The organism is Nocardioides sp. NPDC127503, assembly GCF_040302165.1.
In the GTDB taxonomy this organism is placed as follows: domain Bacteria; phylum Actinomycetota; class Actinomycetes; order Propionibacteriales; family Nocardioidaceae; genus Nocardioides.
This window is the reverse complement of the sequence record NZ_JBEORH010000014.1, coordinates 1-55,596: the sequence shown is the minus strand read 5'-3', so window position 1 is coordinate 55,596 and position 55,596 is coordinate 1. Positions and strand designations below refer to the sequence as shown.

55 protein-coding genes (1 of these 55 only partly in view) are annotated in these 55,596 nt (G+C 69.4%); 12 read left to right on the top strand and 43 right to left on the bottom strand.

All coding sequences use genetic code 11. The annotated features are described in order from the left end of the window. On the top strand, nucleotides 1-1,463 hold the 3' portion of the coding sequence (locus ABTW65_RS26100; protein ID WP_350665625.1) for a WXG100 family type VII secretion target. It extends 319 nt beyond the left edge of the window; the window shows 1,463 of its 1,782 coding nt (coding positions 320-1,782); its start codon lies off the left edge, out of view; it ends in the stop codon at nucleotides 1,461-1,463. A 9-nt stretch (nucleotides 1,464-1,472) separates the two neighbouring features. Beyond that, nucleotides 1,473-1,865 (top strand): hypothetical protein, encoded by a 393-nt coding sequence (locus tag ABTW65_RS26095; RefSeq protein ID WP_350665623.1) that lies wholly within the window; start codon nucleotides 1,473-1,475, stop codon nucleotides 1,863-1,865. Between the two features lie 15 nt (nucleotides 1,866-1,880). Here ABTW65_RS26095 and ABTW65_RS26090 read toward each other — a convergent pair whose 3' ends face one another. Then, nucleotides 1,881-2,123, bottom strand: a complete 243-nt coding sequence (locus ABTW65_RS26090; RefSeq protein ID WP_350665621.1) for a hypothetical protein — start codon at nucleotides 2,121-2,123, stop codon at nucleotides 1,881-1,883. Between the two features lie 54 nt (nucleotides 2,124-2,177). Here ABTW65_RS26090 and ABTW65_RS26085 point away from each other — a divergent pair, with 54 nt between their 5' ends. From ABTW65_RS26085 to ABTW65_RS26070, 4 genes are read left to right on the top strand one after another with little or no spacing between them, the layout of a single operon-like run. Continuing rightward, nucleotides 2,178-2,738, top strand: a complete 561-nt coding sequence (locus ABTW65_RS26085; protein ID WP_350665619.1) for a hypothetical protein — start codon at nucleotides 2,178-2,180, stop codon at nucleotides 2,736-2,738. Continuing rightward, nucleotides 2,739-2,978, top strand: coding sequence for a hypothetical protein (locus ABTW65_RS26080; protein ID WP_350665617.1), 240 nt, complete (start codon nucleotides 2,739-2,741; stop codon nucleotides 2,976-2,978). A 50-nt stretch (nucleotides 2,979-3,028) separates the two neighbouring features. Continuing rightward, a complete protein-coding gene (locus tag ABTW65_RS26075; protein ID WP_350665615.1) occupies nucleotides 3,029-4,078 on the top strand; it encodes an adenosine deaminase in 1,050 nt (349 codons plus the stop codon). 40 nt (nucleotides 4,079-4,118) lie between these two features. Next, nucleotides 4,119-4,970, top strand: coding sequence for an alpha/beta fold hydrolase (locus ABTW65_RS26070; protein ID WP_350665613.1), 852 nt, complete (start codon nucleotides 4,119-4,121; stop codon nucleotides 4,968-4,970). Here the strand turns inward: ABTW65_RS26070 and ABTW65_RS26065 are convergent. Genes ABTW65_RS26065 through ABTW65_RS26045 form a run of 5 tightly spaced genes read right to left on the bottom strand, consistent with a single transcriptional unit; the run spans nucleotide 4,967 to nucleotide 11,150 of the window. After that, complete coding sequence (locus tag ABTW65_RS26065; RefSeq protein WP_350665611.1) at nucleotides 4,967-6,694, bottom strand: acetyl/propionyl/methylcrotonyl-CoA carboxylase subunit alpha; 1,728 nt, start codon at nucleotides 6,692-6,694, stop codon at nucleotides 4,967-4,969. The two genes, ABTW65_RS26070 and ABTW65_RS26065, sit on opposite strands and share 4 nt — an antisense overlap. Before the next feature lies 1 nt (nucleotide 6,695). After that, complete coding sequence (locus ABTW65_RS26060) at nucleotides 6,696-8,318, bottom strand: 5-oxoprolinase subunit B/C family protein (RefSeq protein ID WP_350665609.1); 1,623 nt, start codon at nucleotides 8,316-8,318, stop codon at nucleotides 6,696-6,698. Beyond that, nucleotides 8,315-9,109 (bottom strand): putative hydro-lyase, encoded by a 795-nt coding sequence (locus ABTW65_RS26055; protein WP_350665607.1) that lies wholly within the window; start codon nucleotides 9,107-9,109, stop codon nucleotides 8,315-8,317. Before ABTW65_RS26055 ends, ABTW65_RS26060 begins: the two co-directional genes overlap by 4 nt. Further along, a complete protein-coding gene (locus ABTW65_RS26050; RefSeq protein WP_350665605.1) occupies nucleotides 9,106-9,879 on the bottom strand; it encodes a LamB/YcsF family protein in 774 nt (257 codons plus the stop codon). The genes ABTW65_RS26055 and ABTW65_RS26050 overlap by 4 nt, the downstream gene beginning before the upstream one ends. A 14-nt stretch (nucleotides 9,880-9,893) precedes the next feature. Continuing rightward, a complete protein-coding gene (locus ABTW65_RS26045; protein ID WP_350665603.1) occupies nucleotides 9,894-11,150 on the bottom strand; it encodes an NRAMP family divalent metal transporter in 1,257 nt (418 codons plus the stop codon). 147 nt (nucleotides 11,151-11,297) lie between these two features. On the opposite strand from ABTW65_RS26045, the gene ABTW65_RS26040 reads away from it, so the two are divergent. Continuing rightward, nucleotides 11,298-11,939: a GntR family transcriptional regulator gene (locus ABTW65_RS26040; RefSeq protein WP_350665601.1), complete on the top strand. Its 642-nt coding sequence runs from the start codon at nucleotides 11,298-11,300 to the stop codon at nucleotides 11,937-11,939. Here the strand turns inward: ABTW65_RS26040 and ABTW65_RS26035 are convergent. The 18 genes from ABTW65_RS26035 to ABTW65_RS25950 all read right to left on the bottom strand — a co-directional run bounded on the left by ABTW65_RS26035 (nucleotide 11,917) and on the right by ABTW65_RS25950 (nucleotide 30,376). Further along, a complete protein-coding gene (locus ABTW65_RS26035) occupies nucleotides 11,917-12,300 on the bottom strand; it encodes a DoxX family protein (protein WP_350665599.1) in 384 nt (127 codons plus the stop codon). The genes ABTW65_RS26040 and ABTW65_RS26035 overlap by 23 nt on opposite strands. A 76-nt stretch (nucleotides 12,301-12,376) precedes the next feature. After that, the gene (locus ABTW65_RS26030) at nucleotides 12,377-13,012 is read right to left on the bottom strand and encodes a UdgX family uracil-DNA binding protein (protein ID WP_350665597.1); all 636 of its coding nucleotides are present in this window, start codon (nucleotides 13,010-13,012) and stop codon (nucleotides 12,377-12,379) included. Then, the gene (locus tag ABTW65_RS26025; protein ID WP_350665595.1) at nucleotides 13,009-13,350 is read right to left on the bottom strand and encodes a DUF3140 domain-containing protein; all 342 of its coding nucleotides are present in this window, start codon (nucleotides 13,348-13,350) and stop codon (nucleotides 13,009-13,011) included. The genes ABTW65_RS26030 and ABTW65_RS26025 overlap by 4 nt, the downstream gene beginning before the upstream one ends. 67 nt (nucleotides 13,351-13,417) lie before the next feature. Next, nucleotides 13,418-14,449 carry a hypothetical protein gene (locus ABTW65_RS26020; protein ID WP_350665593.1) on the bottom strand — a complete coding sequence of 344 codons (1,032 nt, stop codon included), beginning with the start codon at nucleotides 14,447-14,449 and terminating at the stop codon, nucleotides 13,418-13,420. 36 nt (nucleotides 14,450-14,485) lie between these two features. Continuing rightward, nucleotides 14,486-16,060: a glutamine-hydrolyzing GMP synthase gene (guaA, locus tag ABTW65_RS26015; protein ID WP_350665591.1), complete on the bottom strand. Its 1,575-nt coding sequence runs from the start codon at nucleotides 16,058-16,060 to the stop codon at nucleotides 14,486-14,488. Between the two features lie 247 nt (nucleotides 16,061-16,307). Then, the gene (locus tag ABTW65_RS26010; RefSeq protein WP_350665589.1) at nucleotides 16,308-18,020 is read right to left on the bottom strand and encodes a GMC oxidoreductase; all 1,713 of its coding nucleotides are present in this window, start codon (nucleotides 18,018-18,020) and stop codon (nucleotides 16,308-16,310) included. Continuing rightward, nucleotides 18,017-19,639, bottom strand: a complete 1,623-nt coding sequence (locus ABTW65_RS26005; RefSeq protein WP_350665587.1) for a succinic semialdehyde dehydrogenase — start codon at nucleotides 19,637-19,639, stop codon at nucleotides 18,017-18,019. Before ABTW65_RS26005 ends, ABTW65_RS26010 begins: the two co-directional genes overlap by 4 nt. Before the next feature lie 48 nt (nucleotides 19,640-19,687). Beyond that, the gene (locus tag ABTW65_RS26000) at nucleotides 19,688-20,287 is read right to left on the bottom strand and encodes a hypothetical protein (RefSeq protein WP_350665586.1); all 600 of its coding nucleotides are present in this window, start codon (nucleotides 20,285-20,287) and stop codon (nucleotides 19,688-19,690) included. Nucleotides 20,288-20,329: 42 nt separating this feature from the next. Beyond that, a complete protein-coding gene (locus ABTW65_RS25995; protein ID WP_350665584.1) occupies nucleotides 20,330-22,069 on the bottom strand; it encodes a glycerol-3-phosphate dehydrogenase/oxidase in 1,740 nt (579 codons plus the stop codon). 85 nt (nucleotides 22,070-22,154) lie between these two features. Then, complete coding sequence (locus ABTW65_RS25990) at nucleotides 22,155-22,736, bottom strand: C40 family peptidase (protein ID WP_350665582.1); 582 nt, start codon at nucleotides 22,734-22,736, stop codon at nucleotides 22,155-22,157. After that, nucleotides 22,733-23,893, bottom strand: a complete 1,161-nt coding sequence (locus ABTW65_RS25985; protein ID WP_350665580.1) for a dipeptide epimerase — start codon at nucleotides 23,891-23,893, stop codon at nucleotides 22,733-22,735. Before ABTW65_RS25985 ends, ABTW65_RS25990 begins: the two co-directional genes overlap by 4 nt. Then, on the bottom strand, nucleotides 23,890-24,660 hold the full coding sequence (locus tag ABTW65_RS25980; protein ID WP_350665578.1) for a serine hydrolase: 771 nt from the start codon (nucleotides 24,658-24,660) through the stop codon (nucleotides 23,890-23,892). The genes ABTW65_RS25985 and ABTW65_RS25980 overlap by 4 nt, the downstream gene beginning before the upstream one ends. Nucleotides 24,661-24,670: 10 nt before the next feature. Beyond that, a complete protein-coding gene (locus ABTW65_RS25975; RefSeq protein WP_350665576.1) occupies nucleotides 24,671-25,450 on the bottom strand; it encodes an SDR family oxidoreductase in 780 nt (259 codons plus the stop codon). Between the two features lie 104 nt (nucleotides 25,451-25,554). Continuing rightward, complete coding sequence (locus ABTW65_RS25970) at nucleotides 25,555-26,883, bottom strand: ABC transporter substrate-binding protein (protein WP_350665574.1); 1,329 nt, start codon at nucleotides 26,881-26,883, stop codon at nucleotides 25,555-25,557. After that, nucleotides 26,880-27,962 carry a branched-chain amino acid ABC transporter permease gene (locus ABTW65_RS25965; RefSeq protein WP_350665572.1) on the bottom strand — a complete coding sequence of 361 codons (1,083 nt, stop codon included), beginning with the start codon at nucleotides 27,960-27,962 and terminating at the stop codon, nucleotides 26,880-26,882. The genes ABTW65_RS25970 and ABTW65_RS25965 overlap by 4 nt, the downstream gene beginning before the upstream one ends. Before the next feature lie 3 nt (nucleotides 27,963-27,965). Further along, nucleotides 27,966-28,844, bottom strand: a complete 879-nt coding sequence (locus ABTW65_RS25960) for a branched-chain amino acid ABC transporter permease (RefSeq protein ID WP_350665571.1) — start codon at nucleotides 28,842-28,844, stop codon at nucleotides 27,966-27,968. A 9-nt stretch (nucleotides 28,845-28,853) separates the two neighbouring features. Further along, nucleotides 28,854-29,558, bottom strand: a complete 705-nt coding sequence (locus ABTW65_RS25955; RefSeq protein WP_350665569.1) for an ABC transporter ATP-binding protein — start codon at nucleotides 29,556-29,558, stop codon at nucleotides 28,854-28,856. After that, entirely contained in the window at nucleotides 29,558-30,376 is an 819-nt protein-coding gene (locus tag ABTW65_RS25950) for an ABC transporter ATP-binding protein (RefSeq protein WP_350665567.1), read from the bottom strand. Before ABTW65_RS25950 ends, ABTW65_RS25955 begins: the two co-directional genes overlap by 1 nt. A 156-nt stretch (nucleotides 30,377-30,532) precedes the next feature. Between ABTW65_RS25950 and ABTW65_RS25945 the strand changes: the two genes are divergently transcribed. Beyond that, nucleotides 30,533-31,747 carry a PucR family transcriptional regulator gene (locus tag ABTW65_RS25945; protein ID WP_350665565.1) on the top strand — a complete coding sequence of 405 codons (1,215 nt, stop codon included), beginning with the start codon at nucleotides 30,533-30,535 and terminating at the stop codon, nucleotides 31,745-31,747. A gap of 72 nt (nucleotides 31,748-31,819) precedes the next feature. Here the strand turns inward: ABTW65_RS25945 and ABTW65_RS25940 are convergent, their stop codons facing one another. The 11 genes from ABTW65_RS25940 to ABTW65_RS25890 form a co-directional block, all read right to left on the bottom strand. After that, nucleotides 31,820-32,902, bottom strand: coding sequence for an acyl-CoA dehydrogenase family protein (locus ABTW65_RS25940; RefSeq protein ID WP_350665563.1), 1,083 nt, complete (start codon nucleotides 32,900-32,902; stop codon nucleotides 31,820-31,822). Continuing rightward, nucleotides 32,899-34,086, bottom strand: coding sequence for an acyl-CoA dehydrogenase family protein (locus tag ABTW65_RS25935; RefSeq protein ID WP_350665561.1), 1,188 nt, complete (start codon nucleotides 34,084-34,086; stop codon nucleotides 32,899-32,901). Before ABTW65_RS25935 ends, ABTW65_RS25940 begins: the two co-directional genes overlap by 4 nt. Further along, entirely contained in the window at nucleotides 34,083-35,315 is a 1,233-nt protein-coding gene (locus ABTW65_RS25930) for an acyl-CoA dehydrogenase family protein (RefSeq protein WP_350665559.1), read from the bottom strand. Before ABTW65_RS25930 ends, ABTW65_RS25935 begins: the two co-directional genes overlap by 4 nt. A gap of 3 nt (nucleotides 35,316-35,318) precedes the next feature. Continuing rightward, nucleotides 35,319-36,353 (bottom strand): phosphotransferase family protein, encoded by a 1,035-nt coding sequence (locus tag ABTW65_RS25925; protein WP_350665557.1) that lies wholly within the window; start codon nucleotides 36,351-36,353, stop codon nucleotides 35,319-35,321. Next, nucleotides 36,350-36,985: an HAD family hydrolase gene (locus ABTW65_RS25920; protein WP_350665556.1), complete on the bottom strand. Its 636-nt coding sequence runs from the start codon at nucleotides 36,983-36,985 to the stop codon at nucleotides 36,350-36,352. Before ABTW65_RS25920 ends, ABTW65_RS25925 begins: the two co-directional genes overlap by 4 nt. After that, the gene (locus ABTW65_RS25915) at nucleotides 36,982-37,965 is read right to left on the bottom strand and encodes an NADPH:quinone oxidoreductase family protein (RefSeq protein ID WP_350665554.1); all 984 of its coding nucleotides are present in this window, start codon (nucleotides 37,963-37,965) and stop codon (nucleotides 36,982-36,984) included. Before ABTW65_RS25915 ends, ABTW65_RS25920 begins: the two co-directional genes overlap by 4 nt. Continuing rightward, complete coding sequence (locus ABTW65_RS25910; protein WP_350665553.1) at nucleotides 37,962-38,738, bottom strand: SDR family oxidoreductase; 777 nt, start codon at nucleotides 38,736-38,738, stop codon at nucleotides 37,962-37,964. The genes ABTW65_RS25915 and ABTW65_RS25910 overlap by 4 nt, the downstream gene beginning before the upstream one ends. Further along, nucleotides 38,738-39,493: an SDR family oxidoreductase gene (locus ABTW65_RS25905; protein WP_350665551.1), complete on the bottom strand. Its 756-nt coding sequence runs from the start codon at nucleotides 39,491-39,493 to the stop codon at nucleotides 38,738-38,740. Before ABTW65_RS25905 ends, ABTW65_RS25910 begins: the two co-directional genes overlap by 1 nt. Before the next feature lie 458 nt (nucleotides 39,494-39,951). Beyond that, the gene (locus tag ABTW65_RS25900) at nucleotides 39,952-41,058 is read right to left on the bottom strand and encodes a GuaB3 family IMP dehydrogenase-related protein (RefSeq protein ID WP_350665549.1); all 1,107 of its coding nucleotides are present in this window, start codon (nucleotides 41,056-41,058) and stop codon (nucleotides 39,952-39,954) included. Nucleotides 41,059-41,130: 72 nt separating this feature from the next. Further along, nucleotides 41,131-41,952, bottom strand: a complete 822-nt coding sequence (locus ABTW65_RS25895; protein WP_350665547.1) for a class I SAM-dependent methyltransferase — start codon at nucleotides 41,950-41,952, stop codon at nucleotides 41,131-41,133. A 155-nt stretch (nucleotides 41,953-42,107) separates the two neighbouring features. Further along, nucleotides 42,108-42,581 carry a DUF3224 domain-containing protein gene (locus ABTW65_RS25890; protein ID WP_350665545.1) on the bottom strand — a complete coding sequence of 158 codons (474 nt, stop codon included), beginning with the start codon at nucleotides 42,579-42,581 and terminating at the stop codon, nucleotides 42,108-42,110. 63 nt (nucleotides 42,582-42,644) lie between these two features. Here ABTW65_RS25890 and ABTW65_RS25885 point away from each other — a divergent pair, with 63 nt between their 5' ends. Next, nucleotides 42,645-43,451, top strand: a complete 807-nt coding sequence (locus ABTW65_RS25885) for a helix-turn-helix domain-containing protein (RefSeq protein ID WP_350665544.1) — start codon at nucleotides 42,645-42,647, stop codon at nucleotides 43,449-43,451. On the opposite strand, the gene ABTW65_RS25880 is transcribed toward ABTW65_RS25885, so the two are convergent. Then, nucleotides 43,448-44,269, bottom strand: coding sequence for a helix-turn-helix transcriptional regulator (locus ABTW65_RS25880; RefSeq protein WP_350665542.1), 822 nt, complete (start codon nucleotides 44,267-44,269; stop codon nucleotides 43,448-43,450). The two genes, ABTW65_RS25885 and ABTW65_RS25880, sit on opposite strands and share 4 nt — an antisense overlap. A 118-nt stretch (nucleotides 44,270-44,387) precedes the next feature. Here ABTW65_RS25880 and ABTW65_RS25875 point away from each other — a divergent pair, with 118 nt between their 5' ends. Beyond that, nucleotides 44,388-45,785 carry an MFS transporter gene (locus ABTW65_RS25875; protein ID WP_350665540.1) on the top strand — a complete coding sequence of 466 codons (1,398 nt, stop codon included), beginning with the start codon at nucleotides 44,388-44,390 and terminating at the stop codon, nucleotides 45,783-45,785. An 8-nt stretch (nucleotides 45,786-45,793) separates the two neighbouring features. On the opposite strand, the gene ABTW65_RS25870 is transcribed toward ABTW65_RS25875, so the two are convergent. The 6 genes from ABTW65_RS25870 to ABTW65_RS25845 form a co-directional block, all read right to left on the bottom strand. Beyond that, nucleotides 45,794-46,591, bottom strand: a complete 798-nt coding sequence (locus ABTW65_RS25870) for a DUF1684 domain-containing protein (protein WP_350665538.1) — start codon at nucleotides 46,589-46,591, stop codon at nucleotides 45,794-45,796. 122 nt (nucleotides 46,592-46,713) lie between these two features. Next, on the bottom strand, nucleotides 46,714-48,213 hold the full coding sequence (guaB, locus tag ABTW65_RS25865) for an IMP dehydrogenase (RefSeq protein ID WP_350665536.1): 1,500 nt from the start codon (nucleotides 48,211-48,213) through the stop codon (nucleotides 46,714-46,716). A gap of 127 nt (nucleotides 48,214-48,340) precedes the next feature. Then, nucleotides 48,341-49,240 (bottom strand): GNAT family N-acetyltransferase, encoded by a 900-nt coding sequence (locus ABTW65_RS25860; protein WP_350665534.1) that lies wholly within the window; start codon nucleotides 49,238-49,240, stop codon nucleotides 48,341-48,343. Nucleotides 49,241-49,306: 66 nt separating this feature from the next. After that, entirely contained in the window at nucleotides 49,307-50,092 is a 786-nt protein-coding gene (locus ABTW65_RS25855) for a DUF1684 domain-containing protein (protein WP_350665533.1), read from the bottom strand. A gap of 66 nt (nucleotides 50,093-50,158) precedes the next feature. Further along, nucleotides 50,159-50,914, bottom strand: a complete 756-nt coding sequence (locus ABTW65_RS25850) for an ABC transporter permease family protein (protein WP_350665531.1) — start codon at nucleotides 50,912-50,914, stop codon at nucleotides 50,159-50,161. A 141-nt stretch (nucleotides 50,915-51,055) separates the two neighbouring features. Then, nucleotides 51,056-52,570: an LVIVD repeat-containing protein gene (locus ABTW65_RS25845; protein WP_350665529.1), complete on the bottom strand. Its 1,515-nt coding sequence runs from the start codon at nucleotides 52,568-52,570 to the stop codon at nucleotides 51,056-51,058. A 132-nt stretch (nucleotides 52,571-52,702) separates the two neighbouring features. On the opposite strand from ABTW65_RS25845, the gene ABTW65_RS25840 reads away from it, so the two are divergent. Further along, a complete protein-coding gene (locus ABTW65_RS25840) occupies nucleotides 52,703-53,380 on the top strand; it encodes a DUF305 domain-containing protein (RefSeq protein ID WP_350665528.1) in 678 nt (225 codons plus the stop codon). Between the two features lie 20 nt (nucleotides 53,381-53,400). Beyond that, a complete protein-coding gene (locus tag ABTW65_RS25835; RefSeq protein WP_350665526.1) occupies nucleotides 53,401-54,150 on the top strand; it encodes a GH25 family lysozyme in 750 nt (249 codons plus the stop codon). A gap of 83 nt (nucleotides 54,151-54,233) precedes the next feature. Here ABTW65_RS25835 and groL read toward each other — a convergent pair. Beyond that, the coding region (gene groL, locus ABTW65_RS25830; protein ID WP_350665524.1) for a chaperonin GroEL at nucleotides 54,234-55,596 on the bottom strand (1,363 nt) is incomplete at its 5' end.

Genomic DNA, 55,596 nt, shown 5'->3' with positions numbered 1-55,596 from the left:
AGTCCGACTACGCCGACTACTCCAGCCGCTTCGACCAGGCCCGCTCCGACGCGCTGGCTGGCGGGATGACGTACCCCTACACCAAAGACCCCTTCACAGACCCCGGTGCCGAGATCCGCTCAGGCGCGCTGGAGATGTTCGAGACCGCCAAGAGCGACCTGAAGATCGCCGCCACACGCTGCGCCCGAGAGGTACGAGTCGGCTGCAAGGACGCCCCAGAGAAGCGCAACTGGTTCGAGTCCGGACTCGCCTTCGTCGGCGGCATCTTCGAGGGCGCCGGTGAGGCCGTCTGGGATCTCGTCAAGATGGGCTACAACATGGGCCCGCTCCACGACATCATCGAGCTCGCCACGGGTGACCTCACCGCGGAGGAGCTGGCCGCCCAACAGTCGATGATGCTCGAGGACGCCGAGGCGCTGTGGCAAGCCCTCAAGACCGATCCCCTCGAGTTCGGCAAGCAGCTCGGCAAGGGCCTGCTCGACTGGGACACCTGGGCCGACGACCCCGCGCGCGCGATCGGCCACCTCGTCCCCGACATCGTCGCCGGCGTGCTGACCGGCGGAACCGGAACCGTTGCCACCCGTGGCATCAAGGGCGGCGCCGACGCCCTCGATGCGCTCAGCGACATCGCGGGTGCGGCCCGGGGTCTGCGTGGTCTCGATGATCTAGGCGACCTGAAGTCGATCGATAACGGTCTGGACGGCCTAGGCGATCTCAACAAGCTCGACGAGATTCCCACCGGCCGCGAGTACCAGATGATGGACGGCAGCGTGCACAAGACCGACTTCGCCCCCGAGCAGATCGGATCGAACCGGGCGACGATCGACGCAGTGCTGGACCAGCATGGGACCGACCGAGACTCGATGACCAGCCTCGTCAACAAGCCCACTTCACAGCTCACCGACATCGAGGCGCAGCTACTGCGCGACGTACGTGACGATCTGCCGCGGCCCGAAGCGGACACGATGATGCAGAAGGTCATCGGTCAGCCCTCCTTCGACAAGGACGGCAACCTGGTCCAGTCGGGCGCAGACGACTACATCCTGGGAAACAAGTCCGGGTTCGATGTGACTCAGGTACGTGGCTCGGTGGCGATCGCCGACGACGTCTCACACCTCGGGACCCCGGAGGAGATCAGGCGGGGATTGCGCCTCGACTACAGCGGCACGCCGTTCCGGGAGGGTGATCCGGGTACACATGTGCTCAGGTTCCGCGCCGATGAACCTGGAGGATTCGAAGTCCCAAGGAACTCGACTATGGGCGGAAGCACCAAGTTCGACACGTGGACGGACCCGTTCACCGGCAACGGCTTCACCAAGGCGACAGACGACTTGGTCCCAGAGTTGTACGCCAACAATGTGACCATGCGGGAAGGCGCTGAGATGTGGGAGATCCTGGACAACGGAAACCAACGCTTGGTCGCCGTTCTTCAGAACAGGGAATGGATCCCGCAGGGGAACTGAGAGGCTGACATGCGAACGTCTGGAACCTACTTCGACTACCGAGGGCACGAGCTCAAGCAGTCCTTCCTCGGCGATGACTGGGTAGCGGTCGACATCCCAAATCCGGACGAAGCCCGCTTTCCCGATGCGCTTGAGTTCGGAGAGACGAGGGGCCAACAGTGGGTGAAACTCCCATTGGCCGCCGTCGAAGGGCGGCGCAAGGAAACGGTTCGAGCGACCTGGCGTGGAGCCGAGGTCACCGTCGACAACCACGTGACGAACACCGAGGTTCTCTTGGGTTTTGTCGGCCCGCCACAGCAGGCAGAGGATCTCGGTATGGAGGGTGACCAGTACATGGGCTGGACGGTCATCGCGCCGGCCGACGAACTCGAGAACGTCTCCGTCGACGTCAGAAAATTCTAGGAGCCGTTCGTGCCTTCAAATCGCATCGTTCTGCAGAAGCTGCTGACTGGCGAAATGGCTGGTGCCGTGGTTCAGGATGGCCTGGACGAAGTCGCCGGGACCGTCGTCGATGCGGCTGATGCATCCAGTCTCCGAACACCGGCCGAGATCCTCGCCGCGTACGGCTTCGATGAGCAGGCTTCCACTGAGCCTGAGTTCATCGACGTGGTTCGGTTCGTCCAGCCAGTCCTGGGCAGGCTCTCCGTCCCGTCCGCTCAAGACACCTCTCGACCCTGGCCCACATACCCGACCGGATTCCTACGTGCCAGCACCTTGGTCCCGGTCTGGAGCCTGGCGAGAACGCGATACCCGGTCGGTGCTGAATACTGGCGGATCCGCTCAGACGGCGAGCAGAAACCTCTCTCGATCTACGCCGGGACCGGTCGCGGCTGGCGAGGGGCGAAAGGATGGCGCCCACCGGCGAAGTTCGTCGGCACCAAGGCTCGGTGGCAGGGAGTCGAGTACGTCGCCGATGTCGACGGCGACCAGGTGCTCCTGACCCTCGGTGAAGACGACGGAGCGGATGGTTTCGAGATGGTGCGTCCACGCATCTGGGTACGAGCGGTCCCGATCGATGAATGTGAAGTCTTCGAGATCGTCGCGACCGCGAACGTGGGCGAGACGCCTGCACGCGTGCTCGAGGCCGACGGGACCAACGCACGCGTCGAGCTCGTTTCGGATGACCCCGAGGGCGCCGATCGAATCGGCGCCACTCTGACCGAGCCCGGGATCTTCGAGGCTGTCGTCCCGATGGGACGGCTCGCTGGGTTGCAGGTGGTCACAAACGAGCTTGTGCCCGCGGAGCCCGCCCCTCACTCCTCGGACACGCTGTAGATGGGCATCTTGATCGAGGGCACCAAGGTCTACGAGGACGACGAGACGGTGACGTACACGTTCTTCAGCCCCGGCACCGACCGGACCGGCCAGGTGTCGATCACCAAGTCCGACATCCGTTCGCGACTCTCGACACTCGATACTGACCTCGGCCCTGCGGGCGCGAAGATCCTCATGAAGGCCTACAAAGACGCTGCCGCGACGGGGACCTGGCCGGACAAGGTGCTGTACGCCGCGTAACACCCGAAACCGAGTCGCGGGAGGGCGAACCCGCGTGTGAGGATCGGGGCGTGAGTGACCTGAAGACCTTCATCGCCGGGCTGCCCAAGGCCGAGCTCCATGTCCACCACGTCGGGTCGGCTTCGCCGAGGATCGTCGCGGAGCTGGCTGCGCGGCATCCGGGGACGGTGCCGGCGGATATCGAGCTGCTGCGGGAGTACTTCACGTTCAGCGACTTCGCGCACTTCATCGAGGTCTACCTCTCGGTCGTCGACCTGGTCCGTACGCCGGAGGACATCCGCTATCTGACCTACGAGATCGCGCGCGACCTGGCGCAGACCCAGCAGGTCCGTTATGCCGAGCTGACCTGCACGCCTTACACCTCCGTGCGCCCGGACCTGGTCGTGCGCGAGCCGGGGACCGGGCACACCGGGATGGCGATCGAGGCCTACACCGAGGCGCTCGAGGACGCCCGGGTGGGCGCCGAGCGCGACTTCGGGATCACGCTGCGCTGGATCTACGACATCCCGGGTGAGTCCGGGATCCCGGCGGCCGATGCGACCCTGGCGTACGCCGTCGACCACGGCCCGGAGGCGCTCGTCGGGTTCGGGCTCGGTGGGCCCGAGGTGGGGGTTCCCCGGCCGCAGTTCGAGAGGCATTTCGACGCGGCCCGTGCCGCGGGGCTCCGCTCGCTGCCGCACGCCGGCGAGACGACCGGACCGCAGACGATCTGGGACGCACTGACCGTGCTGAAGGCCGAGCGGATCGGCCACGGCACCTCGGCGGCCCAGGACCCAGCCTTGCTCGCCCACCTCGCCGAGCACCGGATCCCGCTCGAGGTCTGCCCCTCGTCCAACGTCGCCACCGGTGCCGTCGCGACGCTCGAGGAGCACCCGCTGAAGACGTTCGTCGATGCCGGCGTGCCGGTCACGATCAACTCCGACGACCCGCCGATGTTCGCGACCACGCTCAACCAGGAGTACGAGATCGCGGCCGGCCTCCTCAGCCTCGACACAGCCGGCATCGCCCACCTCGCCCGTGCCGCCGTCGACGTCTCCTACGCACCCGACGACCTCAAGGCCCGGCTGCGCGCCGCGATCGACACGTACGCCACGTCTTAAGCGCTTGACGCGGCTCGGGCCCGCCCGTTTGCTGGTCGGCATGAGTGAGCTGACACTGGCGGTCAACGGGATCGAGCTGTGCGTCGAGACGTTCGGGAGTCCCGAGGACCCGCCGATCCTGCTCGTCGGTGGGATGAGCGCCTCGATGGACTACTGGGAGGACGACTTCTGCCGGGCGCTGGCCGCGGGCCGGAGGTTCGTGATCCGCTACGACCACCGCGACACCGGCCGCTCGACGACCTGGCCGCCGGGAGAGCCGGGCTACACCGGGCGCGACATGATCGCGGACATCCCGGCTCTGCTCGACGCCTTCGGCCTCGACAAGGGCCACGTCTTCGGCATCTCGATGGGCGGGGCGCTGGCCCAGTGTGCGGCGGTGCTGTATCCGGACCGGGTCCAGACGCTGATCCTCAACGAGACCTCACCGGCCTTCGACGGCGTACCCGACCTGCCGCCGATCGGCGAGGAGCTGGCCGACTTCTTCGCGAAGGCCGCCGAGAGCACGGTCCCGGATCCCGACGACCACGAAGCTCTGGTGTCGATGCTGGTCGAGGACCAGCGTGCGTTCGTCCCCGAGGGCTACGACGAGGTCAGGATGCGGGCGGTCATCGAGCGGGTCGTACGTCGCACGCCGGACATGCGGCCGAGCTTCGCCAACCACCAGGCGATGAGCGACGGCGAGCCGGTCGTGGCGACCTTGGCCGACATCGCCGCCCCGACGCTGGTCATCCACGGCACCCGCGACCCGCTGTTCCCGATCGGCCACGCCGAGATCCTCGCCCGTGACATCCCCGACGCGACGCTCCTCGTCCTCGACGGCGTCGGGCACGAGCCGCCCCCGCCCTCCACCTGGGATAAGGTCATCCCAGCGATCATCGATCACACGAGCTAGACCTGCTCGATCTTCCCGAGCACGTCCCCGATCGCGACCGTCCCACCCACGTCGGTGCCGCGGGAGAGCACGCCCGAACGATGTGCGGCGACACGGGTCTCCATCTTCATTGCGTCGATGACCGCGACGTCCTGGCCCTCGGTGACCTGCTCGCCGTCGGGGACGAGCCAGTCGACGAGCACACCGGGGACGGTGGCCTCGAGGACGGCCGGGTCGGCGGCGGCCGCCGGTCCGGCATCGGCCGTCGCCGCACCGCCCGCCGCGAGACCACGCAGGAGCTCATCGGGGAGCCCGAGCATCACCCGGCGACCGTCGATCTCGATCGGCACCCGCCGAAGCGGCTGCACGGGCGCGGGCTCGGGTCGCCGCTGCGCCTCCAGGCGCGGCATCAGCGTGGTCTCGATCCACTGCGTGTGGACGGCGAACCCGGAGGTTGAGAAGGCCGGATCGTCGAGCAGGACACGAGCGAAAGGTACGACGGTCGCGACCCCCTCGACACTGAGCTCGCGAAGCGCGCGGCGGGCGCGTACGACGGCGGTGTCCCGGTCCGGCGCGTGCACGATCAGCTTGGCGATCAGCGAGTCGAAGGCGCTCTGCACCGTGTCGCCCGCCTCGATCCCGGCATCCCAGCGGACGCCAGGCCCGGCGGGGACCCGCAGGCCCGTCACGACGCCGGGACTCGGCAGGAAGCCGCGGCCCGGGTCCTCGGCGTTGATCCGCAGCTCGATCGCGTGGCCCGTCGGCGCCGGCGTCTCCGAGAAGGAGAGCCCTTCGCCCGCGGCGATGCGCAGCTGCTCCGCGACGAGGTCGACGCCGGTGACCGCCTCGGTGATCGGGTGCTCGACCTGCAGCCGGGTGTTCACCTCGAGGAACGAGATCACCCCGTCCTCGCCCATCAGGAACTCGACGGTCCCGGCCCCGCGGTAGGAGACCGCCGCGCAGATGTCGCGCGCGGCGTCGTGGATGCGGCGGCGCTGCTCGTCCGTGAGCCCCGGGGCGGGTGCCTCCTCGACGAGCTTCTGGTTGCGGCGCTGCAGCGAGCAGTCCCGGTCGCCGACGACCACGACGTGTCCGGTGCCGTCGCCGAGCACCTGCGCCTCGATGTGCCGTGGGCGCTCCAGGAACCGCTCGACGAAGCACTCACCGCGACCGAACGCGGCCAGCGCCTCGCGCGAGGCGGAGTCGAAGGCATCGGCGACGTCATCGAGCTCGCGGGCCACCTTCAGCCCGCGGCCACCGCCACCGAAGGCGGCCTTGATCGCGATGGGGAGCCCGTGCTCGCGCGCGAACGCGACCGCCTCGTCGGCCGACTCCAGCGGTCGGTCGGTGCCCGCCACCAGAGGTGCGCCGACGCTCTGCGCGATCCGGCGTGCGGTGATCTTGTCGCCGAGGCTGTCGATGCTCTCGGGACTCGGTCCGATCCAGATCAGGCCGGCGGCCTCGACGGCGCGCGCGAACTCGGCGCTCTCCGACAGGAACCCGTAGCCCGGATGCACCGCGTCGGCGCCGGAGGCCTGCGCCGCGGCCATGAGCCACTCGATGCTGAGGTAGGACTCGGCGGCGGTGGACCCACCGAGCATGTACGCCTCGTCGGCAAGACGCACGTGCAGCGCGTCGGCGTCCTGGTCGGCGTAGACGGCGACCGACACGAGGCCGGCCTCGGCAACCGCCCGCACGACGCGGACGGCGATCTCTCCCCTGTTGGCGATGAGCACCCTGCGCATGTCAGTCTCCTCGGGTCTCGGACGTCGACCCAATGGGCACAATCGGCACAGTGGGCGCGACGGGTCGGAAGCGGATGCGGACCCCGGGCGGCAGCTGCCCGGCCAGGTCCAGGTCGCGGTCGATGACCGCGCCGATGATCGGATAGCCGCCGGTGAGCGGGTGGTCCGGAAGGAACAGCACGGGCTGGCCGTCGGGCGGGACCTGGATCGCGCCGGTCACCGCCCCCTCACTCGGCAGCTCGCCGGTGACGGAGCGTTCGAGCGGGACGGCGCCCTCGAGACGTACGCCGACCCGGTCGGAGCGGGGCGTGACGGTCCACTCCTGCTCGACGAGGGTGCGTACGCCAGCCGGGGTGAACCAGTCCTCGCGCGGGCCGAGCGCGATCCTTAGCTCGACCGTGTCACCGGGTGCGGGCAGCGGGTCGGCTGGAGCCGGGCAGGGGTCGACCGCGTGCGGCGCGGCGGCGGGGCCGCGCAGCGGCACGACATCGCCTGCGCGCAGGGGCCGACCGCCGAGGTCGCCGGGGCCGAGGCCTGCGAGCGTGTCGCTCGAGAGGCTTCCGAGCGCCGGCGCGAGGTCCAGGCCGCCACGTACCGCGACCACGGCACGCAGGCCGGCGCTCACCGCGCCGAGACGCAGCTCCTCGCCGTCCTCGATCGCGGCGGCCACGCCGTGCTCGACGGGGAGCGGCGGGCCGTCGGTGCGTACGATCGTCGTCTCGGCGGGTGCGCCGGCGACCGCCACGACCGCGGGGCCGGTGAAGCGCAGGACCGCGCCGCCACCGGCGAGCTCGAAGCCTGCCGCTCCAGGAGCGTTGCCCACGGCGCGGTTCGCGGCCCGCAGGGCGCGGCGGTCGGCCGTTCCCGACGCGGAGACGCCGAGCGCGGCATGGCCGGGGCGGCCGAGATCCTCGAGCACCAGCTGCAGGCCGGAACGTACGACCTCGACGGCGAACGGATGCTCCGCGGCGTCGGCCGGCACAGCGGGCGCAGCGACCGAGACCGACTCACGCTCGAGCCGCTCGAACCGCACAGTCATCCCGGGCGCGAGCAGGGCGGGCGGCTCCCGGTGCAGGTCCCACATCGGCGCGTCCGTACGCCCGATCAGCTGCCAGCCACCCGGGCTCTCCCGGGGGTAGACGCCGGAGAACGTCCCGGCCAGCCCGACCGAGCCGGCCGGGATCCGGGTGCGCGGAGAGGAGCGCCGCGGTACGTCGAACAGCGGGTCGTCGCCGACGAGGTAGCCGAAGCCGGGCGCGTAGCCGGTGAAGGCCACCCGCCAGTTCGCGGCCGTGTGGCGCGCGACGACCTGCTCGGCGCTGACCCCGAGCAGCTCGGCGACCTCGTCGAGGTCCTGCCCGTCGTAGCGGACGCCGATCGTCACCGAACCAGCGGTCGGAAGGCCGCCGTGGACGGCTTCCACCCGACCCAGCTCCTTGGCGAGGCTCGCCTCGTCAACCAGCGTCGGGTCGAACCGGACGAGCACCGTCCGAGCCGCAGGCACCAGCTCGACGACGCCGGTCGGCGGTGCGGCCACGAGCGCCGCGTGCAGCCGCATCGCGCCCTCGAGGTCGTCCTCCTCGACCAGCAGCGCCTGGTCCGATGCGATGAGAACGCGCCTCACGCCAGATACTCCGCATCCCGTACGTCGGTGATGAACATGTGGCCGGGCGCGTGGGTGAGCGCGAACGGCGGACGCGAGTCCATGATCGCGGCCTGCGGCGTGACCCCGCAGGCCCAGAACACCGGCACCTCGCCGTCGCGCACCTCCGGCGGGTCCCCGAACTCGGGAGCAGCGAGGTCGGCGATGCCGAGCGAGGCCGGGTCGCCGACGTGCACCGGCGCACCGTGCACCGCCGGATAGCGCCCGGAGATGCGTACGGCATCGGCGACGCGATCAGCAGGGATCGGGCGCATCGAGACCACCATGTCGCCGCGCAAGCGCCCGGCGGGCGCGCACGGGCGGGACGTCCGGTACATCGGCACGTTGCGGCCGAGCTCCTGGTGACGGATCGGGATCTCGGCGTCGGCCAGGCCCGCCTCGAACGTGAAGCTGCAGCCGATCAGGAACGAGACCAGGTCGGGGTGCTCCTCCCACGCCGCGCTCGCGTCGGTGACCTCCTCGGTCAGCACGCCATCACGCCAGATCCGGTACGCCGGGATGTCGGTGCGCAGGTCGGAACCGGGCGCCAGCGTCGACTCGTACGCGCCCGGGTCGAGCACCTCGAGCACCGGGCACGGCTTCGGGTTGCGCTGCGCGAAGAGCAGCACCTCGAAGGCCCAGTCGGCCGGCACGGAGATCAGGTTGGCCTGCACCAGGCCATGGGCGACGCCGCTCGTCGGCGCGACCTCGCCTGCCCGGTACGAGGTGCGCGCGGCGCGAGCCGCGGCGAGCTGGGTGATGCTCGCGGTCATGCCGCGGCTCCGGCGAACGGCGCGATCACGATGCCCTCGGCCTCGAGCAGAGCCCGGGTCGCGGCGGCCATGCGGATCGCCCCGTCGCTGTCGCCGTGCACGCAGATCGAGTCGGCGCGTACGGCGACGTCGGTGCCGTCGATCGCCTCGACCACGCCCTCGCGCGCGAGCCGCAACATGCGGGCCGCGACGACGTCGGCGTCGTGCAGCACCGCCCCGGGCTCGGCGCGCGAGACCAGCTCGCCGCCGGGTGTGTAGGCGCGGTCCGCGAAGGCTTCCGCGGCCGTCGCGAGCCCAGCGCTCTCGGCTACCTCGAGCACGACGCCGCCCGCGAGCCCGAGCAGCACGAGGGACGGGTCGATCGCCTTGACCGCGGCGACCACGTCACGCGCCTGTCGCTCGTCGCGGGCGATCGTGTTGTAGAGCGCACCGTGCGGCTTCACGTACCGGACGGCGCCGCCGACCGACAAGGTCAGGCCGAGCAGGGCGCCGAGCTGGTACTCGACGTGTGCCTGCAAGGTCGCGGAGTCGATGTCCATGGCGCGGCGTCCAAAGCCCTCGTAGTCGCGGTAGCCCGGGTGCGCGCCGATCGTGACGCCGTTCGCGACGGCGTCGGCGAGCGTCGTACGGATCCCTTCGGGGGTACCGGCGTGGAAGCCGCAGGCGACGTTGGCGCTCGAGACGATCGCGAGCATCGCCGCGTCGTCGGCGACCACCCGGTCGGGTGCGTTCTCGCCGAGGTCGGAGTTCAGGTCGATGGTTGCTGCCACGTTGTTCACGGTGCTCACGCTCCAATGCCGATGAAGGCGAAGATCGGGCCGATCGAGACGATGCCCATGTACCAGCTGAGCAGGGTCGCGATCGTCCCCAGAGCCAGCAGCCACACCGGGTAGCGGTAGCCATTCAGGACGTCGCGCTGACGGAACCAGCCGATGTACATGAAGATCGTCATGCCGATCGGGAGGATCAGACCGTTGAAGCCGCCGACGAAGACCAGGATAGCCGCGGGTGCGGCACCGATCAGCAGGTAGAGGACGAGGGAGACCAGGATGAAGGCGACGGTCGCGAGCTGCAGCGGCCAGCCTGCTCCGAGCTTCTTCGAGAAGGTCGAGATGAAGGTGGCCGAGGTGTAGGCGGCGCCGATGACGGAGGTGATCGCCGCGGCCCAGAAGATCGCCCCGAAGATGCGGATACCCGCGTCACCGAGCACCGCGCCGAACGCCTGACCGGCCGGGTTGGCCGCCTGGCTCGAGAAGTCGAGGGTGACGCCCGAGGCGACGACACCGAGGATCGCGAGGAAGAGTACGTACCGCATGATCCCGGTGACGAGGATGCCGCTCATCGAGGCACGGTGCACGGCCGGGACGTGCTCGGGGCCGGTCAGGCCGGAGTCGAGGTAGCGGTGGGCGCCGGCGTAGGTGATGTAGCCGCCGACGGTGCCGCCCACGATCGTGGTGATCGTCGCGAAGTTGAGCGTGTCCGGCACGAAGGTCTGGCGCAGCGCGTCGCCGACCGGAGGCTGCGAGGCGATCGCGACGAAGAGAGTCAGCGCGATCATCGTCATTCCGAGCGCGAGGACGACGATGTCGACGACGCGGCCGGCTCGCTTGTACATGAAGATGCCGATCGCGAGCAGCGCCGAGAGCAGGCCGCCGACCTTCGGTTCGATGCCGAGCAGGGCGTTCAGACCGAGCCCGGCACCTGCGATGTTGCCGATGTTGAACGCCAGGCCACCAATCACGATCAGCGTCGCCAGCACGTGACCCGAGTACGGCACCGCCTCGTTCGCGAGGTCGCCGGCTCGTTTGCCGGCGACGGTGATCATGCGCCATACGTTCATCTGCAGCGCGAAGTCGATCAGGATCGAGGCCAGGATCGCGAAGGCGAACGCCGCGCCGAGCTGCGCGGTGAAGGTCGCGGTCTGGGTGATGAAGCCGGGGCCGATGGCCGAGGTGGCCATCAGGAAGATGGCGCCGAGGATGGGTCCTCGGCGGGAACGGGCGAAGCTCTTAGCGCGCTCGGCGCTGGTCGTCTCTGTCATGGGGGACTCCTGCCATCAACGGGCTGTGTGGCTGGGGCCACACTCTTTGTGTAGTACAAGATGGCATAGATTGTTCTACAACAACACCAGCCATTGTTAAAATGGCGTTTCGATTGTCCGCGGATGCGGTTCCCCTAGGATGCGGTCATGCCCGATGTCGAGGACACCCTGACGAACGCCCTGCGCCGGCGGATCATCGACGGCGAGTTCGCGCCTGGCACCCGGCTGTCGGAGATCTCCCTCGCCGAGAGGCTCGGGGTCTCGCGCAACACGCTCCGCGAGGCGTTCCGCGTACTGGCGGAGCAGGGGCTCATCGAGCACGTACCCCATCGCGGGGTCTCGGTCGCCTCCCCCACCGTGGCGGACGTCGTCGACATCTACCGAGCGCGGCGCTACGTCGAGCCCGCCGCCCTGGCCGCGGGCTCCCCACTGCATCCCGCGGTCACGGCCATGCGCGAGGCAGTGGACCTGGGCGAGACCAGCCTCGAGGCGCGCGACTGGCGCACGGTTGGCACCGCCAACATGGCGTTCCACGACGCCATCGTCGCCCTCGCCGACAGCCCGCGCCTGGAGCGCCTGTTCCGCGACATCGCCGCCGAGCTGCGGCTCGCGTTCCTCGAGATCGACAACCCCGAGGCGCTGCACGCGCCGTTCGTCACACGCAACCGCTCCCTGCTCGAGACCTTCCTCGAGCAGGGAGGACCTGCGGCCGCTGAGGAGCTGCGCGGCTACCTCATCCTCTCCGAGCAGACTGTGCTCGGAGCGTTCACGCGACTACGTCGCGGCTGACGAGGGCACGCAGGCGCTCGTCGCGCGGCCAGGCACCGGCCCAGACGAGGACCGCGGTGACAATGGCGAAGACGGTGTTGAAGGCCGGCTGCCCGAAGACCAGGTTCACCGTGACCGCACCGCCGAGGTAGGCGGTGATCAGGATCGTCCCCATCGCCCGGGTGGCTGGGACGTGGTAGGCGACCAGCGACAGGCCGAGGACGACGCCGCAGACGACGGGGAACCAGCCCGGAGCGCCGATCTTGTCGTTGAAGTCCATGACGGCCTCGGCCCGGAACAGGTGGATGACGATGTCGAAGCCGAGGAACAGCGTGACCAGGACGGTGATGACCCAGCCGGCTCGTTGTGCGTTGGTGCTCATCTCGATCTCCTCAGAGGTGGGTGGTGATGCTCTTACCCACGCGTCGAGCGTGCACCGTCGATCTCGACATCCCCCTTCACTTTTTCTCGAGAGCAGCGGCGGCGACCTTCAGATCGGCGACCAGACCGTCGTACGTCGCCTGCCTCTCGTCCTCCGCCCTGAGGACGGCGGAGGGGTGGGTCGTCGCGAGGACCCAGGGGTCGAGGGTCTCCGTGGCGATGGGCTCGGGCCATTCGAGGAGGTGGCCGCGTGACTCACCGACACGGAAGGACGAGCCGTACAGCGCCTTGCCGGCGGTGCCGCCGAGCAGGACGACGCCGCTGGGACGTACCAGATCCAGCTCCGCCGCCAGCCACGGAGCGCAGGCGCCGACCTGCTTGCTCGTAGGCGACTGGTGGATGCGGCGCTTGCCCGCGAGTCGGTGGCGGAAGTGCTTGACGACGTTCGTCGTGTACGTCTCCTCCGGCTCGATCCCCGCCTCGGCGAGCGCCTCGTGGAGGATGCCGCCCGCCGGACCGACGAACGGCTCGCCCTCGCGGTCCTCGCGGTCACCGGGCTGCTCGCCGAGCAGCATCAGCGGCGCCGGCGTACGCCCCTCGCCCATCACTCCCTGGGTCGCATTCCTATAGAGCTCGCAGCCACGGCAGTCCTGGACCGCGCTGCGCAGGTCGGACAGCGTCGGTGACTCCGGCACCCACTCCGCAGCACTCACGGCGTGAGCGGGTCGTGGCCGACGTTCATCAGCCGGTGCCGCCACTGCGCATCGCCGGCGGTCGGCTCCCACTCGCCGGTGTCCCCGCCACGTAGATCGGTGACCTTGTCGACGACCCGCTGCATGACGTCCACGTCGTCGGGGGTGAGGTCGGCGCGGCGCTTGCCCAGGATGTCGGCCACCCGATGACCGAGCTCGCTGCCCGCCCGGTCCGGTTCGGTCTCGGTCGTCTCCCCCGCGCCTTGCACGGCGAGCCACTGCCGCAGGTCGCGCGAGGTCATGTTCACCGCGCGGTGGAAGTTCTCCCAGAGCCTGTCGTCGACGATCGTCTCGGCCATCTCGTGCCTCCTACCTGATCGACTGCTCCGATCCGGTACCCAGCGCAGCGGCCGAACACACGGGGCGTCACCCCAGGAGCGCCTGGGCCTCCGGAGAGTCGTAGAAGCTCGAGAGCCGGCGGCGGATCAGCTGCTCGAGGACGCCGGCCTCGGCGAGCGCCTCGATCACCGGCGGACCGAAGCGGAGCGCCTCCTCGACCAGGTCGTCGCGGCCCAGACCCCACTCCTCGAGGAGCCGGTCGAGGGTGAAGCTCCCATAGGTGTCGAAGAAGAAGTCGACGCCCGTGTCGACCAGGGCCTGGAGGTACTCGGAGTCGCGGACGTCGAGCCAGACCTGGTAGAGCCCGACGAAGAGCGCGACCAGCTGCTCGTCGTCGATCAGGTCGGCGAGCTCGCGCACCGGGCGGGTAGCGAGCGCGTCCCAGACCTCCAGCAGCGCGTCGTGCACCTCCTCGTCGGTGACCGAGCTCGCGGCGGTGTCACTGAGGTAGCCGAGCAGCGCCCCGGCACCCCGCTCCGCGAGCTCGCGGGCGCTCTGGTCGACGGCCGCGCCGACCGGGGTGCCCTTCACCGTGTCAGCCATCCGGCCGGCGACGCGTTCGGCGATCGAGAACCCGAGCGAGCCGCCCGGAAGGTTGTCAGCGAGCCTGCGGCCGGTGTCGACGGCGCCCCGCGCGGTGCCGCGCATCAAGGTGCCGACGCCGGCCTGGATCCCGGAGTTCTCGGCCAGGCTGCGCAGGACCTGCTGGCGCAGCGTACGCATCTCGACGAGGGCCTCGACGAGCTCGGCGATCCGCGGCCGGCTGACCACCTTGCCCAGCGGTGTGTCGTTGGCGGGATGCGCCTTGAGCCTCGTCGCGAGCGCCCCGGCGACCTCCGGGATCGCGCCCGGGAGCCGGAAGGTGCTGACGTACTTCAGCGCGACCTCTTTGATCAGGTCGCGAGGCATCACCTGGTCGAGGGTCAGCTCGCTGGCAGCGCGCAGCGCGAAGTCGATCTCGCCGGTGACGAGATCGAGGAAGCGTACGCCACGCATCGCCGCCATCTCATGGGCGACGTGGGCGTCGAGGAGTCGTCGAGCGAGATCCGGCTCAGTCATGGACGACATTGTCCACGGACGGAGCCGGTCCCCGGCTCATTCCCACTCGATGGTGCCCGGGGGCTTCGAGGTGATGTCGACGGTGACCCGGTTGATCTCGCTCACCTCGTTGGTGATCCGGGTCGAGATGCGCTCCATGACCTCGTAGGGAAGCCGGGCCCAGTCGGCGGTCATCGCGTCCTCGGAGGTGACCGGGCGGAGCACGACGGGGTGGCCGTAGGTGCGGCCGTCGCCCTGGACGCCGACCGAGCGGACGTCGGCGAGAAGCACGACCGGCATCTGCCAGATATCGCGGTCGAGACCGGCGAGGGTCATCTCCTCGCGGGCGATCGCGTCGGCCTCGCGCAGGATGTCGAGCCGCTCCTTGGTGACCTCGCCGATGATGCGGATGCCCAGGCCCGGGCCGGGGAACGGCTGGCGCTGGACGATCTCGTCGGGCAGGCCGAGCTGGGAGCCGACGGCACGTACCTCGTCCTTGAAGAGCTCACGCAGCGGCTCGACCAGCTCGAACTCGAGGTCCTCGGGGAGGCCGCCGACGTTGTGGTGGGACTTGATGTTGGACGTGCCGGCACCGCCGCCGGACTCGACGACGTCGGGGTAGAGGGTGCCCTGGACGAGGAAGGCGACCTTCTCGTCGCTGTCGCCCAGGATCTCGACCTCGGCGCGCTCGAAGCAGCGGATGAACTCGCGCCCGATGATCTTGCGCTTCTCCTCCGGGTCGGTGACCCCGGCGAGCGCGTCGAGGAACTCCTTCTCGGCGTCGACGATCTTCAGCTCGGCGCCGGTCGACTCCCGGAACGCCTTCTCGATCGCGACCGACTCGTTCTTCCGCATCAGGCCGTGGTCGACGTAGACGCAGGTCAGCCGGTCACCGATCGCCTTGGCGACGATGGCTGCGGCGACCGCGGAGTCGACGCCACCCGAGAGCGCGCAGATCGCGCGGTGGTCACCGATCTGCTCGCGGACCCGCTCGATCTGGTCCTCGGCGATGTTGCCGATGGTCCAGGTCTGGCGCGCGCCGGCGATGTCCCACAGGAAGTGCTCGAGCACCTTCTGGCCGTGCTCGGAGTGGAGTACCTCGGGGTGCCACTGCACGCCCGCCAGCTGCTTCTCGACGTTCTCGAAGGCCGCCACCGGGGTGTCCGCGGTGCTGGCGAGCACGGTGAAGCCCTCGGGCGCCTCGGAGACCGAGTCGCCGTGCGACATCCACACGTTGTGGGCCGGCGGGATGTCCTTGAGCAGCGTGCCGGAGACGCCGACGGTGACCGGCGTACGTCCGTACTCCCGCGCGCCGTTGTCGTCGACGGTCCCGCCCAGGCCCTGGGCCATCAGCTGGAATCCGTAGCACATCCCGAACACCGGGGTGCCCGCGGTGAACAGGGTGTTGTCGATGGCGGGGGCGCCCTCGGCGTACACGCTCGAGGGGCCGCCGGAGAGGATGATCGCCTTCGGGTTCTTGGCGAGCATCTCCTCGACCGGCATCGAGTGCGGCACGATCTCGGAGTAGACCTTCGCCTCACGAACGCGGCGGGCGATCAGCTGCGCATACTGCGCACCGAAGTCCACCACGAGAACCAGATCGTGCTCTTCCGCCCCAGGAGCCTGCGTCATGCACGAATCCTAACGAGCGCGTACGTCGCCCGCGAAATGCACCAGGGCCCGACCGGGGAGGGAGGTGGTCGGGCCCTGATTGCCCGAGGCAGAACTGTCCCGGACGAAAGACCCGGCATGTATTAGGGAGGGAGCAATCCCGGGTCTGATCACTCCAACGAGCCCTTTTAACCACGGTTACGGGTCAACTAAAAACTTCCTGCCAGAAAATTCCTGCGCAGTCGGTGTCACTACGGCAACAAGTTGGTCACCGTACGTCAACGATGGGCAGCTGCAGGGCGGCCGGCGCACTCGCGGGCACCGCAGGCGAGGCCGGCGTGACGGGCTGGATCCGCGCGTAACCGGCACCGAGCTCCGGCCGCGGGTCGGCTTGGTCCTTGTTGGGCCAGAACGCCATCGCCCGCTCGGCCTGTGCGGTGATCGTCAGCGACGGGTTCACGCCCAGGTTGGCGGAGATCGCGGAGCCGTCGACGACGTGCAGGCCGTCGTGGCCGTAGAGCCGCTGGTAGGGGTCGATCACGCCGGTGTCCACCGAGTCGCCGATGGTGCAGCCACCGATGAAGTGGGCGGTCATCGGCTTGTTGAACGGCTCCCCGATCGTGCCGCCGGCGTACCCCTGCTTCTCGCCCGAGCTCATCACCCCGGCCATCTTCCGCACGGCGTCGAGGCCGGCGGGGATCCAGGTCGGGTTGGGCTTGCCGTGGCCCTGCTTGGACGACATCCGCCACCCGAAGATCGTGCGCTTCGGGAAGGTGGTGATCGAGTTGTCCAGCGCCTGCATGACCAGCGCGATGACGGTGCGCTCGGACCAGTGCTTGAAGTCGTAGAACGTACGCAGCGACCGGCGCTGCAGCCACATCTCCTTGAGCCACCGGCGGAACCGCCGGGGACCACCTTCGGTGAGCACCGTCTGCATCGCCGCGATCGCGTTGCTGCCGTGCCCGTAGCGGACCGGCTCGATGTGGGTGTGCTCGTCGGGGTGCCACGAGGAGGTGATCGCCACGCCCTCGGTGTAGTCGATGGCGTTGTCAGGGGCGATCGCGCCCAGGATCGACTCCGAGTTGGTGCGGGTCAGCTCACCCAGGCGCGGGGAGATCTGCGGGAGGTCGCCGGTGCGCTTGAGCTTGTGGAGGAGCTTCTGGGTGCCGAGCGAGGCCGCAGAGAAGATCACCTGGTCGGCGGTGAACCGCTTCGTGCGGCCGATGCCCAGCTTGGCCTTGGTGGAGCGGGTCTCGATGACGTACCCGCTCCCGGTCTTGGCCGGGTAGACGCGGGTGACCGTGGTCAGCGGGTGCACCTCGGCGCCGTTCTTCTCGGCCAGGTAGAGGTAGTTCTTGACCAGGGTGTTCTTCGCGTTGTGGCGGCAGCCGGTCATGCACTCGCCGCAGTTGGTGCACGTACGCCGGTCAGGACCCTCCCCGCCGAAGTAGGGGTCAGTAACCTCCTGCCCTTCCACATGGCCCGGGCCACCGAAGAAGACGCCGACCGGCGCCTTGTGGAAGGTGTCCCCGCGTCCAGCCTCGGCCGCGACCTTCTGCATGACCTCGTCAGCAGGAGTCAGGTGGGGGTAGAGCGTGACGCCGAGCATCCGCTTGGCCTGCTCGTAGTAGGGCGCGAGCTCGTCCTTCCAGTCGGTGATGTGGCTCCAGGAAGGGTCCTCGTAGAACGGGTCGAGCGGCTCGTAGAGGGTGTTGGCGTAGACCAGCGAGCCGCCACCGACCCCGGCGCCGGCCATGATGACCGCGTCCTTGACCATGTCGATGCGCTGGATCCCGTAGCAGCCGATCGCCGGCGCCCAGAGGTACTTGCGCAGGTCGAAGGAGGTGTTGGGCAGCTCGTCGTCGCTGAACCGGCGACCCGCCTCGACCACTCCGACGGAGTAGCCCTTCTCGGTCAGGCGCAGCGCGCTGACCGATCCACCGAAGCCCGACCCGATGATGAGTACGTCGTAATGGGTCATGCGCGGCCCAGCGACTTCAGCACGCGCAGCGAGGCCGTCATGAACTTGGCGTACGCCTGGTCGCTCATCCCGAACTGGGGAGCGAAGCGCAGGATGGCCTGGGACGCGACCGACTGGGTCTCGGTGTAGCGCAGGATGCCCTCGACACCCTGGCGACGGCCCTGGCCGGACTCGCGCATGCCGCCCATCGGGGCGTCGATGCTGGCGAAGGTGGCGCCGAAGGCCTCGTTGATGTTGATCGTGCCGCACTTGACCTGGCGGGCGATGCGGCGGGCGCGCGAGGTGTCGCGGCTGTAGATCGAGCCGTTGAGGCCGTACTCGCCGTCGTTGGCGCGCTCGATCGCCTCCTCCTCGCTGTGGAAGCGGTAGATCGAGACGACCGGGCCGAAGGTCTCGTTGCCGAAGCAAGTCATCTCCGGGGTGACGCCCTCGAGGATGGTCGGCTCGAAGAAGAACGGCGCCAGGTCGGGGCGAGCCTTGCCGCCGGTGAGCACGCGGGCGCCCTTGGAGACGGCGTCCTCGACGTGGGTGGTCGCGGTGTCGACCTGGGCCTGCGAGATCAGGGTGCCCATGTCGTTCTCCCAGCCCAGGGTGGCGCCGAGGGTCATCGCCTGGGTGCGAGCCACGAAACGCTCCACGAAACGGTCATAGACCTTGTCGTCGACGAAGAGCCGCTCGACGCTCACGCACAGCTGGCCGGAGTTGGAGAAGACCGCGCGGGTCGCGCCCTCGGCAGCCTTCTCGATGTCGGCGTCCTTCAGGATCAGCATCGGGTTCTTCCCACCGAGCTCGAGGCTGGCGCCGATCAGACGCTCCGCGGCCTGCTTGGCGACGAGCTTGCCGGTGTTGGTCGAGCCGGTGAAGCAGACGTAGTCGGCGCGCTGGATGATGCTGGTGCCGACCTTCGAGCCAGGACCCGCGACGACGGTCCACAGGTTCTCCGGGAGACCGGCCTCCGCGAGCAGCTCGGCCCCGAGGAGCGCGCTGAGCATGGTCTGCGAGTCGGGCTTGATGACGACCGCGTTGCCCGCGGCGATCGCGGCGATGCCGTCGCACAGCGCCATCGTGAACGGGTAGTTCCACGGGCTGATGATGCCGACGACGCCCTTGGGGACGTGGTTGAGCTCGACCCTGGTGAGCACCGGGATGACGCCGAGCTTGCGCTCGGTGTCGAGGATCTTGCTGCTCCTGCGGCCGTAGTAGCGGGCGGTCAGGGCGATGTGCAGCGGCTCGTCGAAGGCGTGCTTGCGGGCCTTGCCCGACTCCAGCACGATCAGGTCGAGGATCTCGTCCTGCCGGTCGAGGACCAGGTCGTGCAGCTTGATCAGGATGCGCTCGCGCTCGGCGACCGGGGTCGCGGCCCACTTCTCCTGCGCGACCCGGGCCTTGGCGAAGGCCGCGGCGACATCGTCATCGCTCGACTGCGGGATGTGCGCCAGCGGCGCCCCGTTGAGCGGACTGATGACCTCTCGGGACTCCCCCGTGGTCGCCACGACGCGGCCGGTCAGGCGGGCGACGTAGTCAGGCTCGAGGGCCAGGGACGCCGTGGCGTCGTGCTCGGGATCGAGCGGGCCCTCGACGATCGGGCCGCCGGAAGAAGTCGGGTTGGATGCGCTCATGTACCGAGGGTATGTGACGGGCGTCTCGGAAGCCAGACAGTCGTCCCACTAACTCACCATGCGAACATCCGCGGCCCACCACAGATAGTCGTGACGCTCGGCCGGAAGGTCGATGTCGACGCGGTCCAGGGGCAGCCGGTCGAGGGCGTGCACGGTGCACTCCTCCGCCGGCGCGGCTCGGTAGAGATAGGCGTCCAACGGCCATTTCGTACGCAGCCACTCGTCCAGCCGCTCGGCGACCGATGCGGTGAGCTCGGGCTTTCGGTCCTGGCGGAGCCAGTAGCTGACCCGGGCGGTGGACCCACCTGCGTACCTGAGCAGGGTCTGGGCGTCGGCGCCCATCGCCTCCAGGTAGGGGAACAGCGGCTGCACGTAGAGGCAGCCGAGGGAGGAGGTGCCCTCGGGGTCGAGGAAGAGGTAGGTGAAGGCCCGTTTCGCCTGGTGGTCGGACCAGTGCCGGATCACCAGCGGCAGGTTGTCGTCGCTGCCGAAGCCCTCCAGCGGCCACCTGCCGCAGCTGTGGTCGCGGATCACGTCCGGGCTGGCCAGGTAGGCCTCGGTGTCCAGGTCGAGCAGCTCGGGGCGAAGCGGGGCAAGCACGAAATCATCGGTGGCCAGCGGCTCGGGGGGATCAGCGACCAAGAACATGGAGTCAGATTGCTACGTCAACCGCTTGTCCGCCACGGCAATTCAGACGAGGTCTTCAACCTCCAGCCGCGCGCGGTCTGCTTCCTCGTCGGTGACCTGAAGCTGGGAGCGGCGCTCGGCCTCGATGCGGCGCAGGTAGTGGTCGACCTCCTCCTTGGCGCGCTGCTCGTCCCAGCCGAGCTCGTCGGCCATGATCTTGGCGACCCCCGGCGCAGCGCTCACGCCTCGGTCGAAGGTCTCCATCGAGATCCGGGTGCGGCGCTCGAGCACGTCGTCGAGGTGGCGGGCGCCCTCGTTGTTGACGGCGTAGACGACCTCGGCGGCCAGGTAGTCCTCGGCGCCTTCCAGAGGCAGCGCGAGCGGGCGGCGCTCCTGAATGAGGTCGAGCACGTCGTCGATCAGGCCACCGTGGCGACCCAGGAGGTGGTCGATCCGGGCCACGTGGAGGCCGGAGCGACGGGCGAGCAGGACCCGCTGGTTCGAGCGGGTCTCGAAGCCCTCGGCCCCGACCAGCCGGACTTTGTCGGTGATCGAGTCGCGCAGGGTCATGTTGGTGGTCGTGCCGAGCGAGTGGGCCGCGGCGTCGACGGCGTCCTTGGCCATCACCCGGTAGGTCGTCAGCTTGCCACCGGCGATCAGCACCAGACCCGGCAGCGGCGTGACCACGGTGTGCTCGCGGCTGAGACCGGCGGTCTGGTCGGACTCGCCGGTCAGGAGCGGGCGGAGCCCGGCGTACACGCCCTCGACGTCCTCCAGGTCGAGCGGCACGCGCAGGATCGCGTTGACGTGCTCCAGGACGTACTCGATGTCGGTCTTGGAGGCCGCCGGGTGGGCGAGGTCGTAGGTCCACGGGGTGTCGGTGGTGCCGATGATCCAGTGGCGGCCCCACGGGATCACGAAGAGGACCGACTTCTCGGTGCGGACGATGAAGCCCGACTCGGAGCGGATCCTGTCGCGCGGGACGACGAGGTGGATGCCCTTGGACGCCTTGACGTGCAGGGCGCCGCGGCCGCCGACCATGTCCTGGATCTCGTCGGTCCACACCCCGGCGGCGTTGACGACGGTCTTGGCCCGGATGACCAGGTCCTGGTCGTGCTCGAGGTCGCGGGCCCGGACCCCGACGACCCGCTCGCCTTCGCGCAGGAACCCGGTCACCTGGACCCGGGTCGCGATGTGGGCGCCGTGGGAGGCGGCGGTGCGGGCGATGGTCATGACCAGGCGGGCGTCGTCGACCTGGGCGTCGTAGTACTGGATCGCGCCGGTGATCGCGTCGGTGCGGAAGTCGGGGGCGATCCGGGCGACGCCCCTGCGGGTGAGGTGGCGGTGGCGCGGCAGGCCGGAGTTGCCCATCCCGGAGAGTGGCCCGAAGCTGGCCATCCCGTCGTAGAGCGCCAGGCCGGCGCCGATGTAGGCGCGCTCCCACACGGGGTTGGTCAGCGGGTAGAGGAACGGCACCGGCCGGACCAGGTGCGGGGCCAGGGTGTTGAGCAGCAGGCCACGTTCCTGGAGCGCCTCGCGGACCAGCTCGAAGTCGAGCATCTCGAGGTAGCGGAGTCCGCCGTGGACGAGCTTCGAGCTCCGCGAGCTCGTTCCCGAGGCCAGGTCGCGCTGCTCCACCAGCCCCGTGCTCAGGCCTCTGGTGACGGCGTCCAGCGCCACTCCGGCGCCGGTCACACCCCCACCGACGACGAGTACGTCGAGCTCAGTCTCCCCCGCAGCACCGACCATCGTGCCGATCGCGAGGTCGCGGCTGTGTGGACTCAGTGCCCCTGTACGAGTCATACGTTCGAAGTTAACTCACCACGCCGAATTGTCACTTCTGGCGCGCGAGAAATTCACCGGCGCCGGTTGATACGTCACGCAGCCGTCACAGACGGGCGGCGCTGACAAGAGTGGGGAGGCGGTCCGGAGCCATCGGCTCCTCGACGACGACCATCTTGTCGCCGTCGGCGTGGATCATCGGACGTACGCCGTCGGGCTCGGGTGGCGCGGTCGCGATGGCGACGTGGGTGATGCGGTCGCCGGGGTCCTCCGCGAAGAAGTAGAGGTCGCCCGGCCGGACCTCATCGAGGTCGATCGGCTCGAGCGCGGCGGCCTGGTCGCGGGCGTCTCGCGGGAGACGCACGCCGATGGCCTCCGCGGCTCGGAAGATCAGGCCGGAGCAGTCGATGCCGGCTTCGGTGGTGCCGCCCCAGACGTAGGGGACGCCGAGGTAGCTCCGAGCCTTGCTCAGCAGGGTGGCCACGGGCTCGGCGAGAACGGCCGTCGGGAGCCAGCCGGGATAGCCCCGCTCGTCCTTCGTCGACGCGTGGGAGGGGACGACGACGTACGCCCATTCCCCCTGCGTCTTCAGGACGACGATCTCCTCGCCCGGGACGACCTCGGTCTCGTGCTCCGCGTCGTCAGCGGGCTCGGACACGACGAAGGTGGGCTGCTTGACGGTGGTCACGAGAGGACTCCTTCGATGCCGAGGCCGGGGGCGTCGGGGAACAGGATGCGGGGGCCGTCGTAGCCGACGCCACCGATATACGGACTGGTCTTCGCCCACCAGCCCGCGTCGAGGTCCTGCTCGCCGGGGATGCCTGCCGCCGCGACCAGGGACGCGGCCGCGCCGATGCCGAGGTGGGACTCCATCATGCAGCCGACGAGACGGCCGAGACCGTGGCTCGTGGCGATCTCCAGCAGCTCGATCGCGGGCGTCAGACCGCCACACTTGGCCAGCTTGATGTTGACCGCGTCCGCCGCGCCGGCGCGGATGACGTCGACGAGGTCCTCGAGGTCGAAGACCGACTCGTCGGCCAGGATCTTGTAGGGCTGGTGACGCCGGACGTACGCCATCGCCTCCAGGTCTCGCCGGGCGACCGGCTGCTCGACGAACTCCAGCTCGACATCCTGGTCGGCCAGGGTCGTCAGCACCGCCACCGCCTCGTCCGCTCGCCAGCCGGTGTTGGCGTCGAGCCGGAGTACGCATCCCGAGGCCGCCTCACGGACCGCGAGCACCCGCTCGGCATCGCCCGCGGCATCGGTCCCGACCTTGATCTTGAGCGTCGTGAACCCGTCGCGCGCTCGGGCGGCCGCTGCTTCCGCGAGCTCGTCGGCGGTGCCAACGGAGAGGGTCATGTCAGTGGTGAGGTCCGTTGGAATACCCGGTTCACCGGGTATTCCTGCACTTCTCTGGCGTTGCATTGCCCGAGAAGTGCAGGAATTGCCTGAACGCTGTGACGCATGGGACTTCAGATGCTCGGTCATGGACACGCCGGCCCGCCGGGCGACGAGGTCGTGCAGCGCGATGTCAGCGGCCATCTTGGCCGACCGGTTGCCGACGACTGAGCCCTGGATCAGGCCCGCCGAGGTCAGATCGGCAACGGCACCGACCAGCGCGTCGAAGATGGGCCCCTCCAGCGCCGCGGTGGACCCGGCGAGCGAGTCACCGGTGACCCTCCAGACCTGCGGCGCCTCACCCCAGCCGACGCACCCGTCGGAGTCCTCGATCGTGACGACGACCGTCTCCGCGAACTCCGTACGCCGCAGAGCCGTCACGAACGGGGTGTGCAACGGCACCCGGACACGCTGGGTGCGCACCGCGACGATGCGGGGAGAAGTCACAGGGTCGACCACAGATAGCGCGCGACCTCGCTGATCCGGAACTCCGACTCGTCGTCGTCCAGGCCGGTCGTGAGCACGACCATCACCTGCGGTTCACCCTGCGCGGGCCGGATGATCGCCATGTCGTGGCGTACGCCGTCGATCCAGCCGGTCTTGTTGCCGACGACAGCGTCCTCGGGCACCCCGAGCGGGATCGCGTCGCGATACTCCTGGGCGACCAGGATCCCCTCCAGTTCGGCGGTCGACTCGGGCGACAGCAGCCGGCCGGAGGCGAGCTTGGTGAGCAGCTTGCCCATGTCGTTGGCAGTCACCAGGTTCTGCAGCCCGGCCTCGCGCGCGGGCGCGTCCTCGATCCCCCGCGAGACCGTCGTCATCGGCGTCACGCCGGCGTCGGCGAGCACCGCGGCGACCTCGTCGAGCCCGACCCGCTCGAGCACAAGATTGACGGCCAGGTTGCCGGAGACGGTCAGGGAGCGGCGTACGAGATCACCCAGCGGCAGCGGAGACCCGACCGCCGCCCAGGTGTCGGGGTCCTGGTCCTCGGCCGGGTCCATCTCGAAACGCGACCCGACGACGGCCGAGTCGAAGTCGGGATGAACCGTGATCGGCTCGTCCAGCGACAGCAGCCCGCGGTCGCGCAGCCGATAGGCGGCGATCGCGACGGGCACCTTCATCAGGCTCGCCGCATAGTGCTGCTGGTTGACGTTGTGGGCCTGGGTCGGGATGCCGTCGAGGCCACTGAGCCAGGTCGAGACCAAAGGTTCCACGTCGGTGAGACTAGTCGGTCCGGTCGAGCTCCTGCCGGACACGGTTCACGTCGTCGATCCAGGCGTCGACGTCAGAGGCACGCGTGGCGTACTCCTCGGCCACGTCGGGCTCGAGCGAGATCCAGAACTGCGAGCTCTGCCCGGCATCCCAGACGGCGTCGGCGACCTCCTCAGCGGTGAGCGCGCCCTCGGCCGACCGGAAACCCGGGAGTCCGGAGGAGCGCTCGAGCATCGCCGTCTTCACGCTGCGCGCGACGATCGCCTGAGCGACGACGCCCTGGTGCCGGTAGGTGGCGGCGAGCCACTCGGCGAAGGCGATCTCGGCGTGCTCGGTTGCCGCGTAGGAGGGAGAGCCGAGCAGCGTGAGGAGACCCGCGGAGGAGGAGGTGACCACGAACCGACCAGCACCGCGGGCGACCCACTCCGGCAGCAGCAGCCGCGCCGCGCGTACGTGGGCGAGGACGTTGACCTCGTACGAGGTCATCCAGGCGTGGTCGGAGGCCTCGAGGCCGCGGCCGCGCTCGACTCCCGCGTTGCCGTACCAGGCGTCGATCTTGCCGAGCTCCTCCCGGGCAGCGTCCACGAGTGCCGCGGTGCCGGCGGCTGAGGCGGCGTCGCCGGGGACCGCAAGGGCGCCGATCGAGTCTGCCACCGAGCGGAGCTCGGCGTCGTCGATGTCGGCTACGACGACGCGACATCCTTCCGCCGCGAACCGCGTGGCCAGAGCTCTCCCGATTCCTCGGGCTGCTCCGGTCACAACGACCCCGCTCCCGGGTGCGAGTACGTTCACGGACCGACCACCTCCAGTGGCGTTAGTGAGGGTTAATCACTGTAACCGAGGCCGGTCCGTGAACGTGCAGCAACCTACTGATCAGTACCGATCACTCGGCCATCTCATTCGGGCAGCCCCGACGAGGGCGGGGCGTCCGAGGCGGCGCTGTCGTCCTCCTCGATGGGGGCGTCGCCGATGTCGGTGACGAGGACCGGCGTGAGCGGCTCGGAGGCACCGTTCTTGATCTCGACCACGCTCATCCCGGAGATGCCCATGTGGGAGTCCTCGGAGAAGCGGAAGGGCGCCATCCCGGGGCCTTCGAAGGAGGAACCCTCCTTCTCGATCGTCTCCACGATCGACTCGCGGGTCAGGTCCTTGCCGTTGGCCTGCAGCGCCTGGACGAAGGTGTAGGCCTGCGACATGCCGTAGATCCGGTAGTTGCTCAGCTTCTCCGAGCCCTTCTTGGAGTACTCGTCCCAGACCTTCTGCCAGAGCTTGACCCACTCGTCCTCAGGAGCGTCGACGCCGGGGATGTACTCGGTGGTCATCATCCCGTCCATCAGCTTCACGCCCTGCTCGGCCGGGATCTTGCCCTTGGTCATCGAGGCGAGCAGTCCGCCGACGAGCGCCGGGTCCGAGCCGACGTTCGAGTAGAACCACTTCGACTTGAAGCCGACGCCCTGCGCGGCGATCTGGCTCAGCGCGGTGTAGGACGGCGTGTTGAAGCCGATCACCAGGTCGACGCCCTTGGACTTGAACGAGGACATCTGCGGGGAGAAGTCGGTCGACCCACCCGGCGTGTACTTCTGTACGTCGACGATCTGAGCGTCGAGGAACTGCCGCGCGCCCTTCTCGCCGTCCTCGCCGAAGTCGTCGTCCTGCAGGAAGAGGCCGACCTTGGCGTCGGGCATGTTCTCCTTGACGTACTGGCCGATGACCTTGCCCTCGATCTCGTAGTCAGGCTGCCAGCCGAACGTCATCGGCGAGGCGGACGGGTCGTCGCCCCACTGCAGCGAGCCGCTGGAGACGAAGAGGTCAGGGATGCCGTCGTCGTTGAGCCGCTGCACGACCGCGCGGTGCGTGGGGGTGCCGAGGCCGCCGACCATCGCGAAGATCTCGTCCTGCAGGATCATGTCGTTGGTGACGGCGCTGGTGTTGGTCGGGTTGTAGGCGTCGTCCTTGACGACCATCTCGATGTCTCGGCCGTGGACGCCACCGTTGTCGTTGACGTACTCATAGAACGCCTGATGGCCGGAGGGGATCTCCGAGTAGCCGGGTGCGGCCGGGCCGGTCAGCGGGAAGTGCGCACCGACCTTGATCGAACTGTCGGTGACGCCGACCGCCGACCCGTCCTCGGACGGCCTTTCCTGCCCCGCGCCACAGGCCGCGAGGAGGGAGGCAGTGGTGAGGACGCAGACGACCTGTACGGCTCTGCGTGCAGTGTTTCTCATGTTGTCTTCTCCTTGGTTGACCCGAGAGTTGAGCGCGCCAGGAAAGTGCGCAGGCTGCCGACGATCCCCGCCGGAGCGAGGAGGATGACGAGCATCAGCACCAGCCCGTAGACCACCGGGGTGACCTCTGCGGCCTGGGTTGCGCTGAGCCCGACCGACTCCCCGAGATCGGTGGCGAAGTGAGGAAGAAAGGCGAGTACGCCGGCCCCGATGAGCGCTCCGGTCAGGCTGCCGAGCCCGCCCAGGACGACCGCGGCCAGCAGGGTCAGCGAGAGCGTGATCGTGAACGCGCCCGGTGCCGTGAGACGTACGTTCATGGCCATCAGCCCGCCGGCGAGACCGGCAGCCATGGCGCTGACGGTGAAGGCGACCACGCGGGCGCGGCCGAGGTGGATGCCGGCCAGCTCGGCCGAGACGTCGTCGTCCCGCACCGCCCGCCAGCGACGACCGACCCGGGACCGGCTCAGATTGGCGAGCGCCACGAAGGTGATCGCGAGCAGCAGCCAGCCGAGGTAGGCGAGGAAGGAGTACTGGTCGATCTCGACGGCGGTGAAGAACCAGACCAGGTCCTGGATCCAGACCGGGAGGTCGGTGGCGCGGGGCACGGGCACCTGGAGGCCCTGTTCGCCGCCGAGAAACTCCCACTGGTTGGCCAGCCGGGGCACCGCGACGGCCAGGGTCAGCGTCGCTCCGGCGATGTACGGCCCGTGCAGCCGCGCCGCCGGGACCCCGACCAGCACCCCGACCACGGCACAGACCGCGATCGCGACCAGCAGGGCGACGAAGACGTCGGCCAGGGTCTCGCCACCGGTGCGCTCGAGCACGAGGGTGGCGGCGTACGCCCCGACCGCCATGAGCGCGCCGTGGCCCAGGGAGAGCTGGCCGGAGAGACCGGTCAGGAGCGTGAGGCCACCGGCGGCGATGGCGAAGTAGGCCATCTCGGCGTAGCGGGTCTGCAGATATTGGCTCGAGCTGCCGATCACGGCCATGGCGACCACGAAGGCGATCAGGGCGACGATGACGTGACGTGTCAGCGGCACCGAGGTCACCGGACGGACGAGAGAACGCAGACGTTCCATGAGTCAGACCCTCCTGGCCGCGGCGGCCGCGAAGAGGCCGCTGGGACGCACCAGCAGCACCACCATCAAGATCCCGAGCGCGACCAGCGGCGCCAGGTGCTCACCGACGTAGCCGGTGACGTAGGAGAGCGAGAGGCCGAGGATCAGGCCGCCGATCACCGACCCGAGCGGCGAGTCGAGGCCGCCCAGCACGGCGGCGATGAAGCCGTAGATCACGAACGGGTCCATGAACGCCGGGTTCACCAGGTCGCCACCGGCGATGAGCATCCCGGCCACCGCACCCACGGCCGCGGCGAGCGCCCAGCCGAGGGTGAGCATGCGGCCGACGCGTACGCCCAGGAGCCGGGAGACCTCGCCGTTGAACGCTGCCGCCCGCATCCGCAGCCCCAGGTCGGTGAAGCGGAAGAGGACGACGAGCCCGGCCATCACGACGGCGACCACGACGATCGTGAGGATGCCGAACGGGGTGATCCCGATCGAGGTGTCGCCGACGGTGATCGCGTTGGTGCTGACCGGGGCCGGGAAGCCGCGGTGCTGGACGCCGAAGGTGATCGCGGTCAGGCCGTGGAGCACCATGAACAGCCCGAGGGTGAGGATCACCGCGTTGAGCTCGGCCTTGCCTTCGACCGGGCGGATGATGACCCGCTCGATCACGGCGCCGAGCCCGAACCCGGCCGCGAGGGCTGCCATGAAGGCGACCCAGTAGGGCACGTCGGCGTTGATCAGCGAGAGCGCGATGTAGGTGGTCACCATCGCCATCGCCGCCTGGGCGAAGTTGACGATCCGGGTCGAGCGCCAGATCAGGCACAGGGCCAGCGCGAACGCGGCGTAGACCGCGCCCAGGACCAGCCCTCCGAGGGTGGTGTCGAGAAACTGCTGCATGTCTGCTCCTCAGAACCCGAGATAGGCGTGGCGGAGCTGCTCGTCGGCGGCCAGCTCGGCGGCCGGCGCCGAGGCGACGACCTTGCCGAGGTTGAGCACGACTCCGTGGTCAGCGATGGACAGGGCACTGCGGGCGTTCTGCTCGACCAGGACGACGGTGAGCTCCTCGGTCTGCACCAGCCCGCGGAGCAGGTCGAAGATCTGGGCGACCACCCGGGGCGCGAGCCCCAGAGAGGGCTCGTCGAGCAGGAGTACGGTCGGCCGCGCCATCAGCGCACGGCCGATGACGAGCATCTGCCGCTCACCGCCCGAGAGCATGTGGGCGGTGGCCTCGCGTCGCTCGCCCAAGCGCGGGAAGAGCTCGAAGACCCGCTCGACCGGCATCGGCTCGGAGCCGGTCGCGCGGTGCAGCCCACCGAGCCGAAGATTCTCGGTGACAGTCAGCTCGGCGATCACGCCGCGCCCCTCCGGGACGTGGGAGAGGCCGTACGAGGTCAGCTTCTCGGTCGCGGTGCGCGTGATGTCCTTGCCGTCCAGCTTCACGCTGCCCTTGCTGGACTTCACCAGTCCGGACACTGTGCGCAGCAGCGTGGTCTTGCCGGCGCCGTTGGCGCCCAGGACCGCGGTGACCTGGCCTCTCGACGCGGTGAAGGTGACGCCGTTGAGCGCCTTGACGGGTCCGTACGCAGCGCTCAGGTCCTCGACGGCGAACATCAGGCCTCCTCGGCGACGGTCAGGGCGTGGACCTCGGCGGCGTCGTCGTGCTCGACCTGGTCACCCAGGTAGGCGGCGAGGACGGCCGGGTCGTTGCGGATCTGGTCGGGTGAGCCGGCGGCGATGACGCGGCCAAAGTCGAGCACGGTGATCCGGTGGCAGACCGACATCACCAGGTCCATGTGGTGCTCGACGAGCATCACGGCGGTGCGTTCGGTCAGACCGGTGATGATCTCGCCGAGCTCGCTCATCTCCTCGGCGCTCAGCCCGCTGGCGGGCTCGTCGAGGAGCAGCAGCTCCGGCTCGGCCACCAGGGCCCGCGCCAGCGCGACCTTCTTCCGGATCGGGTAAGGCAGGCTGCCCGGGTAGCGGGCGGCGTACGACTCGATCCCGAGCTCGCCGAGGACCTCCCGCGCCTTGGCGGCCAGCCGGGCGTCGTCGCGGTGGCCGAGGCCGAGCAGGCCGCGTACGAAGCCGGCGCGGGCGAGACGGTCGGCTCCGACCATCACGTTGTCGAGCACCGTCATCCGCTCGAAGAGCCCGAGTCCCTGCAGGGTCCGGGCGATGCCATGACCGGCGAGCTGGTGCGGACGGAGGTCGTGGATCGTCTCGCCGCGGAGACGCAGCTCGCCCTCTGCGGGGCTGACGAAGCCGCACACGACGTTGAACAAAGTGGTCTTGCCGGCACCGTTGGGGCCGATGACGCCGAGCACCTCATGGGGCGCGACCTCCAAGGAGACGTCCTCGAGGGCGCGCACGCCCCCGAACCGGACCGAGACTCCCTCCACCGCGAACAGCGGCGGGTCTTCGCCAGGCATCTGCATCATGCTCCCTTCGCCTGTTGTGACGGCTATCACTTTGGACTCTCCGCACAACTGGGGATATGGGCAACGCGCACAAAATCTTTCGGGCGCTCCGACTGAGATTCCCTGGTTTGCTGGCGTATACGGCAGTGGGCATGGGACGCTCCGCACATGGGTGTGACGAGTGACACAGCTCCCGACGCGGAACTCCGCCCGCTGGTGGAACGTGCCTGGGCTTCGCTGGTGAACCAGGCGGACGCGATCGCCGACGACATCACGCTGACCCTGATCGCGATCCAGCCGGAGTGGCATCAGAACGCCGATCCGTCGGTGCGCGCCGACCTGCGTTCGAGCACGCGGGAACACGTACGCCGCGGCATCCGGGCCATGGCCGGAATGACCCCCGGAGCCAATCCCGTCGACCTGTGGCGCGACACCGGCCGGCGGCGCGCGCGGCAGGGCGTACCTCTGGAGTACTGCCTCAACGCCTACACCGTCGGCACCCGGATGCTGTGGGAGGCGATGGTCCACCAGCAGGAGGAGCTGGGGATCGACGACCGGGTGATGGTGCTCGCCGGGCGCCAGGTGTGGACCGACCTGGACGTGCAGAACTCGGTGATGTCGGGGGCCTACCGGAAGGAGGCGGCGCTGCTGCAGCGCCGCGACCTGCAGCTCCAGGGCCGCCTCCTCGACGGCCTGGCGGAGGGCCGCGGCGGCGACCCAGCGTTCGCCGCCGAGGTGCAGGACATCCTCGGGGTCGCCGCCGACGCGCGGATGGCCTGCGTGGTCGCCGCCTTCGACGGCAACCGCGACTCACCGCTGCGCAACCCCGACGACCGGCTCGAGAAGGCCGGCCTGGTGTCGTTCTGGCACGTCCGCGGCGACCACCACTTCGGGCTGGTCCCGCTGGGGTCACGCCCGGTCGCGGAGGCCGTCGCCGACCTGGTCGAGCAGCTCGCCTGCTGCAACTCGGGCCGCGTCGGCATCGCCACCGCCGACGACCTCGGCGGCTTCGGCACCGCCTTCCAGCTCGCCACGCACACGGTGGAGACGGTGCCCCGAGGGCGTACGGACATCGCGGTCGTCGACGACCGCCTCCCGCAGGTGCTGCTGACCGCGTCCCCCGCGGTCTCCCACCTGCTCGTACGCCGCACCCTCGGCCCGATCCAGGCGCAGCCGACCCACCAGTCAGACGTGCTGCTGGCGACGCTCCGCGCCCTCATCGCGCACGGCGGCTCGCCAACCCACGCCGCCGAGGACCTGATCTGCCACCGCAACACGGTCATCTACCGCATCAAGCAGATCCAGGACCTCACCGGGAAGAGCATCTCCGACCCGCGTGACCGCCTCCTGTTCGCGCTCGCCCTGATGGCGCTGGAGAAGTAGCCGAGGCGTCGCCCGCGTCGGCCGAGGTGGCACCGTGATGCCCACTCGGCCGACCGGCGTGACGCCTCGGCATCAGATGTCGACCAGGGCCCCCAGACGGTCGCGATGGAGGCCGGGGAGGCCGTACGCGATCTGGTCGGCCTTGGCCCGCTTGAGGTAGAGGTGGGCGGGGTGCTCCCACGTCATGCCGATGCCGCCGTGCAGCTGCACCGCCTCCTCGGCCGCGGTGACGGCCAGGTCACCGCAGTACGCGGCGGCGACGTGGGTCGCGATCTCGGTCTCCTTGGCGTCTCCGAGAGCCAGCGCCCCGGCGGCGTAGCGCGCAGCCGCGCCGGCACCTTCGACGTTGGTGTAGAGGTCGGCGAGCCGGTGCTTGAGCGCCTGGTAGCCACCGACGATCCGGCCGAACTGACGCCGGACCTTGAGGTACTCCACCGTCGTGGTCAAGCACCACTGCGCCACCCCGACCTGCTCGGAGGCCATCAGCGCGGCCCCGGCCAGCAGACCCGAACGTACGCCCTCGGCACCGTGCTCAGCGGCCACGACGACCTCGCCGGAGGCGGGGTCGAGGGTGACATCGGCGAGCTGGCGGGTCATGTCGAGCGAGCTCACCGGGGCGATCGTCGCCCGGTCCGCGGGGACGGCTCGGATCTCGATGCCGTCGAGCGTCCTCACCGGCACCAGGAGCGTGTCCGCCTCCAGAGCGCCGGCGACCGACCGGATCTCGGTCTCGCCGGGCTCCAACGGCTGGACCGTCGTGGTCGCGAGCGGCACGGCCAGGGCCGCGGTCCGCTCCCCCGAGGCCAGTGCGGCCAGCAGCTCCGCACCCGCTTCGGTGGGCCCGGCCAGCAGGACCGAGGTCGCCACGACGGAGCTGGTCAGGAACGGAACCGGGGCAACCGCCCGGCCCAGCTCTTCCAGCACCACTGCGGCCTCGCGGGCGGATGCCCCGGCACCGCCGTACGACTCCGGGATCAGCAGCCCCGCGAGCCCGAGCTCGCTGGCGAGGCCCTTCCACAGGACCGGGGTGAGCGAGCTGTCCCCGTCGTACGCCTTGACCACGTCGGCCGGCGCGCAGCGCTCGGCCAGGAACGACCTGACCGTGCCACGCAGGTCGGCATCGAGCTCGTTGTCGAGCAGCTCTACATCACTCATCGCGGGATCTCCTTCCAGGAAACGTCCTTGTCGACCCGGTGCTCCCCGGGGAGACCGAGGACTCGCTCGGCCACGATGTTGCGCAGGATCTCTGAGGTGCCGCCCTCGATGGAGTTGCCCTTGGCGCGCAGGTAGCGATAGACGGCGTCGCGGCCGCCGAAGTCGACGTGTTCGGGCCGGACCATCGCCCAGCCGTCGCCGTCCTCGTAGCGAAGCCCCTCCTCGCCGCGCAGCTCGAGATCGAGGCCGGTGAGCTGCTGGTTGATCTTGGCGAAGGTCAGCTTCATCGCCGACCCCTCGGGGCCGGGCTGGCCGACGGCCAGCTTCTGCCGCAGCCGTGTCCCGGTCAGCCGGGCCACCTCCGACTCGACCCACAGCCTCAGCAGCCGGTCGCGCAGCTCCGGGGTGTGGTTCTCCGGATGCGTACGCCACGACTCGGCGACTACGCCAAGCATCCCGCCCTCGCGAGGCATGGCGGCGCCGCCGATGGCGACACGCTCGTTGTTGAGGGTGGCGTTGGCGACCTCCCATCCCTGCCCGACGGCGCCGAGCCGGTGGGCGTCAGGGATCCTCACATCGGTCAGGAAGACCTCGTTGAACTCCGCCTCGCCGGTGATCTGGCGCAGCGGCCGCACTTCGACGCCCGGATCGTGCATATCGCACAAGAAGTAGGTCAGACCGCGGTGCTTCGGGACGTCCGGGTCGGTACGGGCGACGAGGATCGCGAAGTCGGCGTTGTGGGCACCCGAGGTCCACACCTTCTGCCCGTTGACGACCCACTCGTCACCGTCGAGGACGGCTCGGGTCGCCAGGCCGGCGAGGTCGGAGCCGGCGCCGGGCTCGGAGAAGAGCTGGCACCAGATCTCCTCACCGCACCACAGCGGCTCCAGGAACCGCGACTTCTGCTCCGGGGTGCCGTAGGCCAGGATCGTCGGCGCGGCCATGCCGAGCCCGATCCCGTTGCGTCGCGGGTTGTTGTCGGGGGCGCCGGCCGCCTCGAAGAGGTCGGAGACAAGCGGCTGCAGGGCCCTGGAGGCACCGAGACCACCGTGGCCCTCGGGGAACGCGACCCAGGCCAGGCCGGCCTGATAGCGGGCGTGCAGGAAGGCGCTCGGCTCGGTCGTCTCGACCGGATGCTCGGCGAGGAATGTCTCGACCCGACCTCGCAGCTCCTCGGGAGTCACTGGCGTCCCTCCCGCCGCGCTGCCTGCTTGCGCAGCTCGGCCTTGGCCAGGGCGTTCTTGTGCACCTCGTCGGGGCCGTCGGCGAACCGCAGCGTACGGATGCCGGCGTAGGACTTGGCCAGCGGGAAGTCCTGGGAGAGGCCACCGGCGCCGTGTGCCTGGATCGCCTTGTCGAGGATCCACTGGACCGTTGCCGGGGTGGCGATCTTGATCGCCTGGATCTCGGTGTGGGCGCCCTTGTTGCCGACGGTGTCCATCAGCCAGGCGGTCTTGAGGACGAGGAGCCGCAGCTGCTCGATCCGCACCCGAGACTCGGCGATCCAGTCGCGGATCACGCCCTGCTCGGAGAGCGGCTTGCCGAAGGCGACCCGCTCCTCGACCCGGGCACACATCAGCTCGATCGCCCGCTCGGCCAGGCCGATGGAGCGCATGCAGTGGTGGATACGACCGGGGCCCAGACGAGCCTGCGCGATCGCGAATCCCATGCCCTCGGTCCCGATGAGATTGCCCTCCGGGACGCGTACGTCGGAGAAGATCAGCTCCGCGTGGCCGCCGTGGTCGTGGTCGTCGTAGCCGAAGACCTCCATGCCGCGCTTGATCGTGAGGCCCGGGGTGTCGCGGGGCACCAGGATCATCGACTGCTGCTTGTGGCGCTCGGCGGACGGGTCGGTCTTGCCCATCACGATGAGGATCTTGGCGTTCGGGTTCATCGCGCCGGTGATCCACCACTTGCGGCCGTTGATGACGTACTCGTCGCCGTCGGGCACGATCGAGGTCTCGATGTTGGTCGCATCGGAGGAGGCGACGGCCGGCTCGGTCATCGCGAAGGCGCTGCGGATCTGCCCGTCCAGGAGCGGCTCCAGCCACTCCTTCTGCTGCGCCTCGTTGCCGAAGTCGTGCAGCACCTCCATGTTGCCCGTGTCGGGCGCGGCGCAGTTGAACGCGGCCGGCGCGAGGTGGCTGCGGCCGGTGATCTCGGCCAGCGGGGCGTACTGCAGGTTGGTCAGGCCCGCTCCGCCCTCACCGGGCAGGAAGAGGTTCCACAGGCCGCGCTTGCGGGCCTCGGCGCGGATCTCGCCGAGAACCGGGACGCTGTCCCAGGCCCACTTGTCGTCCTGGGCCGCGAGCTGCTCCTCGAAGACGGCCTCGTTGGGCTCGACGTACGTCTTCTGGAAGTCCCATACCGAGGCGACGAGCTCCTCGGTCCTGGCGTCGGGTGCGAAATCCATGCGTCACTTCTCCTTCATTGCAGACAGTCCCATGTCCAGGAGCGGGTGGATCCCGTCCCCGATCTTGTCGAAACCGGGCCCTACGGTCTGGCCCTTGAGGTAGCGGTAGTGGATCCCCTCGAGGATCGCGGCGAGCTTGTAGGCGGCGAGCCCGAGGTAGAAGCCGAACTCGCTCAGGTCGCGCGGGCTGGCCGCGTCGTAGCGGGCGATGATCTCGTCCTCGGAGAGCCAGCCGGCTGCGTTGCTGACGTCGGTCACGGTCCCGTCGCCGGAGACCGTGGCCATCCGCTGGTAGGTGAGCAGGATCGCCAGGTCGGTGACCGGGTCGCCGAGCGTGGCCATCTCCCAGTCGACGACCGCCTTGATCTGGTCGTCGGTGGAGGTCAGCACGTTGTCGAGCCGGTAGTCGCCGTGCACGATCCCCGGCCCGGTCGAGGCGGCCTCGGCGGCACCCACCCGCGCCTCCAGCAACGAGTGGAGCTCGTCGGCGGCGGGCAGGTCGCGCGAGTACGACGCGTCGAGCTGCTTCTTCCAGCGCCTGACCTGGCGCGACAGGAACCCCTCGGGGCGGCCGAACTCGCTCAGCCCGACCGCGGCCGGGTCGACCGCGTGCAGCGAGGCCATCACGTCGATGAGCTGCTCCGAGATCGCCCTGGTCCGCTCGGCGCCGAGCGGCTCGAGCTCGCGGGCGTAGCGGTAGGGCCGGCCGTCGACCTTCTCCATCACGTAGAACGGCGCCCCGAGCACCTCCTCGTCATTGCAGAACGCGTAGGTGTGCGGCACCGGTACGTCGGTGTCGCGCAGCGCGGTGATCACCGTGTGCTCACGCTTCATGTCGTGCGCGGTGGCGAGCACGTGCCCCAGCGGCGGGCGACGGACGATCCACTCATTGGTGCCGTCGGAGACGGCGTACGTCAGGTTGGACTTGCCTCCGGAGATGTGGGTGGCGCTCAGGTCGGCGCCGGCGCCGTCCAGGTTCTTGGCCAGCCATGGGCCGAGCCGGTCCAGGTCGAGTCCGGGCAGCGGTTCGGTCGTCACGCGGCACCTCCGAGTGTGGGAATCATTCGGGCGAGCGCTGCGCGGGTGCTCGCCGGGTCTGTGTGCAGCAGTGCGTCGAGACCGACCGCCCGGGCACCGAGGACGTTGGGCTCTGCGTCGTCGATGAAGAGGCACTCCTCGGCCGGGAGACCGAGCTTGCTCAGGGTGCGGTCGAAGATCGGTGCTTCCGGCTTCCGCATCGCGACCTCCTCGGAGATCACCACCACCTCGAACAGCGCGTCGACCTGCTTGCGGGGGTCGAAGTTGCCCCAGCTGTTGGAGAGCAGGGCGAGCCGGATGCCGGCGTCGCGGAGCTCCTCGGCCAGCGCGAACATCTCCGGGTTGGGCCGCATCCCGGCGAAGAGCCGGGACAGGACGCCCTCGGAATCGACCGGGCTGCCGTCGTACGTCTCCAGGCGAGCGGCCAGGAGCTTGTCGAACTCCTTGACCGAGAGCTCGCCGAGCTCGAGGCGGTGGATCGGGGTGCCGGCGTCGGCGTAGCGGCCCAGCCACTCCTTGAGCACCTTCGTGAAGCTCTCCGGCCTGATGCCGTCAGCCTCCAGCCAGGTTCGGATCGAGTCGCCGATGGGCGTGGTCAGCACCCCGCCGTAGTCGAAGATGACAGCCTTCATGCGACGTACACGACCCGTCCGACGGTGGTGCCGTCGGCAAGACGCTGTACGCCGTCGGCCACCTCGTCCAGGGACAGCTCCTCGCTGACCAGCGGCTTGATCTTGCCTTCGTCCGCCATCCGGGTGAGCTCGCGGTGACACTCGGCGACCAGGTCGGGAGCGAGCGCGTTGTAGAGACCCCAGTGGAGCCCGACGATCGAGTAGTTCTTGATCAGCGAGTGGTTGAGCGCTGCCTCCTGGATGCGGCCGCCGGCGAAGCCGATGATCAGGATCCGGCCCTCGAAGGCGATGCACTTGGTGGAGCGGTCGTACGTGTCGCCACCGACCGGGTCGTAGATCACGTCGGCGCCCTTGCCGCCGGTGACCTCCTTGACCACCTTGACGAAGTCTTCGGTGTGGCGGTCGATGACCACGTCGGCGCCGAGCTCCTTGGCGACCTCGGCCTTCTCCGGCCCACCGACGACACCGATCACGGTGGCCCCGGCGGCCTTGCCGAGCTGGATCGCGGCGCTGCCGACCCCGCCCGCCGCGGCGTGCACGAGCAGCGTCTCGCCGGGCTGGATGTGGGCGCGGCGGTGGAGCGCGAACCAGCCGGTCTGGTAGCCGATGTAGAGGCTCGACGCCTCGGCGTCGCTGAGCGCCTCCGGGGCCGGGAACGTGGTCGCTGCGTCCATCAGAGCGAGCTCGCCGAAGCCGCCGTACGGCAGCGAGCCCCCGCCGATCACGCGGTCCCCGACCTGGAATCCCTCCACGCTCTCGCCGAGGGCGACGACCTCACCGCACAGCTCGACGCCCGCGGTGAACGGCAGCTCGGGCTTGACCTGGTAGAGACCTCGGGCCATCAAGACGTCCGGGAAGTTGGCCGGGCTGGCCAGCACCTTCACGACGAGCTGTCCGGCCCTGGGGGTCGGGTCGTGCACCTCCTCGAGCCGCATCACGTCCTTGGGCTCGCCGAGCGAGTCGATCCGCCACGCCTTCATACCTGTCCTTCCACGTGCTGCCAGAGTCGATTCATCCCGCCGAGCCACTTGTCGGTCTGCGTGGCCCGCGCGGCGTAGTAGTCGGCCACCTCCGGGTGCGGCAGCACCAGGAAGCGGTCGTCCTTGGTCGCCTCCCAGGCGACGTCGGCGACCTGCTCGGGAGTCAGCGCGCCGTCACGGCTGAGCAGACCCGCCATCTGTCCCGACCGCTCGAGCATCCCGGTCTGTACGCCCTGCGGGCAGATCGCCTGAACGACGATCCCGTGGTGGCGGTAGGTCGCCGAGAGCCACTCCGCGAAGGCGACCGCGCCGTGCTTGGTGACCGAGTAGGTCGGCGTACCGACCATCATCAGCAGCCCCGCCGCGCTCGCCGTTACCACATAGCGACCAGCGCCTCGCTCGACCCAGTCGGGGACGAGGAGCCGGGCCGCCCGGACGTGGGCCATCACGTTGACCTCGTGCGAGGCCTGCCAGTCCTCCTCGGGACAGTCCAGGCCGATGCCGCGGTCGATGCCGGCATTTCCGTACCACGCGTCGATCTGGCCGAGGTGGTCCTTCGCCGCCTCCACGAGGCGGGCCACGCCTTCGACCGAGGCCGCGTCGCCGGCCACCGGATGGGCGCCGATCTCCTTGGCCGTCTCGGCCAGACGTACGTCGTCGATGTCGTTGACCACGACGCGGACGCCCTCGGCGACGAGGCGGGCGGCCAGGGCACGGCCGATCCCACCCGCGGCGCCGGTGACGACGGCGGTGCTGCCTGGAGCCGGGGCCATCAGACGCGTCCGCCGGCGAGGGTGAGGCCGCCGTCGACGGTGACCAGCTGGCCGGTCATCCAGCCGGCGTCCTCGGAGAGGAGGAACGAGGCGACGCCGGCGATGTCCTCGGGGGTGCCGAGGCGCTTGAGCGGGTAGGCCGCCGAGACCTCCTGCTCGCGGCCCTCGTAGAGGAGCTCGGCGAACTTGGTCTTCACCACGGCCGGGAGGATCGCGTTGACGCGTACCTTCGGGCCGAGCTCGACCGACAGCTCCTGGGTGATGTAGCTGAGCATCGCCTTGCTCGCGCCGTAGGCGGCGATCAGCGTGGTCGGGGCCAGGCCGGCCACCGAGGAGATGTTGACGACCGCGCCGCCGTGCTCAGACATCCACTGGTTCCAGACCTGCTGGGTCCAGCCGATCGGCGAGAGGCAGTTGACCTCGACGGTCTTGCGCATCGACTCGCGGTCCACGTCGATCAGGCCGCCGGCCTTCGGGTTGATGCCGGCGTTGTTGACCAGGAAGTCAGCGCTGCCGAACGACTCGATGGCGGCCTTGACGACCTCCTCCTGGTGCTCGGGGTCGTCGGCCTTGCCGGCGATGCCGAGGGCCACTTCCTTGCCGCCCAGCCCCTCGACCGCCTCCGCCAGCGCCTCGGGCTTGCGCGCCGTGATGACGACCTTCGCCCCCTCGTCCACCAGGCGCTGGGCGATGCCCAGACCGATGCCCCGGCTGGCCCCGGTGATGATCGCCGTACGTCCCTCGAACCTCGACATGCTCATTCCCTCGTGTGCTCGGCTAATCTAAGCGCTTGCTTAGGTGGTGACAGCGGTCACTCTACGGGGTAGCCCAAGAACATGGAAGGTCGGCGTCCAAGCAATGCCGAGAAGTCAGGTACGTCGGCCGAGACGTCAGTTCTGCAGAACGAGACGTCACTTGTGGAGGCCGAGTTGGCACCGTCGTGACCACTCGGCCTGCAGAAGTGACGCCTCGACGAGCGGGGCCCGACCGGTCCGCAGGGGCGGGCAGAATCCCGCCATGGTGGGGATGTGCAGCGCCCGGATGCGACAGCGCGCCGCATTTTCCCGCCATGGCGGGAAAATGCGCCGCCTTCGCCGGTCAGCCAGTGGCCGACGGCCCGAGCACTGCCGAAAACGCGGTTGTGGGTGACGAAACGACAGTTTCGTCACCCACAACTGGCGGATTCGGCTCGCCAGAACCGAGGACTCGATCGTCAGCCGACGACGACCTCGATCCGCTGGAACTCCTTGAGGTCGGTGTAGCCGGTGGTGGCCATCGCGCGCTTGAGGGCGCCGACGAGGTTCATGGTGCCGTTGGCGACGTGCGAAGGACCGAAGAGGACCTCCTCGAAGGTGCCGACGGGCTCGAAGGCGACGCGCTCGCCGCGGGGCAGGTCGGCGTGATGGGCCTCGTTGCCCCAGTGGAATCCCTTGCCGGGGGCATCCGTCGCCCGCGCGAACGGGCTACCGACCATGACCGCGTCGGCACCGCAGGCGATGGCCTTGGCGATGTCGCCGGAACGGCCGACGGCACCGTCGGCGATGACGTGGACGTAGCGGCCGCCGGACTCGTCCAGGTAGTCGCGCCGCGCGGCGGCGACGTCGGCGACGGCCGAGGCCATCGGCACGGCCACGCCGAGCACGGTCCGGGTCGTGTGGGCCGCACCGCCGCCGAAGCCGACCAGCACGCCGGCCGCGCCGGTACGCATCAGGTGCAGGGCGGCCTGGTAGGTCGCGCACCCACCGACGATCACCGGCACGTCGAGCTCGTAGATGAACTCCTTGAGGTTGAGCGGCTCGGCCTGCGAGGAGACGTGCTCGGCCGAGACCGTGGTGCCGCGGATGACGAAGAGGTCGACGCCGGCGTCGACGACGGCCTTGGCGAACTCCTTCGTACGCTGCGGGGACAGCGCCCCGGCCACGGTGACCCCGGAGGCGCGCACCTCACGCAGCCGCTCGGTGATCAGCTCGGCCCGGATCGGGGCCTCGTAGATCTCCTGCAGACGCCGGGTCGCGTCGACACCGCTCAGCTCTGCCAGCTCATCGAGCAGCGGCTGCGGGTCGTCGTAACGGGTCCACACGCCCTCGAGGTTGAGCACCCCGAGGCCGCCGAGCTTGCCCATCGCGATCGCGGTCGACGGCGACATCACCGAGTCCATCGGCGCCGCGATCAGCGGGATCTCGAAACGGTAGGCGTCGATCTGCCAGTCGGTGCTCACCTCGGTGGTGTCGCGGGTGCGCCGGGACGGCACGATCGCCACGTCGTCGAAGGCGTACGCCCGTCGTGCTCGCTTGGCCCGGCCGATCTCGATCTCAGTCACATGACGGATTGTTCCACGGGACCGGATCGAGATCGGAAAGGCCACACGCAGCGAGCCACACGCACAACCGGGCTAGCTACGCACCGCGGTCAGCAGCAGGTACTCCCACTTCATCACGCCGTCGGCGAGGTAGCGGTCCCCCAGGTCGGCGAGCGCGGCGTCGAGGTCGGCGGTCCGGGCCTCGTCGTCGGCGATCCCGCGATAGGCGACGATCGTCGGCCCGTAGCAGGCCTTGAAGAAGTCACGGAACTCCGCGCCGGTCTCGAGCGAGTCGATGGCGACCATCCGCTTCTCGGCCCGGACGGAGGTCACGCTCTCCCCCAGCAGGCCGCGTACGTGGGTCTCGTCGCCCCACCGCGGCGGCGGCTGCGCGCCCTCGGGCGGAGGCGGCATGAACGGCTTCATCGCCGCGAACATCTGGCCGATGAAGCCCTCCGGGGTCCAGCTGACCAGGCCGATCCGGCCACCCGGACGCACCACCCGGAGCAGCTCGGCAGCGGCCTTCTCGTGGAACGGCGCGAACATGATGCCGACGCAGGACATGGCGACGTCGAAGGCGGCGTCGTCGAACGGCAGCGCCTCGGCATCGGCGACACGCCACTTGATCGAGTCGGCACCTTTCTCACCAGATGCCCGGGCCTGGCCGACCTCGAGCAACTCCGGCGTCAAGTCGCTGGCGGTCACCTCCGCGCCGGCGAGGGCGGCGGGGATCGAGGCGTTCCCGGTGCCCGCGGCGATGTCGAGTACACGGTCGCCGGGCCCGATCTCGCAGGCCTCGACGAGCACCTGGCCGAGCTCGGGAATGAGCTCGTCGGCGACCCGGGCATAGTTCCCGAGGCCCCACATCACACGGTGGCGGGCCTTCAGCTCCGGCTGTACTGGTGTTGCGGTCATGCTTCCTCCAAGGACACACGAGATGGGCGGTGACCCGAGATGTGATCTGGAGCCTCCACCCTCACCCCGTGCCACCGGCCAGGACGGTGGCGGATCCAAACCCCCCAACGTTGGGGATCCCGAGGCCCCGCAAGGAGGCGGGCCGGCGAGATCGGCTAGCTCCAGTCGTAGGAGAGGACGAAGCCGTACGCCTCGCCGCCGCCCTCCTCGGAGAGGACCATGTCGGCCTCGCCGACGAGGCCTTCGAGGCCGCCGGTGCCGAGACCGGGGATGACGGTGAGGTGGGAGCGGACGGTGGCGTCGGCGTACGTCCCGCTGATCCGCCACACGCACGAACCCTCCTGGCCGGCGATGGAGCCGGTGAACTGCTCGTACGCCTCGAAGACCGCGCCGCCGGCGGGGTTGCCGTAGGCGCCGATCATCCGCGCGACGCCGGTGCCCTGGATCTCGCCGGCGTAGGTGTAGTCGGTCTCGGCGGTGGTCAGGCCGCGGTGCGGGATGTAGACGTCGTCGCCCATCTTTGTGCCCTCGCCGTCGATGTCTACGTAGGCCGCCTCGTGCCAGCGCGCGACGGTCATGGTGGTGCTCGCCTTGTTGCCGTAGGTCTTGTCAGTGGTCTGTTCGGTCATGGCTCCAGCCTGCTCCGGAAACAGGGACGCGGGATTGAAGGAACGCGCCATATCGTTGGCGACATGGCCGACGACCCCGACGACACTGAGAGCAGGGGCTATCCCGACGCGATCGTGCGCCCGGTGACGGCGGCCCGGAAGATCACCACCGAGCGGTTCGCGGTCTCACCAGAGCTGGAGGGACACGTGGACTACCACTGGTACGTCGGCTGGGACCTCGAGCAGCCGCACGACCAGCAGGTCATCCCGCAGCCCCGGATCCACGTCGCCGCCGAGGATGGCCGGCTGCTGGTGCACGGGATCGGCCGGCGCCCGTTCATCCGGCATCTGACCGGCCGCGGTCACACGCTCGGTGTCTCGTTCCTCCCCGGCCTCTTCCGCCCGGTGCTCGGCAGCCGGGTCAGCGCGATCGCCGACCAGGTGGTCCCGGCGCAGGAGCTCCTCGGCATCGACGACCGGCCGGCGGCCGAGCGGATCCTCGGCTCGACGGAGCCAGCGGAGATGGCCGCCGCGATGGAGTCCTACCTCCTGGAGGTCGGCCTCCCCACGGACCCGGTCGCCGAGGACGTACGCCGCTGGGCGACCCTCGCCGAGGAGGACCGCGCGATCACCCGGGCCGAGCAGCTCGCCGACCGTGCCGGCCTGAGCCTGCGGACGCTGCAGCGCCTGTTCAGCGAGTACGTCGGGATCGGCCCGAAGTGGGTCGTGCAGCGGTTCCGCGTGCTGGAGGTCGCCGCCCGCGCCCATTCCGGTGACGTCGACTGGGCCGCGGTCGCCGCGGAGCTGGACTTCAGCGACCAGGCCCACCTGGTGCGTACGTTCCGAGACGTCGTCGGCGCTCCGCCGGCGACCTACGCGATGGACCTCTAACGGGCCAGGAGCTCGAGGGCGTCGGCCGCTGGGCTGCCGGGCTCGGCGTGGTAGAGGCACATCCGGTGGCTGGTCTCGGGCATCACCGGCGCCTCGTACTCGAGGTCGAACCGCCCGACGAGCGGGTGCTGGAACTTCTTGACCCCGTAGCCGCAGTCGTTGACCGGGTGCTGTGCCCACAGCTCGGCGAACTCGTCGCTCTTCTGGGTCAGCTCGCCGACCAGGCAGCTGAGCTGGTGGTCGGCCGGGTGGAGACCGGAGGAGTAGCGCATGAACCCGACGTGGGAGTACGCGGTGGCGGCCTGCTCCACCCACAGGTCGCGACCCCCGGGCTCCAGGAAGAACCGCCTGGTCAGGTTGGGCCGGTTCTCGACGTCCTCGGGCTGCTCGAAGGGCAGCTCGGGCGCGATCAGCAGGTGGCCGAGCCGGTTCCAGGCGAGCACGTCGTTGCGATGGTCGATCAGGAGCGCCGGCCCGGGTGTGGCGTTGATCAGCCGCACCGTGCTCGGCCTCGGCCGCTCGACGCGGTAGCGGGCCGGGGCGGCGGTCTCGGGACGCGCCAGGCGACGTAGGTGGTCGTGCTCCTCGGCGCTCAGCCGCAGCGCCCGGGCGAGCGAGTCGATCACCGAGTCGGAGGCGTTGTGGTGGTCGGCCTGCTCGAGCCGGGTGTAGTAGGTCGGCGAGACGCCGGCCAGCATCGCCAGCTCCTCACGCCGGAGCCCGGGCACCCGACGGGCGCCGTAGGACACCAGCCCGGCGTCCTCGGGACTGATCGCCGCCCGGCGGCTGCGCAGGAACTCTCCGAGCTCGGTCGTCATGGTTCCTATAGTGCGGCCGCGCGGCGATTTCTTCCTGACCCTGTCAGTGACAGGCAGGCGGGTGGGTGGCAGGACAGGTGTCTGGCTGGCGTACGTCATCTGCCAGAGCGTTGATGTCATGACCCTCACTACGCAGGCCGAGCCCGTACGCCCGGCCGCCATGACCCGTGGACAGCTGCTGGTGCTCCTGCTGCTGCTCGCGTCCCAATTCACCCTCACCGTCGACTTCTCGATCCTCAACGTGGCGCTGCCGACCGTCGGCGCGAGCCTCGGCTTCGCCGAGGCCGACGTGCAGTGGATCGCGACCGCCTTCGCGCTGTGCGCGGCCGGATTCACGCTGCTCTTCGGCCGGATCGGCGACTACGTCGGCCGGCGGCGGGTCTTCCTGATCGGCATGGTCGCGCTGGGCGCCGCCTCGCTGCTGGGCGGCGTCGCCACCTCACCCGAGCTGCTGCTCACGGCCCGGGTCGCCCAGGGCCTCGCGACCGCCGCGGTCACCCCGGCGGCGCTCTCCTTGCTCACCGTCTCCTTCCCGGAGGGGCCGCTGCGCCAGCGCGCACTGGGGCTGAACAGCGTGGTGATGTCGACCGGGTTCACCGCAGGGGCGGTGCTGGGTGGCGTACTCACCGATCTGCTGTCGTGGCGCTGGGCGTTCCTGGTCAACGTGCCGATCGCGTTGTTGGTGGTCGCCATCGCGCCGTTCGTGCTGCGTGACTCCGCCGACCGGGAGCGGTCGCGGCTCGACCTCCCGGGTGCCGTGCTGGTGACGTCCGGGCTGCTCGCACTGGTCTACGGCGCGACCCGGCTGGGCGAGGCAGGCATCGCCGACATGTGGGGGCTGGCGGCGATCGGCGCCGCGGTGGTGCTGCTGGTCGCGTTCTGGCGCGCCGAGTCCAGGCACCCGCACCCGCTGGTGCCGCTGCACATCCTCACCCGACGGACCATCGGCTTCGGCAACATCGCCGGCTTCGCGACCTTCGCCTTCGAGTCGTCGCTGGTCTTCGTGCTGACGATGTATCTGCAGCACGTCCTCGGTCTCGACGCCCTGCAGACCGGGCTGATGCTCGTCGCGATGGGCGCGGGCGCGATCATCGGCGGATCCGTGGGTTCGCGGGTGATCGAGGCCCTCGGCGTACGCAACACCGTGGCGGGTGGACTCGCCCTTCAGGCGGTGACGACCGGCGCACTCGTCCTGATCGGGCCCTCGGTCGGCTGGCTGTGGTTCATCGGCCTGATGAACTTCATCGGCGCCATCGGGCACGTCGCCGCGATCGTCGGATTCATGGTCGCGGCGACCTCCGGGCTCCCCGACCACGAGCAGGGTCTGGCCACTGGGCTCGCGATGATGACCCAGCAGGTCGCGATCGCGCTCGGCATCCCGATCATGTCCACCGTCGCCACCGCCGCCGGCGGAGTCGCCTCGCTCGGGGCACTCCAGGTGGCGATCGCGGTCAACGCGGTCCTGGCCCTGGTCGCGGCGCTGCTCGTGGCCGTCGGACTGCCCCGCCGCGCCTGACCGTGCGGTCAGGCGGGGATCTTCTCCCCCGCCTCGACCGCGACCGGGAGCCGGTTGCCGGCCGGCGGGAGCGGGCAGGTGGCGTGGTCGGTGTAGGCGCACGGCAGGTTGGTGGCGCGGTTGAAGTCGATCACGAGGTTGCCCTCCTGGTCCGGCGCCTCCACCGAGAGGGTGCGGTTGGCGGCGTACGTCGTCCTGCCCGAGGTCTCGTCGACGAAGAGCACGTGCAGCGAGCCGGGCGCGGAGCCGGGGAAGGCGACGAGGCTGTGCACGGCTCCGCCCACCTCGAACTCGATCTCACCGACGGCCTCGTAGACGTGCTCGAGGCCGTCGACGACCGAGCCGACGGTGGTCGGCACGGGCGTCTCGTAGGCGACGAACCGCCCGGGCACGGCCCAGCGCGGGTCCGGTGCGTACGCCTCCGTCCCCTGGTAGCCGGTCAGGACCGGGTTGTCGGGGTGGCGGGGGCGGATGATGTCGCTGCCCCCGCGCCTGGCGATCTCGACGACCGCGTCGCCGAACTCGGCGGTGATCCCGCCGCGCTCGTCGATGACGCCGAAGGAGTGCCGGCCGGCGACCTCGACCCCGTCGACGACCAGCGACTCACCCGGTGCCAGCGAGACCACGATGCCCTCGGGTCCGCTCGACCAGGCGCCCGGCACGTCGTCGTACGTCTCCGGCTCCTCGCCGAGCCAGCGGATCGAGGTGATCGCGAGGAAGCCGTGGGCCGAGGCGCGCCTCTCCTCGTGCTCCTCGTGCCACGCCGCCCATTCCTGGGCGAAGGTCTCGGTGTCGACGACGGTCATGGGTCCTCCCGGAAGGTTCAGAATTCAAGCCGCAGATACAACACTGGGATTGAACTCCGACCACTCCGGATTCGTGCCCGAAAAGACCACTTCGTGATGAAGTTGTCGCGGGCCGAGCTGCCTCAGACGTGGTAGTTCGGCGCCTCGGCGGTGACCTGGACGTCGTGGGGGTGCGACTCCTTGAGCGAGGCGGAGGTGATCCGCATGAAGCGGCCCTGCGTCTGCAGCTCGGGGATGGTGCGCGCGCCGACGTAGAACATGGTCTGGTGCAGGCCGCCGGTGAGCTGGTGGGCGACGGTGGCCAGCGAGCCCTTGTAGGCGACCTGGCCCTCGACACCCTCGGGGACGATCATGTCGTCGTCGGTGACCTCGGCCTGGAAGTAACGGTCCTTGGAGAAGGACTTCTTGCCGCGGCTCGACATCGCGCCCATGGAGCCCATGCCGCGGTAGGCCTTGAACTGCTTGCCGTTGATCAGGACCGTGTCCCCGGGGGTCTCCTCGGTGCCGGCGAGCATCGAGCCGAGCATCACCGTGTCGGCGCCGGCGACGATGGCCTTGCCGATCTCGCCGGAGTAGCGCAGACCGCCGTCGGCGATCACCGGGACGCCGGCGGGCTTGCAGGCCAGCGAGGCCTCGTAGACCGCGGAGATCTGCGGTACGCCGACGCCGGTGACGACGCGGGTGGTGCAGATCGAGCCCGGGCCGACGCCGACCTTGACCGCGTCGGCGCCCGCGTCGACGAAGCTCTGCGCGCCTTCCTTGGTGGCGACGTTGCCGCCGATGACCTGGACGTGCTTGGTCGCCGGGTCGGTCTTGAGGCGGTGGACCATGTCGATCAGCATGCGTACGTTGCCGTGGGCCGTGTCCGCGACGAGCACGTCGACACCGGCCTCGATGAGCGTGGTCGCCCGCTCCCAGGCGTCGCCGAAGTAGCCGATCGCCGCGCCGACGAGCAGCCGCCCCTGAGCGTCCTTGGAGGCGTCGGGGAACTGCTCGGACTTCACGAAGTCCTTGACGGTGATCAGGCCGGTGATGCGGCCGTCGGTGTCGACCAGCGGAAGCCGCTCGAGCTTGTGCTGACGCAGCAGCTTGGTGGCCTCTTCGCGCGAGATCTCGGCGGGGCCGGTGATCAGGTCCTTGGAGGTCATCACCTCGTTGACCTTCGTGGTCGCCCACTCCGCGACGGGGGTGAACCGGAGGTCGCGGTTGGTGATGATGCCGATCAGCTTCTGGTCGACGTCGACGACGGGGAACCCGGAGATCCGGTATTCACCGGCGAGCTTGTCGAGCTGCTCCAGCGTCGCGTCCGGACCGATGGTGACCGGGTTGGAGATGATCCCGGTCTGGGTGCGCTTGACCAGGTCGACCTGGTAGGCCTGATCCTCGATGCTCAGGTTGCGGTGGAGAACGCCGATGCCGCCCTGGCGCGCCATCGCGATCGCCATCCGGGACTCGGTCACGGTGTCCATCGCCGCGGAGATCAGCGGGACCCGCAGGTTGATCTCGCGGGTCAGCCGGGAGGTCGTATCGATGTCAGACGGCGCCAGATCCGAGTATCCAGGCATCAGGAGTACGTCGTCGTAGGTGAGGCCGAGCGTCGCGAACTTCTCCGGGATCTCCATGGAGAAATGTTACGGCCGGGCCCCGAAGATCGCCGAAACGGCGAGACTTCTCTGGCAATTCCTGCACTTCTCGGGTGTTGCAATGCCAGAGAAGTGCAGGAGTACCCGGTTAACCGGGTATTCCTTCCTACCTGCTCAGCGGCTTGAGGTCCCGCACCGGCACCTTGACGGTCAGCAGGTCGCCGGCCATCCGAATCCGTCCGCGCATCCCGGCGGCGAGGACCATGGGCAGTACGGCCTGGTTGTCGGACTGGGTTGTCAGCAGGATCTCGTCGGCGCCGAGCATGTGCGCAAGCCTGGCGGTGTCGACCAGCAGCCGGGTGCCGATGCCGCGGCGCTGCCAGGCCGGGTCGACGCGCAGGTTGACGATGCGTACGTTCTTGTCCTCCTCGGTCGGCGCCAGGACCTCGCCGATGCCGACGGCGACGCCGTCGATGAGGGCGGTGACGGCCTCACCGGTGACGACGAGGTCGGGGGTGCTGCCGGTGCCCAGGCGGCGTACGGGCGGGGTGGTGCCGATCGCTGCCGACTCGCGGCTGCGGTCGAGGACGTCGTTGACCAGGTCGGCCATCGCGGAGCCGCGGGCGTGCTCGGTCGCGGTGAAGGGGGCGGTGCGATGCAGTTGGACGTCGACGTCGGCGACCCGCAGCTCCATGGTGTCGTGGACGACCCCGGGCGGGGCCTCGGCCTCGGCGTCGAAGAGCTGGGCGACCACCTCCGGGAACGCCATCGGCCGCTCCAGGACATGCCGGGCCGCCTGTACGTAGCGCGTCGGCTGGTCTGCCAGCGCCGCCTCGGTGGCGGTCTGGATGACGATCCCGCCGCCACCCGCGGAGGAGATCAGGTCACAGATCTCCTTCTCGCCCCAGCCCTCGGGCGTACGCAGCACGAACTCGTCGGTCACCTGCGCCAGCCCTGGGAAGATCTGCATCCCCAGGATGTTGACCCCGGCCTCACCGCAGCGCTGTGCCAGCGCCGCCAGTGTGCCTGGTCGGTCCGGCAGCGTCGTACGCACTCTCCACAACATCGTCCCCACCATGAGCCCTAGTCTGCCTGTTTCCCTGTTTCTGGTCCGTTACTCACGGTTAAACCTTCAGTCCGCGGGCGGACGCGGCGGGGTCTGCTCGCCGGCTTCGACGAGCACGTCGATGTGGTTGCTCGCGGGTGGGAGCGGGCAGGTGGCGTGGATCGTGTAGGCGCAGGGCATGTTCTTGGCGCGGTTGAAGTCGAGGACGACAGTGCCGTCGACCGGTGGCTCGACCGCGAGCTGACGGCAGGCGGCGTAGGTCGTCACGCCGCTGGTCTCGTCGGTGAACAGCAGCCACAGCTCGTCGTCGCCGCCGTCGAAGGCGATCAGCCGCTGCGGGCGGCCACCGACCTCGAACGCGACTTCCCCCACGGCGTCGATGACGCTCGACCGGCCCTCGACCACGGAGCCGACCGAGATCGGACGGCTCGTCTCGTAGGCGGTGAAGGCTGCCCTGACCTGCCACGACGGGTCCGGAGCGTACGTCGGCGTGCTGGTGTAGTCGCGCAGGAACGGTCCGTCGGGCTGCCGCGGCCGCAGCACCGGGGTGCCGAAGCGGTCCGCGACCTCGACCGTCCCGCCGTCGAAGGTCGCGATCACGCCGACGGGATCCACGTGACCGAAGACGTGCCGACCGGCGAGCTTGGCACCGCCGAGCTCGAGCCACTCACCCTCACCGAGCTCGACGACGGCGCCCTCCGGCCCGGTCGACCAGACACCCGGGATCCCGGGGAACCGCACCGGCCTGCGGCCCAGCCAGTGCAGGCCGGTGATCGCCAGGAAACCTTCGGGGCTTCTCAGCTCGGCTTCCCGCTCATCGCGCCACCGTTGCCAAGCCCGCTCGAAAGTCACGCGCTGCACTCTACAAAGAGTTGCGTTGCCAGGTCTTGCAATGGTCGCCGACTTTTACCCTCGGGTTCACCGTCGGGGCGACTGATCCTTCACGCGAACGAGCCGGGCCAGGCGGATCGCGCCGCGCGCCGCGGTGACCAGGACGAGGTACCAGATCGCCGCCACCACCAGCAGCGGGATGATCAGATGGTTGCGCTCCTCGAGCGCCTGGACGACCCCGAGCAGGTCGGTGATCGAGAGCACCGAGACCAGGCTCGTGGCCTGGAGCGTGGTTACCAAGAGGTCGCCCAGCGCGGTGAGCCGGTCACCGCCCGGAAGAGCCTTCGCTGCGTACGCTCCCATCGCCAGCGCCAGCCCCGCGATCGCCGCGTGGACCGGCGTGACCAGCCGGACCGCGTCGATGTGCACCCCCGGGAGCCCGAAGGTGATGTCGGGAAAGATCAGCGCGATGTTGCTCCACAGCAGCAGCTGGACGAGCACGGGGATGCTGCCGAAGATCCAGACGTACGCCGCCGCTATCCCACCCAACACCGGGTTGGCCGACCTCTCCATCGAGATCGCGACGAGCCCGATCGCCCAGGCTGCCGCGAAGACCAGCACGGTCAGCCGGATCGTCAGCCAGACTCCGGCGAGGACGTCCGGGTGGAGCAGATAGCCGACCACTGCGCCCGGGAGCAGGTTCTCGTTTCTCACCAGGCTCCACACGAGCCTGATGAGAAGGAGGCCGAGGAGACCTGCCGCCAGCCACTCGAGCGGACCGCGCTGGATCAGCCGGGCGGCGTATGCCCGGCCGGTCCTGTCGGAAGCAACGGTCTCGGTCATCGCGGAGAACCATGGCCCGGCGCGGTGACCAGAAGGTGTCGACGAGCTGGTCATTCGCTGAAATCGCCGAGTCGGCGCATCCGACCCCTCTCGCTCGCTTCGCTTCGCGAGACACGGGGTCAGATGCGCCGACTCAGCTTCCTAGTAGGAGGGCTGAGCCTGGACGTTCAGCTCATCGAACCTGACCCGCTTCGCCGAGGCGACCCGCGGGTCGCGCAGGTCGAAGACGTCGAAGCCGCGTTGGATCTCGTTGGAGTAGATGTAGCCGTTGTAGTAGTACGTCGACCAGGGCCCGGCGATGGTCGTGGTGTCCTCGAACGGACCGCGGTCGAACCAGGCGATCTCCTTCGGGTTGGCCGAGTCGGTGAAGTCGTAGACCGACACACCGCCCTGATACCAGGCCTGCACCATGATGTCCTTGCCCTTGACCGGGATCAGCGAGCCGTTGTGGGCGACGCAGTTCTCGGTGTTGGACTGGGTGCGCGGGATCTTGTAGTAGGACTTGAAGACGAGCTGTCCGCCCTCGATGTCGTAGATGCCGTTGGCGCCCTTCTCCATGCCGGTCTCCGGGTTGCAGGTCGGCGCACCGCCGCCGCCGAGCTCGTCGGTGAAGACGACCTTGGTGCCGGTGTTGTTGAAGGTGGCCGAGTGCCAGAACGCGAAGTTCGCGGTGTCGGTGACCTGCTCGGTCACCACCGGGTTTTCGCGGTCGGAGATGTCCATCAGGATGCCGTCGCCCATGCAGGCGCCGGCGGCGATGTCCTTGGACGGGTAGGTGGTGATGTCGTGGCAGCCGGCGGTGTTGGTGTAGCCGCCGTCGGGGAACAGCACCGGCTCGTTGACCACCGCGGCCCGCTCAGGCGCGCGCTTCGGGATCTTCACGATGCTGATCTTGTCGTGCGGGGGCTGGCAGTCGGGGAAGGTCGCGCGGGGACCGTAGGAGGAGACGTACGCATAGACCGATCGCCCGTCCTTGCTCGGTGCCAGCGAGTGGGTGTGGGAGCCGCACTTGGTCTCGACCGCGGCGACGTACTCCGGGTCTCTCGGGTTGCTGATGTCGAAGACGCGGAGACCTTCCCACGACTCCTTGATCTCGGCCGACTGCGCCACGTTGTCGCAGGTGTTGTTGCTGCGGCTGGAGTCGACGGAGAGGACCAGCAGATCGTCGTAGACGGAGATGTCGTTCTGGGACCCGGGGCAGACGTACTGCTTCACGAGTCGTGGGCTGGCCGGGTTCCTGATGTCGATGACGTTGAACCCGTTGTAGTTGCCCGCGAAGGCGTAGTTGCCCTGGAAGGCGAGGTCGCTGTTGAGCGCGTTGGTGGGCGTGAAGGCACCCGACTTGGGGATGTTGGCGATCAGGTGCAGGTTGGGGGTGCCGTCGGACTCGCCGGCGGGCACGACCGGATTGTTGGCGCCCAGCTGGGCGAGGTCGTTGCCGGCGACGCAGGCGGAGGCGAAGTTGTCACCGAGCTTGGTGATCGCCTGCTTCTCTTCGGCCGTGCAGCTCGTCTGGGCTTCGGGAGCCTCGGTGGTCTCGGTGCCGTGGGTGTGGGACTCGTCTGCGGAGGACGGGGCCGCGACGGCCAGCCCTCCTGCGACAACCATGACCACCGCGATGGGGGCCAGGTATTGGGTGGGTCGTCTAAGCCTCATGTTCGCAAGCCTTCCGAGTCGGCCGCCGTGGGGTGGCACGGGCAGGACCTCTCAACTTTAGTAAAAGTCGTACACGGGAGGCATGGAATATGAATAAATTGTTCACCTCTGCGGGATCTCGGAAGGAGACACGTGCGCGGTAGGCGATTGGGTGTCATCACATCGGGTGTCGTGTTCGCGGCGATCTCGCTCGGCGGGTGCGGAGGTTCCTCGGACGACGCTCACGGCGAGCACGGCGAACACAGCGGGCATTCGCCCAGCCCGGAGGCGGCCGTCCAGTCGGCGCCCGTGGTCCAGGGCGGAGCGCCGGGTGAGGCCGCGGCGACGATCTCGCCCTCGGCCGCTGCCACGGACCCGTGGACTCAGACCGATGCCGACTTCGTGACGATGATGATCCCGCACCACGCTCAAGCGCTGGAGATGACCAGGCTGGCGCGCGAGCACGGCGTCCACCCCGAGGTCGTCTCCTTGGCCAAGCGGATCGAGTCGGCCCAGGGTCCCGAGATCGTGGCGATGAGCGGATGGCTCAACACCCGCGGGCTGCGGGTGCCGCGCGCCTCGGACCCGGCGCACACCATGGCCGGGATGCTCACCCCGGATCAGATGAGCGCGCTCGGCGCGGCCCGTGGCGAGGAGTTCGACCGGCTCTTCCTGACCGGGATGATCCAGCACCACCAGGGCGCCCTGGACATGGCCGAGCCGATGGCATCCAAGGGCAGCGACGCGCTGGCCATCGAGATGGCGATGGACGTCGAGGCCACCCAGTCGGTCGAGATCGACATCATGGAGAAGCTCCTCACGGAGCTGTGAGAACCGGTACGTTTCGGCGGGTGTCCCTCGCCCCCGCCCGTCGTCGACGCGTGCTGATCGGCTCCGCCGTCGTCGTCTGCCTCGCCCTGATCGCGACCGCGCTGGTCTACACCGGCGTCGTGATGCCCACCCGTCTGTTCGCGGCCAAGTACGACGTACGCGGCATCGACGTCTCCCACCACAACGGCACCGTCGACTGGCCGCGGGTCGCCGAGCAGGACATCGAGTTCGCCTGGATCAAGTCGACCGAGGGCTCCTCGCACGTCGACTCACGCTTCGCCGCCAACTGGGCCGAGTCGCAACGGGCCGGGATCGCGACGGGCGCCTACCACTTCATGAGCTTCGAGAGCCCGGGCGCCGACCAGGCGCACAACATGATCGCCACGGTGCCGCGCGTGACCGGCACGCTCGCCCCGGTCGTCGACCTGGAGCCGTACGGCTCCTTCAAGGGGGACCTGCCGCCCGCCACCGAGGTCCGCGCGATCCTCGACCCGCTGCTGTCCACGCTCGAGGAGCACTACGGCATCGCGCCGGTCATCTACACCACCCCGTCGGCCTACCGCGCCTATCTGGTCGACCTCTACCCCGACAACCCCATCTGGTTCCGCTCCGTCGCCTGGCCGCCCCGGGTCCCCGACGGACGTGACTGGACCGTCTGGCAGTACTCCAACCGCGACCGGCTCGACGGCGTGGGCAGCGAGGACGAGGCATACGTGGACATGAACGTGCTCTCCGACGACGTGGATCTCGACGAGCTCACCCTTCGCTGAAATCGCCGAGTCGGCACATCCTGCCCCTGTCGATCGCTTCGCTTTCGCGAAGCACGGGCAAGATGCGCCGACTCGGCTATGCCTCAGTGGCCGTGACCGTGGCCGTGACCGCCCGCGGGCGCCTCGTCCTCTTCCGGCTTGTCGACGACCAGGGTCTCGGTCGTGAGCAGCATGCCCGCGATCGAGGTGGCGTTGATCAGCGCGGAGCGGGTGACCTTGACCGGGTCGATGACGCCCTGGGCAACCAGGTCGCCGTACTCACCCGTGGCAGCATTGAAGCCCTGCCCGACACCGAGGTCGCGGACCTTGGTGGTGATGACGTAGCCGTTGTCGCCACCGTTCTCGGCGATCCAGCGCAGCGGCTCGTCGGCGGCCTTGCGGACGACGCGTACGCCGACCGCCTCGTCGCCCTCGAGGCCGAGGTCCTTCTCCAGAACGGAGACGGCGTGGATCAGCGCGGAGCCACCGCCGGCGACGATGCCCTCTTCGATGGCGGCGCGGGTCGCGGAGACAGCGTCCTCGATGCGGTGCTTCTTCTCCTTGAGCTCCACCTCGGTGTGAGCGCCGACCTTGATCACGCAGACGCCACCGGCGAGCTTGGCGAGGCGCTCCTGGAGCTTCTCGCGGTCCCAGTCGGAGTCGGTCCGCTCGATCTCGGACTTGATCTCGTTGACGCGACCCTCGACCGCGGCAGCGTCGCCGCCGCCTTCGACGATCGTGGTGTTGTCCTTCGTGACCGTGATCCGGCGAGCGGTGCCGAGCACCTCGAGGCCGACCTGGTCGAGCTTGAGGCCGACCTCCTCGGCGACGACCTGCGCACCGGTCAGGATCGCGATGTCCTGCAGCATGGCCTTGCGGCGGTCACCGAACGCGGGCGCCTTGACGGCGGTCGCGTTGAAGGTGCCCTTGATCTTGTTCACGACCAGGGTCGAGAGGGCTTCGCCCTCGACGTCCTCGGCGATGATGAACAGCGGCTTGCCGGCAGCGATGACCTTCTCCAGCAGCGGCAGGAGCTCCTGGATGGAGCTGATCTTGCCCTGGACGAGCAGGATCAGCGGGTCGTCGATGACGGCCTCCATCCGCTCCTGGTCGGTCACGAAGTACTGAGAGATGTAGCCCTTGTCGAACTGCATGCCCTCGGTGAACTCGAGCTCGGTGCCGGTGGTGTTGGACTCCTCGACGGTGATGACACCGTCCTTGCCCACCTTGGCGAAGGCCTCGGCGAGGATCTCGCCGATCTTCGCGTCGCGGGAGGAGATGGTGGCGACCGAGGCCATGTCGGACTCGTCGACGACCTCACGGGCGGCGGCGCGCAGGGCGTCACCGACGGCGGCCGCAGCGGCGTCCATACCGCGCTTGAGGCTCATCGGGTTCGCGCCGGCGGCAACCGCGCGCAGACCCTCGTGGACCATCGCCTGGGCGAGGACGGTCGCAGTGGTCGTACCG

Coding starts and splice junctions, on each gene's coding strand:
- guaB (WP_350665536.1), bottom strand. CDS start 48,213: ATGGAGATCCCGGAGAAGTTCGCGACGCTCGGCCTCACCTACGACGAC.
- ABTW65_RS26055 (WP_350665607.1), bottom strand. CDS start 9,109: ATGACCGCGAGCATCACCCAGCTCGCCGCGGCTCGCGCCGCGCGCACC.
- ABTW65_RS26000 (WP_350665586.1), bottom strand. CDS start 20,287: ATGTTCTTGGTCGCTGATCCCCCCGAGCCGCTGGCCACCGATGATTTC.
- ABTW65_RS26045 (WP_350665603.1), bottom strand. CDS start 11,150: ATGACAGAGACGACCAGCGCCGAGCGCGCTAAGAGCTTCGCCCGTTCC.
- ABTW65_RS26040 (WP_350665601.1), top strand. CDS start 11,298: ATGCCCGATGTCGAGGACACCCTGACGAACGCCCTGCGCCGGCGGATC.
- ABTW65_RS25885 (WP_350665544.1), top strand. CDS start 42,645: ATGGCCGACGACCCCGACGACACTGAGAGCAGGGGCTATCCCGACGCG.
- ABTW65_RS25875 (WP_350665540.1), top strand. CDS start 44,388: ATGACCCTCACTACGCAGGCCGAGCCCGTACGCCCGGCCGCCATGACC.
- ABTW65_RS26010 (WP_350665589.1), bottom strand. CDS start 18,020: ATGACCCATTACGACGTACTCATCATCGGGTCGGGCTTCGGTGGATCG.
- guaA (WP_350665591.1), bottom strand. CDS start 16,060: ATGACGCAGGCTCCTGGGGCGGAAGAGCACGATCTGGTTCTCGTGGTG.
- ABTW65_RS25945 (WP_350665565.1), top strand. CDS start 30,533: ATGGGTGTGACGAGTGACACAGCTCCCGACGCGGAACTCCGCCCGCTG.
- ABTW65_RS25930 (WP_350665559.1), bottom strand. CDS start 35,315: ATGGATTTCGCACCCGACGCCAGGACCGAGGAGCTCGTCGCCTCGGTA.
- ABTW65_RS25910 (WP_350665553.1), bottom strand. CDS start 38,738: ATGGCCCCGGCTCCAGGCAGCACCGCCGTCGTCACCGGCGCCGCGGGT.
- ABTW65_RS26080 (WP_350665617.1), top strand. CDS start 2,739: ATGGGCATCTTGATCGAGGGCACCAAGGTCTACGAGGACGACGAGACG.
- ABTW65_RS25860 (WP_350665534.1), bottom strand. CDS start 49,240: ATGTTGTGGAGAGTGCGTACGACGCTGCCGGACCGACCAGGCACACTG.
- ABTW65_RS26005 (WP_350665587.1), bottom strand. CDS start 19,639: ATGAGCGCATCCAACCCGACTTCTTCCGGCGGCCCGATCGTCGAGGGC.
- ABTW65_RS26070 (WP_350665613.1), top strand. CDS start 4,119: ATGAGTGAGCTGACACTGGCGGTCAACGGGATCGAGCTGTGCGTCGAG.
- ABTW65_RS25880 (WP_350665542.1), bottom strand. CDS start 44,269: ATGACGACCGAGCTCGGAGAGTTCCTGCGCAGCCGCCGGGCGGCGATC.
- ABTW65_RS26035 (WP_350665599.1), bottom strand. CDS start 12,300: ATGAGCACCAACGCACAACGAGCCGGCTGGGTCATCACCGTCCTGGTC.
- ABTW65_RS26020 (WP_350665593.1), bottom strand. CDS start 14,449: ATGACTGAGCCGGATCTCGCTCGACGACTCCTCGACGCCCACGTCGCC.
- ABTW65_RS25950 (WP_350665567.1), bottom strand. CDS start 30,376: ATGCCTGGCGAAGACCCGCCGCTGTTCGCGGTGGAGGGAGTCTCGGTC.
- ABTW65_RS25955 (WP_350665569.1), bottom strand. CDS start 29,558: ATGTTCGCCGTCGAGGACCTGAGCGCTGCGTACGGACCCGTCAAGGCG.
- ABTW65_RS25920 (WP_350665556.1), bottom strand. CDS start 36,985: ATGAAGGCTGTCATCTTCGACTACGGCGGGGTGCTGACCACGCCCATC.
- ABTW65_RS26025 (WP_350665595.1), bottom strand. CDS start 13,350: ATGGCCGAGACGATCGTCGACGACAGGCTCTGGGAGAACTTCCACCGC.
- ABTW65_RS25970 (WP_350665574.1), bottom strand. CDS start 26,883: ATGAGAAACACTGCACGCAGAGCCGTACAGGTCGTCTGCGTCCTCACC.
- ABTW65_RS25905 (WP_350665551.1), bottom strand. CDS start 39,493: ATGTCGAGGTTCGAGGGACGTACGGCGATCATCACCGGGGCCAGCCGG.
- ABTW65_RS25940 (WP_350665563.1), bottom strand. CDS start 32,902: ATGAGTGATGTAGAGCTGCTCGACAACGAGCTCGATGCCGACCTGCGT.
- ABTW65_RS25960 (WP_350665571.1), bottom strand. CDS start 28,844: ATGCAGCAGTTTCTCGACACCACCCTCGGAGGGCTGGTCCTGGGCGCG.
- ABTW65_RS25895 (WP_350665547.1), bottom strand. CDS start 41,952: ATGACCGCAACACCAGTACAGCCGGAGCTGAAGGCCCGCCACCGTGTG.
- ABTW65_RS25850 (WP_350665531.1), bottom strand. CDS start 50,914: ATGACCGAGACCGTTGCTTCCGACAGGACCGGCCGGGCATACGCCGCC.
- ABTW65_RS25845 (WP_350665529.1), bottom strand. CDS start 52,570: ATGAGGCTTAGACGACCCACCCAATACCTGGCCCCCATCGCGGTGGTC.
- ABTW65_RS26065 (WP_350665611.1), bottom strand. CDS start 6,694: ATGCGCAGGGTGCTCATCGCCAACAGGGGAGAGATCGCCGTCCGCGTC.
- ABTW65_RS26095 (WP_350665623.1), top strand. CDS start 1,473: ATGCGAACGTCTGGAACCTACTTCGACTACCGAGGGCACGAGCTCAAG.
- ABTW65_RS25890 (WP_350665545.1), bottom strand. CDS start 42,581: ATGACCGAACAGACCACTGACAAGACCTACGGCAACAAGGCGAGCACC.
- ABTW65_RS25870 (WP_350665538.1), bottom strand. CDS start 46,591: ATGACCGTCGTCGACACCGAGACCTTCGCCCAGGAATGGGCGGCGTGG.
- ABTW65_RS25995 (WP_350665584.1), bottom strand. CDS start 22,069: ATGACTCGTACAGGGGCACTGAGTCCACACAGCCGCGACCTCGCGATC.
- ABTW65_RS25915 (WP_350665554.1), bottom strand. CDS start 37,965: ATGAAGGCGTGGCGGATCGACTCGCTCGGCGAGCCCAAGGACGTGATG.
- ABTW65_RS25965 (WP_350665572.1), bottom strand. CDS start 27,962: ATGGAACGTCTGCGTTCTCTCGTCCGTCCGGTGACCTCGGTGCCGCTG.